The organism is Streptomyces sp. NPDC001068 (assembly GCF_042897315.1).
GTDB lineage: Bacteria > Actinomycetota > Actinomycetes > Streptomycetales > Streptomycetaceae > Streptomyces.
In genome coordinates this window covers 1-57,671 of the sequence record NZ_JBIAYD010000026.1, presented here as the reverse complement: position 1 = coordinate 57,671, position 57,671 = coordinate 1, and the positions used below count along the sequence as shown (strand labels likewise).

Annotated in this window: 31 protein-coding genes (1 of these 31 running past the window's edge); 22 read left to right on the top strand and 9 right to left on the bottom strand. The window is 73.6% G+C overall.

Going from position 1 to position 57,671, the window contains the following annotated elements:
* Window positions 1-1,123, bottom strand: the 5' portion of a protein-coding gene (locus tag ACFY3I_RS42125; RefSeq protein WP_390866262.1) for a hypothetical protein. It extends 416 nt beyond the left edge of the window; 1,123 of the gene's 1,539 nt are visible here — the first part of the coding sequence; it begins with the start codon at window positions 1,121-1,123; the stop codon falls past the left edge of the window.
* 158 nt (window positions 1,124-1,281) lie between these two features.
* Between ACFY3I_RS42125 and ACFY3I_RS42120 the strand changes: the two genes are divergently transcribed.
* From ACFY3I_RS42120 to ACFY3I_RS42110, 3 genes are all read left to right on the top strand, one after another.
* A complete protein-coding gene (locus ACFY3I_RS42120) occupies window positions 1,282-3,126 on the top strand; it encodes a hypothetical protein (RefSeq protein WP_390866261.1) in 1,845 nt (614 codons plus the stop codon).
* Window positions 3,127-3,197: 71 nt separating this feature from the next.
* Window positions 3,198-3,491 (top strand): WXG100 family type VII secretion target, encoded by a 294-nt coding sequence (locus ACFY3I_RS42115; protein ID WP_365296015.1) that lies wholly within the window; start codon window positions 3,198-3,200, stop codon window positions 3,489-3,491.
* A 70-nt stretch (window positions 3,492-3,561) separates the two neighbouring features.
* A complete protein-coding gene (locus ACFY3I_RS42110) occupies window positions 3,562-8,016 on the top strand; it encodes an FtsK/SpoIIIE domain-containing protein (RefSeq protein ID WP_390866260.1) in 4,455 nt (1,484 codons plus the stop codon).
* Window positions 8,017-8,140: 124 nt separating this feature from the next.
* On the opposite strand, the gene ACFY3I_RS42105 is transcribed toward ACFY3I_RS42110, so the two are convergent.
* Together ACFY3I_RS42105 and ACFY3I_RS42100 are read right to left on the bottom strand one after the other, a co-directional pair.
* On the bottom strand, window positions 8,141-8,791 hold the full coding sequence (locus tag ACFY3I_RS42105) for a hypothetical protein (protein ID WP_390866259.1): 651 nt from the start codon (window positions 8,789-8,791) through the stop codon (window positions 8,141-8,143).
* 31 nt (window positions 8,792-8,822) lie between these two features.
* Entirely contained in the window at window positions 8,823-9,113 is a 291-nt protein-coding gene (locus ACFY3I_RS42100) for a hypothetical protein (RefSeq protein WP_365296008.1), read from the bottom strand.
* Window positions 9,114-9,255: 142 nt separating this feature from the next.
* Here ACFY3I_RS42100 and ACFY3I_RS42095 point away from each other — a divergent pair, with 142 nt between their 5' ends.
* The 3 genes from ACFY3I_RS42095 (at window position 9,256) to ACFY3I_RS42085 (ending at window position 13,260) form a co-directional block, all read left to right on the top strand.
* Entirely contained in the window at window positions 9,256-9,936 is a 681-nt protein-coding gene (locus tag ACFY3I_RS42095) for a hypothetical protein (RefSeq protein WP_390866258.1), read from the top strand.
* 275 nt (window positions 9,937-10,211) lie between these two features.
* Complete coding sequence (locus ACFY3I_RS42090) at window positions 10,212-11,786, top strand: ABC transporter substrate-binding protein (protein WP_390866257.1); 1,575 nt, start codon at window positions 10,212-10,214, stop codon at window positions 11,784-11,786.
* A gap of 826 nt (window positions 11,787-12,612) precedes the next feature.
* Window positions 12,613-13,260 carry a LuxR family transcriptional regulator gene (locus ACFY3I_RS42085; RefSeq protein WP_390866256.1) on the top strand — a complete coding sequence of 216 codons (648 nt, stop codon included), beginning with the start codon at window positions 12,613-12,615 and terminating at the stop codon, window positions 13,258-13,260.
* A 184-nt stretch (window positions 13,261-13,444) separates the two neighbouring features.
* On the opposite strand, the gene ACFY3I_RS42080 is transcribed toward ACFY3I_RS42085, so the two are convergent.
* Entirely contained in the window at window positions 13,445-14,230 is a 786-nt protein-coding gene (locus tag ACFY3I_RS42080) for an MHYT domain-containing protein (RefSeq protein WP_390866255.1), read from the bottom strand.
* Window positions 14,231-14,824: 594 nt separating this feature from the next.
* Here ACFY3I_RS42080 and ACFY3I_RS42075 point away from each other — a divergent pair.
* Window positions 14,825-17,245, top strand: coding sequence for a SpoIIE family protein phosphatase (locus ACFY3I_RS42075; protein WP_390866254.1), 2,421 nt, complete (start codon window positions 14,825-14,827; stop codon window positions 17,243-17,245).
* Between the two features lie 40 nt (window positions 17,246-17,285).
* Here the strand turns inward: ACFY3I_RS42075 and ACFY3I_RS42070 are convergent, their stop codons facing one another.
* Window positions 17,286-17,771: a peroxiredoxin gene (locus ACFY3I_RS42070; RefSeq protein ID WP_365295996.1), complete on the bottom strand. Its 486-nt coding sequence runs from the start codon at window positions 17,769-17,771 to the stop codon at window positions 17,286-17,288.
* 310 nt (window positions 17,772-18,081) lie between these two features.
* Window positions 18,082-19,653, bottom strand: a complete 1,572-nt coding sequence (locus ACFY3I_RS42065) for a ricin-type beta-trefoil lectin domain protein (RefSeq protein ID WP_390866253.1) — start codon at window positions 19,651-19,653, stop codon at window positions 18,082-18,084.
* Window positions 19,654-20,013: 360 nt separating this feature from the next.
* On the opposite strand from ACFY3I_RS42065, the gene eccCa reads away from it, so the two are divergent.
* The 13 genes from eccCa to ACFY3I_RS42000 all read left to right on the top strand — a co-directional run bounded on the left by eccCa (window position 20,014) and on the right by ACFY3I_RS42000 (window position 53,596).
* Window positions 20,014-23,994: a type VII secretion protein EccCa gene (gene eccCa / locus ACFY3I_RS42060; protein WP_390866252.1), complete on the top strand. Its 3,981-nt coding sequence runs from the start codon at window positions 20,014-20,016 to the stop codon at window positions 23,992-23,994.
* On the top strand, window positions 23,991-25,388 hold the full coding sequence (gene eccD / locus ACFY3I_RS42055) for a type VII secretion integral membrane protein EccD (protein ID WP_390866251.1): 1,398 nt from the start codon (window positions 23,991-23,993) through the stop codon (window positions 25,386-25,388). The genes eccCa and eccD overlap by 4 nt, the downstream gene beginning before the upstream one ends.
* A gap of 16 nt (window positions 25,389-25,404) precedes the next feature.
* A complete protein-coding gene (gene eccB, locus ACFY3I_RS42050) occupies window positions 25,405-26,703 on the top strand; it encodes a type VII secretion protein EccB (RefSeq protein ID WP_390866250.1) in 1,299 nt (432 codons plus the stop codon).
* A gap of 5 nt (window positions 26,704-26,708) precedes the next feature.
* Window positions 26,709-29,414 (top strand): hypothetical protein, encoded by a 2,706-nt coding sequence (locus tag ACFY3I_RS42045; RefSeq protein ID WP_390866249.1) that lies wholly within the window; start codon window positions 26,709-26,711, stop codon window positions 29,412-29,414.
* Window positions 29,411-32,710 carry a right-handed parallel beta-helix repeat-containing protein gene (locus tag ACFY3I_RS42040; protein WP_390866248.1) on the top strand — a complete coding sequence of 1,100 codons (3,300 nt, stop codon included), beginning with the start codon at window positions 29,411-29,413 and terminating at the stop codon, window positions 32,708-32,710. The genes ACFY3I_RS42045 and ACFY3I_RS42040 overlap by 4 nt, the downstream gene beginning before the upstream one ends.
* A 190-nt stretch (window positions 32,711-32,900) precedes the next feature.
* Window positions 32,901-33,230 carry a WXG100 family type VII secretion target gene (locus tag ACFY3I_RS42035; protein WP_365295986.1) on the top strand — a complete coding sequence of 110 codons (330 nt, stop codon included), beginning with the start codon at window positions 32,901-32,903 and terminating at the stop codon, window positions 33,228-33,230.
* 54 nt (window positions 33,231-33,284) lie between these two features.
* Window positions 33,285-33,575 (top strand): WXG100 family type VII secretion target, encoded by a 291-nt coding sequence (locus ACFY3I_RS42030; protein ID WP_365295984.1) that lies wholly within the window; start codon window positions 33,285-33,287, stop codon window positions 33,573-33,575.
* Between the two features lies 1 nt (window position 33,576).
* Window positions 33,577-34,239, top strand: a complete 663-nt coding sequence (locus tag ACFY3I_RS42025) for a hypothetical protein (RefSeq protein WP_390866247.1) — start codon at window positions 33,577-33,579, stop codon at window positions 34,237-34,239.
* Between the two features lie 36 nt (window positions 34,240-34,275).
* Window positions 34,276-36,576, top strand: coding sequence for a hypothetical protein (locus ACFY3I_RS42020; protein ID WP_390866246.1), 2,301 nt, complete (start codon window positions 34,276-34,278; stop codon window positions 36,574-36,576).
* 52 nt (window positions 36,577-36,628) lie between these two features.
* Window positions 36,629-37,060: a YbaB/EbfC family nucleoid-associated protein gene (locus ACFY3I_RS42015; RefSeq protein WP_390866245.1), complete on the top strand. Its 432-nt coding sequence runs from the start codon at window positions 36,629-36,631 to the stop codon at window positions 37,058-37,060.
* On the top strand, window positions 37,053-37,409 hold the full coding sequence (locus ACFY3I_RS42010) for a hypothetical protein (RefSeq protein ID WP_390866244.1): 357 nt from the start codon (window positions 37,053-37,055) through the stop codon (window positions 37,407-37,409). Before ACFY3I_RS42015 ends, ACFY3I_RS42010 begins: the two co-directional genes overlap by 8 nt.
* Before the next feature lie 43 nt (window positions 37,410-37,452).
* Window positions 37,453-51,549: a hypothetical protein gene (locus ACFY3I_RS42005; protein ID WP_390866243.1), complete on the top strand. Its 14,097-nt coding sequence runs from the start codon at window positions 37,453-37,455 to the stop codon at window positions 51,547-51,549.
* A gap of 115 nt (window positions 51,550-51,664) precedes the next feature.
* Entirely contained in the window at window positions 51,665-53,596 is a 1,932-nt protein-coding gene (locus tag ACFY3I_RS42000) for a maleylacetate reductase and hydroxyquinol 1,2-dioxygenase domain-containing protein (protein ID WP_390866242.1), read from the top strand.
* A gap of 44 nt (window positions 53,597-53,640) precedes the next feature.
* Here the strand turns inward: ACFY3I_RS42000 and ACFY3I_RS41995 are convergent, their stop codons facing one another.
* The 3 genes from ACFY3I_RS41995 to ACFY3I_RS41985 form a co-directional block, all read right to left on the bottom strand.
* Window positions 53,641-54,543 carry a helix-turn-helix domain-containing protein gene (locus ACFY3I_RS41995; RefSeq protein WP_390866241.1) on the bottom strand — a complete coding sequence of 301 codons (903 nt, stop codon included), beginning with the start codon at window positions 54,541-54,543 and terminating at the stop codon, window positions 53,641-53,643.
* A 63-nt stretch (window positions 54,544-54,606) separates the two neighbouring features.
* The gene (locus ACFY3I_RS41990) at window positions 54,607-55,233 is read right to left on the bottom strand and encodes a response regulator transcription factor (protein WP_390866240.1); all 627 of its coding nucleotides are present in this window, start codon (window positions 55,231-55,233) and stop codon (window positions 54,607-54,609) included.
* Window positions 55,234-55,368: 135 nt separating this feature from the next.
* Window positions 55,369-56,163 (bottom strand): SDR family NAD(P)-dependent oxidoreductase, encoded by a 795-nt coding sequence (locus ACFY3I_RS41985; RefSeq protein ID WP_390866239.1) that lies wholly within the window; start codon window positions 56,161-56,163, stop codon window positions 55,369-55,371.
* A gap of 331 nt (window positions 56,164-56,494) precedes the next feature.
* Here ACFY3I_RS41985 and ACFY3I_RS41980 point away from each other — a divergent pair, with 331 nt between their 5' ends.
* Complete coding sequence (locus ACFY3I_RS41980; RefSeq protein WP_390866238.1) at window positions 56,495-56,857, top strand: hypothetical protein; 363 nt, start codon at window positions 56,495-56,497, stop codon at window positions 56,855-56,857.
* Window positions 56,845-57,516, top strand: coding sequence for a sortase-dependent protein (locus ACFY3I_RS41975; protein WP_390866266.1), 672 nt, complete (start codon window positions 56,845-56,847; stop codon window positions 57,514-57,516). The genes ACFY3I_RS41980 and ACFY3I_RS41975 overlap by 13 nt, the downstream gene beginning before the upstream one ends.
* Window positions 57,517-57,671: the final 155 nt, after the last annotated feature.

Here is a 57,671-nt window from a genome sequence, read left to right as displayed (position 1 = left end):
CACCGGTCACGCTCAGGACCCCGTCCAGGCGGCTGAGGTCGACGAAGACCGGCCGGCCGTCGGCGTCCGCACCCGCTCGGACCAGGCAGGCCGTGTCGGGAACCGGCAGCGGGACCGTGCCGCTCCCAGCCGTGGGTGTGGGTGTGGGTGTGGGTGTGGGTGTGGGTGTGGGTGTGGGTGTGGGTGTGGCCGTGGCCGTCGGCGTGGCACCGGGTGCCGGGGCGGGGCGCCGCCAGCGCGTGGCGTCGACGGCCGTCCACGGCGCACCTGCCGAGTCCGACGCCGACAGCCACACCGTCGTACCGGTGTCGTCGACGCCCAGCGCGTGCACCGGTGTCTCCGGCTCGCGGCCGGTGGCGGCGAACTCGCCGAGGGCGTCGTAGGCGCGCCGCACGGAGACGGTGTCCGTCGCGAACCGGCGGGCGACCGTCCGCCGGTTCGCCAGCAGGCGGCGCCGACGGGCGGGTTCGCCCAGCCTCGCCAGGCCCCTGCCGGCCGCCGCGAATCCGGCCACCACCGTCCGGCGGCCCACGATCCCCGCGGTGACCAGGGCCAGCAGGACGACGCCGAACAGCGCGAGCGCGGCCGCCAGGGGGACGGTGAGCACGGTGGTCCGCTCGTCGCCGGCGGCCGGCGGAGACGTCGGCCCCGAGGAAGGGGGAGCGGAGGCCCGGGGAGCGTCGTCCGCCGGAGCCGGGGCGTCGCCAGGGGCCCCGGGGTCCCTGGCCAGTCGCACCCCGGAGCCCGACGCGTCCTGAGGCAGCCGCAAAATCCACCCCGGACGCAGCTGGTCGTCGGGGCTGCCGAGGGCGCCGCCGTCCCTCTGCGCCAGACCGCGGTTCAGGTCGAAGATCTCCCCGGCCCGCGCCGGGTCACCCAGCGTGGCCTCGGCCACCGACCGCAGGGTGGCCGGCTGCCCGCCGGTCCGCGCCGGGTCCTGGACCACGAACACCTTGATCAGATCGTCGCCGGGAGGCGCCGCCTCGGAGGTGCCGGCGGTGCCCGTCACCACCAGGAACACCGCCGACAAGGCAGTCAGGGCGCGCAGCAGAACCCGCCAGATCCAATGCGCCGTGACGGTTCTCGGCCGGTGGTCGGGCACCTGGCCCGCGCCGTTGCTCATCGTGTCCACCCATGTCGTCCGGTATCGCGTTGCACCGACTACACGGGGCCGCGCGGCCGGAACGTTCGAACCCGGCACGGGAGGGTTGAACCCTCCACGAGCCCGGTCCCGTGTACCTCGCGATCACACGGCACACGCAACGGACCGGGGGAACCGCGATGGCACGTCGGCACTCGAGCCCCGAGGACTTCCGGCTCCTCGGGATGGACTCGGACCCGGCACCGGGCGACCCCGGCATCATCCTGCAGATCGTGCGGCGCTACCGGAGCATCGGTGACGACGCGGAGCGGGCACTGGGCATCGTCAGGCAGGACGGGGCGATCTCCGAGGGCGCCGGGCACGCGATGGACGCGCTCAGGGCGAAGATCGGCGACGACCTGCCGGACAAGCTGGACAGGACCCGGACGTCCTACCACGACGCCGCGCAGGCCTACAGCGAGTACGTTCCCCGGCTGGAGGAGGCGCAGGGGCTCTTCGACCAGGCCGTGGACCGGGCGCGGGCCGCCGCGCCGCAGGCGGGTCAGGCCGTGCCGGCGGTGGGCGCCGACGCGACCGAGGAGGAGCGGGCGCGGGCACGGGCGACCCAGGACGCCGTCGACGAGGGACAGGCCGAGATGAGTGCGGCCCGGAGTCTGGCGGAGCAGGCCAGGACGCTGCGGGAGAGTGCGCAGCGCCGGCTCGTCCAGGTGCTCGACCAGGCGGCGGACGAGGCGATCCCGCCGCGGAACGTCTTCCAGGTGATCGCCGACTTCTTCAAGGAGTTCCCGTTCTTCCAGATCCTCCTGTCCATCGCGGTGGCGGTCCTCGCGGTCTTCTTCCCCGTGGCCGCGGCGCTGCTCGGCGGTGCGCTGTTCGTCTTCAACCAAGTGGTGGCGAGTCAGACGGGGGGAATCAAGGCCGGTGACTTCGTGACCGGTCTGCTCGGCATCGTTCCCGGCGGCCAGCTCCTCAAGGTCGGCGGGCGGCTCGCGGAGGCGATCAGTCCCGCGCTCGCCGCGTCGGTGCGGAACCTGCCCCTGATCAAGAGGGCGACGGGCAGCATCGGTGACATCGGCAGGTCGCTCACCGAGAGCAGGCTCCTCGGAGGCTTCCTCGGGACCTCCTTCGGCAGGTCCTTCGGTGACGCCCTCGTAGACATCGGCAAGAAGTTCGCGCTCAACGCGGGCATCGAGGCGGCCGCCAAGGCCGCCAACCACGACCAGCTCACCGCCGCGGGCGTGCTCGGCGGAGCCGCGGCCGGTGCCGTCGGCGGAGCGCTCGCCAAGGGGCTGGCGAGCGGCGCCGGCAGGATACGAGGGGTTCCCGAGGTGGCGGAGGGCCGGCCCGGCCGGTTCGGCAACACGACGGAGCCCGTGCCGGGCGACTCCCTGGGCAAGCGGGTCTCCGACCAGCTCGGCAGCTTCTTCGAGGAGGGCGCGAGCGTCGGGGCGAAGATCGGGATCGGCGTCGCACAGGGCGGTGACCCCAAGGAGGTCGCGGCCGGGGAGATCGCCAACGGAGCCGCGAAACTCGCCACCGGTGCGCTCGGCAAGGCGAGTTCGGGACGCGGCGTCGACAGCGTCGGCGCGCTGATCCCCCTCAAGGGACACCCGCGCCCTGCCGTGACCCCGACGCCGCCTACCACTCCGCCGACCCCGCCGCCGGACCCGCGCCCGGTGACACCGCCTCCCGCGGATCCGCGTCCGGTGACACCTCCGCTGCCGGATCCGCGTCCGGTGACGCCGCCTCCCGCGGATCCGCGCCCGGTGACACCGCCTCCTGCAGATCCGCGCCCGGTGACACCGCCTCCTGCAGATCCGCGCCCGGTGACACCGCCTCCTGCGGATCCGCGTCCGGTCACTCCGCCTGCCCCGGACCCGCGGCCGGTCGCGTCGCCCGGTGGGGGCGGTGCCGCGTCTGCCGTGGATCCCGTCGACGTACCGCTGCCGCCGTCGCCGACCGTCGTGGACGGTCCGTCCGTGGGGGCGCCTCCCGGGCCGCCGGCCGGCGGGCAGGGCGGATAGGGCGGCGCGCACCTCCAGTTCTCCATCCCTGAACGGATGGACGGCACCAACCATCAGCAAGGAGTACTCCCGTGCCCAACTACAGCGTCAACTCCGACACCACGTCCTCCACTTCGCAGGCTCTGCTCAACGACTTCTCCCAGCTCCAGGACAAGCTGAACGAGGTCAGGGGCAAGATCACCAGCCTGCTCGCCGACGGCTACAGCACCCCGGCCGCCCAGCAGAGGTTCTCGCCGTTCTTCGACGAGTTCGCCAAGGGCTTCGAGCAGGTCAACCAGGGCCTGCAGGGCATCGGCCAGTACGTGAAGACCGTCGGTGAGGCCTTCGACCAGACCGACAGCCAGCTCGGCTCCGCCCTGTCCTGACCCGTCCGGCCCGGCCCGCCGCCCCGGCGTGCGGGCCGCACCCACCGCTACTCGAGAAGGACGATGAGCAGTGCGACTGACCGTCAGCGTTCGTGATCCGCGGACCGAGGGGGTGTCCACCACCGTCTCCGTGCGGACGGAACCCACCGCCACCGCGGGCGCGTTCGCGTCCGAACTGGCCCGCGCCGTCGGGTACCCGGAGGCCGACGGCACCGCCGCGTCCCGGCCGGCCCTGTACATCGGCCCGCTGCCGGTCGCCCCGGGCAGCACGCTCCAGGCGGCGGGTGTACGGGACGGCATGGACCTGGGGCTGGGCGCTCCCGTTCCCGGGGTGGCCGAGCCCGAGGGCCGTACCGAGGTCCGGATCGTCTCCGGGCCGGGCGCGGGTACCACCTACCGCCTGGTCCCCGGCGACTACGGCATCGGCACCGCCCCGGACTGCCGCATCCGCCTGCCCGAGGGTGCCCCGGCGCTCGCGGCACGGGTACGCGTCCACCTCGACGGCCGCGCCGAACTGCTGGACAGCGAGGGCGCGCTGCTCGACGGCAGGCCCTCGCGGCACCCCTCCCCGTGGCGCGAGGGCAGCCAGCTCGCCGTCGGCACCATCCTGCTGGAACTCAGCTCCGGCCGGACGGCGCGCGCCCCGCTGGTCGCGGCGGAGGACGGGCTCGGCCTGGAGTTCAACCGGCCGCCGAGGTTCCTGCCGCCCGCGCCGGGGGCGAGGTTCCGGCTGCCCACGCCTCCCGTCGAACCGGACAGGCGGCCCGTTCCCCTGCTGCCGATCCTGCTGCTGCCGGCGGGCAGTGCCGCGATCGCCATCCTCGTCACGCACCGGTGGTCGTTCGTCTTCATCGCGCTGCTCTCCCCGATCGCCGCTCTGGTCACCCAGTTCGGCGGGCGCAAGCAGGCGATGCTGAAGTACCGGGAGAAGAGGGAGGAGTACGACCGGGCCGTGGCCGCGGTCCGCGCGGACATCGACGCAGCCGTCCTGGACGAGCAGCGCAACCTCCGCCTCTCCCTGCCCGATCCGGCCGCCCTGCTGCAGATGGCGGCCCGGCCGTCGGAGCGGCTGTGGGAACGCCGCCGGCAGGACCCCGACTTCCTTGCCGTGCGCGCGGGCACCACCGACCTGCCGTCCGCGGTGAGCGTCGACGACCCGGAGCAGGAGGAGCACCGGCGTACCACCGTGCCCCTGCTGAACCAGGTGCCCGTGGCCCTGCCCCTGCGGCGGGTCGGTGTGGCGGGTGTGGCCGGTCCGGGCGCGACCCGGCTGGCCGGGTGGCTGACGGCCCAGGCCGCCGCCCTGCACAGCCCGGCCGACCTGCGCATCGTCGTCCTCGCCGGACCGGCCGGTGAACGCGACTGGTCGTGGACGCGCTGGCTGCCGCACAGCCGGCCCCAGGCCGAGGACGCCTACGCGCTGATCGGCACCACCGCGGACTCGCTGGCCCGCCGCATCGGCGAACTCGGCCAGATCGTCGCCGCCCGCGGCGCGGCCGGACCCGACGTCTCCCGCGGCGGTGCGGGCGGCGACCCGGACATCCTCGTCGTCCTGGAGGAGGCCCGGCGGGCCCGCTCCCTGCCCGGTGTGATCGCCCTGCTGCGCGACGGCCCCGCGGTGGGCGTGCACGTCCTCTGCATCGACCGCGAGGAGCGGCTGCTGCCCGAGGAGTGCGGCGCCGTCGTCGTCACCGGGACCGGCACCGCCAGCGCCACCGGCACCGGCACCGGCACTGGCACCGGCACTGGCACTGGCACCGGCACCGTCAGGGTGCGCACCGGTTCCGCCGCCGCGCTGGAGAACGTGCGCGGTGACTTCCCGGAGCCCGACTGGTACGAGGACTTCGCGCGGGCGCTCGCCCCCCTGAGGGGCGTGGGCGACAGCGACGAGAGCGCGCTGCCCGGATCGGTGCGGCTGCTGGACCTGCTGGGGATCGAGCCGCCCACCGCCCGGGCGCTGGCGGCGGGCTGGGCCCTGGGCGGCCGGTCCACGAGGGCGGTCCTCGGCGTCGGCTACGACGGCGAGTTCGCCGTCGACCTGGTGCGCGACGGCCCGCACGCCCTCATCGCCGGCACCACCGGCTCCGGCAAGTCCGAACTGCTGCAGACCCTGGTCGCCTCCCTCGCGGTGGTCAACCGGCCCGACGAGATGACGTTCGTGCTGGTCGACTACAAGGGCGGCAGCGCGTTCGCCGAGTGCGCGGACCTGCCGCACACGGTCGGTCTGGTCACCGACCTGGACACCCGGCTGGTGGAGCGGGCCCTGGTCTCCCTCGGCGCCGAACTGCGCGGCCGTGAGACGCAGTTGGCCCAGGCGGGCGCCAAGGACATCGAGGACTATCTCGACAGGCGGCTGCGGGGCGGGAACGTCCTGGCACCGCTGCCCCGACTGGTGCTGGTCATCGACGAGTTCGCCTCCATGGTCCGCGAACTGCCCGACTTCGTATCGGGCCTGGTGAACATCGCGCAGCGGGGCCGGTCCCTGGGCATCCACCTGGTGCTGGCCACCCAGCGGCCCGGCGGTGCGGTCACCCCGGACATCCGGGCCAACACCAACCTGCGGATCGCGCTGCGCACCACCGACACCGGTGAGAGCCGCGACATCATCGACGCCCCCGACTCCGGTGACATCTCCCCGGCCAACCCCGGCCGCGCCTACGCCCGGCTGGGCCCCTCGGCGCTGCTGCCGTTCCAGTCCGGGCGCGTCGGCGGCCGCCGCCCCGGTGGGCTGCCCGCCACGGGCGTGGAGGTGCCGGTCGACGCGGCGGCGGTGTCCTGGAGCGATCTCGGCGGTCCGCTGCCGAATCCGCAGGCAGGCGCCGGATCGACGGCCGCACGGGTCGAGGCCGTCACCGACCTCGCCGTGCTGGTCGGGGCCGTCGCCGAGGCGGCCACGCTCGCCGGGGTGCCGCGCCGGCCGAGCCCGTGGCTGCCGGCTCTGCCCGCGCTGCTGCCGTGGAGCCCGGCACCCGATCCGAAGCCCACCGCGGAACGCGCGGCGGCACTGCCTCCGGTCGCGTACGGCACGGTCGACCTGCCCGCCCGGCAGAGCCGGGCGCCGCTCACGTTCGACCTCGACCGGACCGGTCATCTGCACGTCATCGGCTCGCCCCGCAGCGGTCGCTCCCAGACCCTGCGTACGCTGGCCGCCGCGATCGGTCAGGCCCACGGAGCCGACGACGTGCACCTGTACGGCATCGACTGCGGCAACGGGGCGCTCAACGTGCTCACCGAACTGCCGCACTGCGGTGCCGTCGTCGACCGTACCCAGACCGAGCGGCTGGGACGGCTGCTGGACCGCCTCGGCGCCGAACTCACCGCGCGCCAGGGAATCCTGGGTTCACGGGGCACCGCCGACCTGGCCGAACTACGGCGCGGGCAGCGCCCCGACGAGCGTCTCGCGCACATCGTCGTGCTGGTCGACCGGTTCGAGGTCTTCGAGCGCGAGTTCACCTCGTACGACAACGGCAGCTACCTGGAGCGGCTGCTGCGGCTGCTGCGCGACGGTGCGGGCGTCGGTGTCCACGTGGTCCTGGCCGGTGACCGGGTACTCGGCGGCAGCCGCTTCTCCGGCACCACCGAGGACAAGATCGTCCTCAGGCTCAACGACCGCCAGGACTACTCCGGCGTCGGCATACCCACCAGGTCGGCGCCGTCCGACCCGCCGCCCGGCCGGGGCATCCGCCCCCAGGACCTCGCCGAGGCGCAGATCGCCGTGCTCGGCGAGGACCTCGCGGGCACCGCGCAGGCCGAGATCCTGGCCGCGCTGGGCCGTCGGCTCGCCGAGCGGGAGGCCGCGGTCCCGGCCGCCCGCCGGGCGCCCGGGCTGGACGCCCTGCCCGACCGGATCCCCTACGCCGACGCTCTCGCGCTGCACACCGAGGCCGGACCGATGCGGCCCCTGGTGGCGGTCGGCGGGGACACCCTGACCTCGCTCGGCCCCGATCTCGCGGACGTGCCGACCTTCGTGATCGCGGGTCCGCCGCGCACCGGCCGCAGCTCCGCCCTGCGGACGGCCGCGGAGTCGCTGCTGGCGGCCGGCACGGGTCTGATCGTGCTGGCGCCGCGGCGCTCCCCGCTGCGCGAGTTGCGGGGGCGTCCGGGCGTGGTGGCCGTCGTCACCGACGCGGAGGTGCCGGTGGGCGACTTCCGGCAGGCGCTCAACGAGGTCTCGCAGGAGTGCGGCGTGATCGTGGTCGACGACGCCGAGCTCTTCATGGGCGCCGAGATCGACTCCGACCTCGCGCTGCTCGCCCGCGGCGGCGCCGGAACCGGCTGGGGCGTGCTCGCGGCCGGCAACGCCGAGTCGCTGTCGCTGAGCCTGGCCGGCTGGATGGGGCAGGTGAAGCGCAACCGCACCGGCATGCTCCTCTCCCCGCAGGGACTCGGCGACGGGGAGGTCATCGGCGTGAAGCTGAGCCGCGGTGTCGTCGGCCGGGCCCCGCAACCGGGACGCGGCCTGCTGCACCTGGGCGACGGGGTACTCAGGACCGTGCAGGTGCCGTACCCGGAGGTGGAGCGCTAGGACGAGGCGAGGCGGGTGCCGCTCCGAACCGCGTCCCACCGTCGAGCGGGACGCACGTCACGTACAGGGGGCGGCCGCGCTGACGACGGCTGCCCCCTGCGACGTCCGGATCCCTTCCGCGGATTCAGCCGGCGGTGCTCTCCCGCCGGTCGTCCGCCCGCGTGGGGATCTGGGCGCCGTCGCCGGTCAGGAAGCGGAACGTGCTGGTGACGGCGTCGAAGAGGTCGTACACCTCGTTCTTCAACGGCAGGTTGGGGCTGGCGAGGGAGACCATCAGGAAGTCCCGGGCGGTGCCGGGCACCCGCATCATCGTGTGCATCGTCAGCAGTCTGACGGAGATGTCCGCGGTCACCCGGGTCAGCTCGGTGCCGGTCACGCGCGCCGCCTGCCCCACATGGGGCACCTCCACCGAGCTGATCACCCGGTCCTCCGGTGCCCCGGCGATGCCGGAGGAGGTACCCAGCTGCGCCGACAGCACGGGCAGCGTCAGGTCCTGACCCTCGGGCGTGGTGACGGCGAAGACCATGGCGTACGCCATGAAGAGCCCCTCCGGGTACATGGTGGCCGTGCCCGAGGCGAGCAGTGCCCCGTAGCGGCGTGCCGCTCGGGTCACCTCGCGGCCCTGCCGGAACATGTCGTTGATCTCGGCCTTCCGCCGCGGGTCGTCGGTCGTGGCGAGAGCGCGGGCGCGGGCCCGTGCCAGCTGCTCGCCGCTCAGGTCGAACTGGTCCCATCCGTCGGGGACCTCCAGCAGGAATCGCTGTGCCGTGCTCATCGGTCACCCTTCGCCGTGTCCGTGGGGGAGGTCAGTCGTCCCGGGCGCCGTCGAGACTCGCCGCCGAGCGCCGGTCGGTCTCGGCGACGGCGTCGACGATCTGGGTGATGGCGTCGATGATGCCGCTCACCTGCTTCTGCAGCTGGTGCTTGCCGTCGTTCCACCGGTCCTCGAAGTTCTGTGCGGAGCCGCTGGACAGCTCGTGTCCGAAGGCGGCGTCGAAGTCGAAGGCGGTGCGCCCGATGTCGATGTTGTCGTGGACGAGGCGCATGCGCTGCGCGCCGTCCGTGAGCGCGTCCTCGGGGATGTGAATTCTCGTCATGCCCGGCTCCCGTTCCTGTGCGCCGGCCGTCCGGATCGCGAGGCACACGAGGCCGGGGGGCCGGATCGTTCAACCGGGCGGCGAGGCCGCGCGGTTCGGGACCGCGTTGAACCCTCGCCGGGCGCTGTGCCGTGTGTCCGGCATGACTTCGTTTCTCAGCGGCCTGCTGTCTTCCGGCACCGCCCAGCGCCGTGCCGTCGTCGCCACCGCCCTCGCGGTGTGCGGTGCGGCGAGCCTGACCGCCTGCGGCAAGACGATCCAGATCGGTGACAGCGGCGGCCCGTCCACCGCGGCCCCCGCCCCGGCCGCGACCTCGGCCGCCCCCACGACGGCCGCGCCGGGGCAGGGCGGCGGCAACTCGGCGTTGCGGGTGCTGGACACCACGGCACAGGACGCCGGCCTCAGCGGCACCGGCGGCACCGTGGTCGGCGCGGTGGTGCAGGAGACCCCGCCGAAGTGGGTACAGCTGTCGGCGGTGACCTCGCCGGGGCTGCCGGCACCCCACCTGATCAACATCAACCAGGCGGCGCTCTACCGGTTCGACGGCGACACCGCCGGTTCCGGGGAGTCGGACTGCAACGACGCCTGTGCCGTGAAGTGGCCCCCGGTGACCGTCAAGGAGGGCGGCAACGTCTATCTGGCGGGCGTGGACCCCAAGCAGGTCGCCGCGATCCGCCGGCAGGACGGCAAGGTGCAGATCACGGTGGGAGGCCTGCCCCTCTACCGCTACTCCGGCGACACCGGGGCCGGCGACCTGAACGGGCAGGGCGTCGACGGCAAGTGGTTCGCGGCCGGTGCCACGGGCCAGAAGGTGTCCGGCTGACCCGGCCGCCCCTGGGGCGGAGCACGGCCCGCCCTTCCCGGGCCGAACCGGTTTCTCCGGAATTCCCGGAACTCCTCGGCACGTCCGATCCCTGGCGTGCCGAAGGCGGGTGCGCAGGGGAGTTCACCACGGGCGTCTCCGACGCTGCCTGTGCGTCACCACTTGCTGCCCCAACGGTCCTCACCGCTTTGGCACGGCCATTTCCCTGGCCGACGGCTGATAGAAACCCGATCAAGTAAAACCCAGTAAAACCACAGCAGAAGAAGGCATCTCAAGTGAGCAAGCGCAGCAGGTGGACGATCCTGCCTGTTCTTATGGGGATGACGTCCGCCTTGTTGACCGGTTGCGGGTCCGGCATCGGTTCGGCCGGCGGTGCCCCTGTGGTGGTCGGAATGTCCGACGACGTTCTGGCGACCGACCCCGCGTCCGGTTACGACCCCGGTTCCTGGCTGCTTTTCAACAACGTTTTCCAGTCGTTGCTCAGTTTCCCCAACGGGGGAGCGGATCCCGAACCCGACGCAGCCGACCGGTGCTCCTTCACGGACGGCCGCAGCCGGATCTACCGCTGCACCCTCAAGGACGGACTGCACTTCAGCAACGGCGATCCACTTACCGCCGACGACGTGAAGTTCTCCTTCGACCGACTGCGCAGGATCGACGATCCGGCGGGCCCGGCGGTCATGTTCCAGTCGCTCGACAGGGTGGAAGCGCTGGACGACAGGACCGTCGTCTTCCACCTGAACACCCCCGACGCCACGTTTCCCAGCAAGATCGCGTCGGGCGCCGGATCCATCGTCGACCGGCACGAATATCCGGCCGGCTCGCTCAGGCGGGACCACGCCGTCGTCGGGTCCGGGCCGTACACGCTGGACTCGTTCGACGGGAAGCAGGCGACCTTCTCGGTCAACGGCGCGTACCAGGGCACCGCGCAGGTGAAGAACTCCGGTGTCACCCTGAAGTTCTTCCACGGTGGACGAGGTGCCCTCAAGGACGCTCTCACCGCCGGGGACGTCGATGTCGCCTACCGCGGACTGAGTGCCGAGGACATCGACGACCTGGACAGACCCGGTGGTCACGGCGGTATCGACGTCGTCGAGGGCAGCAGCGCGGAGGTCCAGGACCTGGTCTTCAACATGGACGACCCGGTGGTGGGCCGGCTGGGCGTCCGCCGGGCGATCGCCTTCCTGCTCGACCGGAACGCACTGGTGCGGAGCGTGTACAAGGGCACGGCGATCCCGCTGTACTCGATCGTTCCCGCCGGTCTGGTCGGCCACAACACCGCGTTCTTCGACCGGTACGGCGCGGACCCCTCCCGCTCCCGGGCGCAGGCGGCGCTGCGCGCGGAGGGCATCACCGACAAGGTGAAGCTGACCCTGTGGTCCACCCCGTCCCGCTACGGATCCGCCACGGACGGCGAGCTCGCGGCGATCGCCGGACAGTTGAACGCCAGTGGTCTGTTCGACGCCCGGATGCGGTCCGTCCCGTACGGCCAGTACGAAAAGGACATAGCCGCCGGAAAATACGGGGTCTACGTCAAGGGCTGGCTTCCCGACTATCCGGACCCGGAGAACTTCACCGCACCGTTCTTCGGATCGAAGAACGTACTGGACAACAATTTCGAGAACTCGACCATCACGCGGAAGCTCATTCCGCGTACGGCGACCTCGAGCGACCGTGCGCGCACCGCGTCCGACTTCGGTGAGATTCAGGACATCGTGGCGGACCGGGTGCCGATGCTGCCGATCTGGCAGGCGAAGCAGTACGCGGTCATCCACTCCGACATCGAGGGCTACGTGTACTGCCTGGACGTCTCCACGGTGTTCCGTTTCTGGGAGCTCTACAAAACGTGAAAGGGCGGCGGTTCGGTACGACGGTTCACCGGGCTTGCCGGCCGGGCGGAGGCGCCCGGCCGGCAAGCCCGGTGGCATGGTGGGGGCCGCGCACCTGTTTGAATGCGCGTAGACCTACCTATGAGTAGCCGTTTCGTTGATCCGATCGCGCAACGATGCCGCGCGAAAGGGCAACTCTCATTATCCGAAGACGTCTTGCGATCGGCGCCGGCCAATAGCGGTTGTATGGTCCCACGGAACGAACAAGCGTTGTCGCGTGGAACGACGGTGGGAATGTACGGAAATGCGACTGGCGCGCCCGGATGTCCGCGCGCCGATGCGCGGGGGTTCGCGCAAGGCCGTCGCACCGCGACGGACGCGCCGCGGACACCGGGGGACGCGTCGTCGCGACGGGCGTCCCACGGCGCCGGCCGGGACGTCGGACCCCTGACTCCCGGCATGGCGTGGTAGCCCGCCGGCGGTTGCCGCCGTACCCGGACCGTGTCGATTCCCGGTCGGCCGACCGGGCGTCCTGAAGGTGGCGAGGGTGCCACCCCGGGCCCGTCCCCCCGGTCGCGACCGCACCCCGCCCGCCCTCCCGGCGGGCATCCGGAACTGAAGATCACCGAGCCGCCCCGCGGGGCGGCGAACGAGCATGCTGACCGACCATCCGAAGCGGTTCTCGGCGCGGGCGCCCAGGCGGCGCCGCACAAGTGTGCCGGTCGTCCGGCCTCCGGGCTCCGCCCGGCCGGTGACCACACGGCGAGGGCCCAACCCTTCGGAACCACCCCCACATCACCGCGATCGTGCGCCGAGACCACGTCGCGCCGATCCTGGAGGACGTGCGTTGACCCACAAGGAGAAGGCTCCGGCCGCGATATCGATCGTCGTCAGGGCCGCCGATCCGGTGTCCCTGCAGGGCGCCGAAGTCTTCCTGCAGAGGTCGGAAGGGGCCACGCTGCTGCCGCCCGACCAGATGGCCCGCGCGGACGTCGTCCTGCTCCTGGCGAACGAGGTGACGGAGGGGACGATGGCCTGGATGGAGGAGGCGGCGGCGGTCTCGGCCAATCCCGAGATGCGGATCGTGCTGGTCGCCGACCGCATCAGCAAGCCGCGCCTGGCCAGGGCCGTACGGCACGGCCTGGTCAGCGTGCTGCCCCGGGCGCAGACGGGATTCCCGGAGATCCTGCAGGCCGTGCTGAACAGCAGGGCGGGCGGCGCGCAGATGCCGGGGGAACTGCTCAGAGCCCTGGTCGAGGAGTTGCGCACGCTGCTTCGTGATCCGACCGGGCCGGTTCTGCCGGGTGGTTTCGAGGGCCGGGAGGTCGAGGTTCTGAGGCTGCTCGCCGAGGGACTGGACACCACCGAGATCGCGGCCAGGCTCAACTACTCCGAGCGCACCATCAAGAACATCATCTTCGCGGTCACGCGGCGCCTGAATCTGCGGAACCGCACGCACGCGGTGGCCTACGCGATGCGGATAGGCGCGCTGTAGCCGGCCCGGGTCCCGCGATCCGGCCGGCGGGGGAGGCCGCCCCGCCGAAGAAAGGTTTCTGTCCCCGAGCCGACCGGCCGCACGGGCGCGGATGGGGCGGCCGGCCGGGGCGCGGACCGGGCGGCCGACCGCGCGGGCGCGGATGGGGCGGCCGGCCGTCCGGCCGGTGGTGGTGGGGCCGGGCTCAGCCGCCGACGCGCAGTACGGGACCGGCCTCCACGGCCCGGTCGGCACCCGAGGTCACCGGGGCCGGCCGGTCGACGGTCCGCCGGACACCGGCGTCGTCGTCCACCAGCAGGTAGGCGGGCATCTCGCGCGTGACCAGGGGCGCCGGCGCGCCACGGACGTCCTCGACCGGGGTGACGTACAGGTTGAAGGCGACCGTCAGCACCACCAGCGTCAGCACGGCCGCCACCGCGACGGACAGGCCGGGGCCGCCGAGGCCCCGGTGGGCACCGGCGGGCGCGCTCGGGACCGGCCCGGTGAGCGCGGCGAGACCCGTGTACTGCGCCGCGCACAGGAGCGCCGCCGCCGGCAGACAACCCCCGCCGGCCCGGGTCCCGGTCCGGACCGTGACCGTCAGCCACAGGATGCCCGTCACCGCCACCGCACCGAGGGTGAAGGCGGCCGAAGCGGCGCCGAGGGACGAGTGGAAGAGCGGGTGCGCGCCCAGGGCCGCGGTCTCCAGAACGTGCGCCACGGTGAGCCCGCAGGTCAGCGTCACGCCGGCGGCGCACAGGCCCGGCCAGGTCCGCCGCCGCTCCGCCAGGACGAGGCCGAGCGCCGCCGAACCGGCACAGGCCACCGCGGAGAGCACCGTCGGCGGGGTGTCGTGGCGCGTCGTGCCGCCCGGCACGCCGTAGCCGAGCACCGTGATCGTGCTCATGCCCCACAGGCCGGCGCCGAGCGCCAGGGCGGCGAGGGCGAGCCAGGTGTGCCCGGCCCGCGTCCGCGCCCGGAAGCGGGCCATGCAGGCCCACCCCTGGAACGCGCACACACAGACGGCCGCGCAGGCGAGAACGGGAAAAAGCACATGCGTACAGAGAATTTGGTGGCCCAAGGCCGGACTCCCACTCAGAACGAACAGCGCGTCACGACGACGACGCGTGAGACAGCCCCTGACGCCACGGCTGAAAGGGGAGAGAAGGCCCGGGTGTTCGTCGTCCGGTTCGGCCGGGCCGGGAATTCGTCCGGTCTGGCCGAGCGGCGGATTCGATCCGGAACGTTTGCAATCTGCCCAGGCCATACACATTGTGACGGGGAGACGGGTCCGGGGAGAACGGCGAGACGGTCAACAAGACTGCCCCTTGGGGAACTTCGCACCGGCGCCCGCCCCGGCCGGCACCGCCGTGACCGGCGCCGGACCTCCCGCGCGCCCTCCCGGACCGAGGAATCGCGCCCGCCGCCCGGGCCCCCGGGAGCGACTCTGCCCGCGCCCGGCCGGACGGCCCAGTGAATACAGATGTGGCGATCGTGCGGCCGTTCACACAGACTGGTGAAGGAGTGGAATCAGCACAGCCGAAGCGTGTCGAAAACCATTACGACCTGTTGGGCCGGAAATGCCATGACCGCGGTTCCGAACGACAGAAGTTCCGCCCCTCGGCAGCCGGCCGGACCCGCAGTCGCTCCGGCCGCCGTCCTGCTCGATCGCGCGGGAAAGGTCGTCGGATGGTCCGAGGGGGCCGAGGCGCTCCTCGGCCACCGGGGCGAGGAGGTCCTGGACCGCCCGGTCGACGTGCTGCTCGCACCGGGCGAGCGGCCGCGGCTGCCGGAGAACGGCGACTGGAGCGGGTCCCTGCGGTTCCGCCACCGTGCCGGACACGAGTTCGGGGCCGGGGCGTGCCTGTGTGCGCTGGGCGGCGCCGCGGATCGCGAACACCGACTGCTGACGCTGTCCTCCCCGGGCCGCGGCACGCTGTCGGGGGTGAACCGGTCGCTGCTGGACGGCCTGCTCTCGCACTCGCCCGTCGGCATGGCCGTGATGGACACGGACCTGAGGTACACCTGGGTCAACGAGGCCCTGGTGCGGGCCTCCGGGGTGGCGGACCGGCTGGGACGCACGCTCAGCGCGGTCTTCCCCTCCGAGGAGGCCGCCGCGGGCGAGGTCGCGATGCGCCGGGTCGTCGAGACCGGCGAACCACTGATCGACTACGAGTACCGCGGGCCCATCCTGTCCGACCCGGCCGGCGAGCACATGTACTCGGCGTCCTTCTTCCGGCTCGAGGACGAGCAGGGCGCCCCCACCGGCCTGTGCTACCTGGTCCTGGACGTCACCGAACGGTGGCACAGACACCAGCGGGAGCTGATGCTGGGCAGGGCGCGTGCCTGTGGCAGACAGCTGGATCCGGTCCGCGCCGCCCGGGAACTCGCGGAGATCTGCGTGCCCGGGTTCGCGGACCAGGTCGCCATCGACCTCACCGACGCCGTGGTCCAGGGCGACGAGATCCCCCGGAGCTCCGCGCACGGCCCCTTCCGCCTCCGGCACGCCGCCCGAACCGCCGTCCCGGAGCTGGGCCCGAGCCTCTGCCAGGTCGACGGCCAGGCGGTCGAGTGCGGCCCGGACACCCCGGCGGCCCGCTGCCTGACCGGGGGAGTGGGGGTCCTGGGGGCGACCTGCGCCGGGGCGTCCGGCGCCCGGGTCCAGGGCGCGCGGGAAAGCGCCGAGGCTGTTGGTGAACCCGGGTCGCACTCGTCGATCATGGTCCCGCTGTGCGCGGCCGGCGGCGCTCTCGGTGTCGTCACCTTCCTGCGGGCGCCGGGGAAGGAGCCGTTCACCGAGCGTGACCTGGCCTTCGCCGAGGAGTTCGCGACCCTCGGGAGTTCGGTGCTGGCCGCCGCGCACCGCTTCACCCAGGAGCGCAGGATCTCCCTGTCGTTGCAGCGGAATCTGCTGCCGGGCCGGCTCACCGAAGACGAGGCGGTCGAGATCGCCTGGCGCTACTTCCCCGCCTCGGAGGAAGCGGGCGTCGGCGGTGACTGGGCGGACGCGATCCCGCTGTCCGCGGCCCGGGTGGCCCTGGTGGTCGGCGACGTGGTGGGCCACGGTGTCAACGCGACGGCGGCCATGGGCCGTCTCCGAGCCGCCGTCCACACCCTCGCCGCCATGGACCTGCCGCCGGACGAGTTGCTCGCCCACCTCGACGACTTCGTGACCCGCATCTGCGAGGAGCAGCCCGCGCGCGAGGGCTGCGGCCAGGGGAATCCCGACCTCCTGGGCGCGGTCGGCGCCTCCTGCCTGTACGCCGTCTACGATCCCGTCGCCCGGACCTGCACGATGGCTTCGGCCGGCCACCCCGCACCGGTGGTCACCCGGCCCGACGCGACGACCTTCGTGCCCGAGCTCCCGGCCGGTTCGCTGCTCGGCGTGGGCGCGGCTCCCTTCGAGTCCGTGGAGATACCCTGCCCGGGCGGCAGCCTGCTGGCGTTCTTCACCGACGGCCTGGTGGAGGACCGGCGCCGGGACCTGGACGAGGGTGTGGCCGGGCTGCGTTCCGTCCTGAACCGTCCCGGCGCACCCCTCGAGGAACTGTGCGACCAGGCGGTGGACGCCCTGTTGCCCCGCCCGCTCGAGGACGACGCCGCGCTCCTGCTCGCCCGCACCGCCTCGCTGCCGTCCTCCGACGTGGAGACCTGGGAGATCCCCGACGACCCCGCCGCGGTGGGCGAGGCCCGTGCCCTGGCCGGCCGCCGGCTCGACGAGTGGGGTCTGGGCGACCTTCGGTTCGGCACCGAACTCATCGTCAGTGAGCTGGTCACCAACGGCATCCGCTACGGATCGGCGCCCATCCGCCTGCGTCTGATCCGGCACAAGGTGCTGACCTGCGAGGTGATGGACGGCAGCAGTACGTCACCGCGGCTGCGCCATGCCAGGACGACGGACGAGGGAGGCCGAGGCCTGTTCCTGGTGGCGCAGGCCTCGCAGCGGTGGGGCTACCGCTACACGAGCACGGGGAAGTCGATCTGGGTGGAGCAGGACCTGCCCTGACCGCGGCCGGGATTCCCGGGCCGCGGGCCGGCGCCGCGGGTCAGCGCCGGGTGAGCGCCGCCAGTTCCTTCGTGATCGTCTCGGTGTCCTGGTAGGTGAGTCCGATGCGGGCCACGTGCTTCCAGCGCACGATGCCGTCGGCGTCGACGATGAACACCGAGCGCTTCAGGCCCAGGCCCGGCAGCTGGATGCCGTACGTCTTCACCACCGAGCGGTCGGTGTCGGCGAGCAGGGGGAAGCGCAGGTCGCGCTTGCGCGCGAAGCTCTCGTGGCTGTCGAGGTCGCTGAAGTTCACACCCCACACGCTCGCCCCCAGGTCGCGGAAGCGGTCCAGGTCGGACGCGTACGAGCACAGCTGCTTGGTGCACACCGCCGACTCGTCACCGGGGTAGAAGGCCAGCACGACGGGGGCTCCGCGGTGTGCCGACAGGGAGTAGTCACGGCGTTCGACGGTGCCGCCGTCTCCCAGCAGTACGCCGCGGAGGGTGAAGTCGGGGGCGGGCGTACCGATCTCGGGCACGGGCATGGCGGGTCCTCTCGCAAGGGGGTGAGGCCGGGCGGCGGGGCGCCGGGCCGGCTGCACGCCTCACTGTATAGAACGTTCTATCTCTGCGAAAGGAACGCGGGTCGCACGCGTCTGTAATCACGGTCACGTCGGGGGTCACGGCGTCGGCGGTCACGGTCACGTCGGCGGTCAGGGGCACGGTCGCGGCGGCGTTCACGGTCGCGTCCGCGATCAGCGGCACGGTCGCGTCGGGAGGAGCCGGGACCTCGGCACGGCGGTCCGGCCGGGCGGTCGTGCCCAGCGGGCCGCCGTGCCGGCCGGTGCCGGGGGCTCAGCCCAGATGCCACTTCTGGTTGGAGGTGCCTCCGCACTCCCACAACTGCAGGCGGGTACCGGCGGCCGTGCCCATGTCCTTGGCGTCGACGCACTTCCCGATCTGGGTGTTGACCAGGTCGTGAGCGCTGTTGAGGTTGAACCTCTGCGCCCATCCGCCGTTGCAGCGCGCGAGTTGGATGACGGCCCCGTCGTCGTCCGACGCGTTGGCGATGTCCAGGCACAGTCCCATGGACCGGACGCTGCCGTCCGCCGCGAACACCCACTTCTCCCAGGCCTGGCCGCCGCAGTTCTGCAACGTCAGCGAGGAACCCGACGTCGCCTTGTGGGCGGAGACGCCCACGCACAGCGAGGACCCGTACCCGACGATCAGGTCGCCGGGCGCCGCCGTCCGGGTGGTGGGCGTGGCTGTCGGGTGCGAGGAACTCGGGCCCGGGTCCTTGGCGCCCGTCCTGCCGGACACCGAGGCGTCGACGGCCTTGGTGCCGCCGGATCCGGCGGCGTGCGGGGAGCCGCCGCCCGTCGCGACGGAGGGCGCGCCGCCGGACCCGGGGCGGCCGGAGGGTCCCGCGCCCGTCGCCGGCCTGATGTCCCGCCGGTGCGGCCCGGAGCCGGGGGAGGAGGCCGGGGCCGAGGCGCCGTCGGGCCGGGACGGGACCGGGGAACCGCCGGTGGCGGTCGCCACCGGGGCGACGCCGTCCCCGACGTGGGCGGCGCGCGGCTGGGCATCGTCGTCGGGGGCGGACACGTAGGCGGCGGTGCCCACGCCGAGCGCCACGAGTACGGAGACCGCGGTCAGGGCTCCGACGAGCCGCACGTTGCGCTCGGTCTGCCCCTCCGGCGGTTCCGCCTCGCCGCCGCGGACGGTCCTCGCGGTGCCGGCCCTGGCCGCGGACAGCCACAGGCGGCCCGCCCGCACCGCGCCTGACTCGGCACCGAGGGTGTGGTCGCCGTCGGGGTGGCCGTTGCCGTCGGGGCTGGGGCTGGGGCTGGGGCTGGGGCCGAGGGCGTGGCTCTGGCCGAGGGCGTGGCTCTGGCCGAGGTCGTGGCCGTGGTCCACGTCAGGAGCGGACTCCGTCTCCGGCCGGTCCCGGCCGGCCTCACCGGTGGCCGGGGCCATCGCCACCAGGGGCGCGGTCTCCTCCGGCGGGCCGGGTGTGATCGCCCCCGGCGCGGTGGTCGGTCCGGTGGGTGCCGGGGTCGGCGTGCCCAACTCGGTCGCCGGGGCGTGCTTGCCCGCCTCGGTCGCCGGTGTCGCCGCGGACGCGGCCGTTGCGGCGCCGGGGTCCGGTTCCGCCTCGACGGCGCCGTGTCCGAACGTGTTCGCGGTGGGAGCCGTCGCCTCGGCGCCCGCGCCGTCCGTGGCCTTCGAGCCCGGCCCGGCCGGCGTGCCCGTCGCCGGCTCCCGGGACCCCGCTCCGGAATCCGGCGACGCGGACGCGGACGCGGACGCGGACGTGGTCCCGGTCTCGGTCCCGGTTTCGCTCCCGGTCTCGCCGAGCCAGGGCAGCGGCTGCTCCCAGACGGCCGTCTCCCCGCCCTGTTCCGGCAGTCCGTTCCTCTGTGCCATGTGTGTCCGCCCGCCTCAGCGCCTGGTGGTCTCCGAAGCAGTGACCCTAGGGCGGCCCTGTCGGCCAAGTGCTTTGACAGGGGCCGACGTTGCCCGAGTGGACCGGCTCTCTTCCCCAGCGTCCCGACGTGCGGGAGGCGGGCCCGGCCGGGACCGTCCGGGGCGGTCCACGGGCCGGAGCTGCCCCTTAGGCGCAGGTGTCTGCCCGCCGGGACAGAGATCGGCGGCAGGGCGGGGCCGGCGCCGCCCGCTCTGCCTAATCTCGGCGGCGAACCTCAGAGGCCGCTGGAGAGCAGGAAGCGGGAAAGCACCTTGAGCACCACGGTTGCGAAGCGCTCGCCCCGTGCCGAAGGTCCTCCGATGCCCGAGGGGCAGGTCGAACTGGCCGAGCCCCCCGTGCTCGGGGAACCGGCCACCGCCGACTTCGGCTCGGTCATGACGTATCTGCCCATGGGCCTGGGCACCGGCGCCATGGTGCTGATGTTCTCGGTCGGCAACGGCGGCCCGAGCACGTATCTGATGTCCGGGATGATGGGCGTCGCCATGGTCGGCATGACCCTCACACAGGTCGGGCGGCCCGGCTCGGACCGGCGCCGCCGTATGCGCGCCGAGCGCCGGGACTATCTGCGCTACCTCGGGCAGAAGCGGCAACAGGCCCGGCAGGCGGCCGACGCCCAGCGCGCGGCGCTGGTGTGGGACAACCCCGTGCCGGGCGATCTCTGGGCGGTCGCCCGCGGTCCCCGGCTGTGGGAACGCAGGCCCGGCCACGAGGACTTCGCCCGGGTCAGGATCGGGCTCGGCACCCGACGGGCGGCCCTGGAGTTCATGCCGCCGCAGACCAAGCCGGTGGAGGACCTGGAACCGCTGTGCGCGATCTCGCTGCGCCGCTTCACCAGGGCCCACCAGGCGGTGCCCCTGCTGCCCGTGCCCGTGTCACTGCAGCGGTTCACCAGTGTGGAGTTCACCGGCGAGACCGACGACGCACTGGCCCTGGCGCGCGCGATGCTCGGCCAGTTGGCCGTCTTCCACTCGCCGGACGAACTGCGCGTCGCCGTCCTCGGTGACACCGCGGCGCAACGCGAGTGGGACTGGCTCAAGTGGCTGCCGCACACCGCCCATCCGGACGAGGAGGACTCCGCGGGACCGGTGCGCCTGGCCGCCGCCGACCATGACACCCTGCTCGAACTGCTCGGCTCCGACCTGCGCGACCGCCCCGACCACGATCCGCAGTCCTCGCCCAGCGTCGCCGAGCCGTTCACGGTGATCGTCGCCCAGGGGGTGCGGATCCCCGACACGTCGAGGCTGCTGGGCGCCGGCATCCGCGGTGTGGTCCTGCTCGATCTCACCGGAGCGGTTCCCGGCGGGCCCAAGGTGCTCAGACTCTCCGTCCGCGACGGCCGGGTCGACTTCCCCAACGGCGCCGAGACCGTCAGCGGCCGCGCCGACCGGCTCGGCGGTACGGAGGCGGAGACGCTGGGCCGGGTGCTCGCCCCGATGCGTACCGGTGGCGGCGTCGACCTGGTGGACCGTCCCCTGGAGTCCGACTTCGACCTCACCGCCATGCTCGGCATCCGCGACGCGCGCGGCTTCGACGTCCAGGCCAAGTGGCGCCCGCGTCTTCCCCAGCACGCCCGTCTCAAGGTGCCCATCGGCGTCACCGAGGACGGTGAGCTCGTCGAACTCGACCTCAAGGAGTCGGCGCAGGGCGGCATGGGTCCGCACGGACTGCTCATCGGCGCCACCGGGTCGGGCAAGAGCGAACTGCTGCGCACCCTCGTGATGGGCCTGGCCGCCACCCATTCCTCGGAGATACTCAACCTGGTCCTGGTCGACTTCAAGGGCGGCGCCACCTTCCTCAACATGGACCGCCTGCCCCACACGTCGGCGGTCATCACGAACCTGGCCGACGAACTGCATCTCGTCGACCGCATGCGGGACTCCATCAACGGTGAGATGATCCGGCGTCAGGAACTGCTGCGCGAGGCCGGCTTCGCCTCGCTCTACGAGTACGAGAAGGCGCGCGGCGCGGGTGCCACGCTGGCCCCGCTCCCCTCCCTCCTGATCATCGTCGACGAGTTCTCCGAACTCCTGGCCAGCAAGCCCGAGTTCGTCGAGCTGTTCGTCTCCATCGGGCGCCTGGGGCGCAGCCTCGGCATCCACCTGCTGCTCGCCTCGCAGCGCCTGGACGAATCCCGCATCCACCGGGTGGAGGGCCACCTGTCGTACCGGATCGCGCTGCGCACGTTCTCCTCCATGGAGTCCCGCAGCGTGATCGGCACCTCCAGCGCCTACGAGCTGCCGTCCGCTCCCGGCAACGGCTATCTGAAGATCGACACCAGCAACCTCGTCCGCTTCAAGGCCGCGTACGTCTCCGGTCCGGTCCCCGCGCCGCCGGGCCCGGAGGAGGCCGGGCGCCGGGAGGCCGCCGTGCTCGAGGTGACGTCCTTCGGCCTGGAACGGCAGGGCAGGCCGGCCTCCGTCCGGGCCGAGGAGGAGGCCACGGCGCTGGTCTCGCTCGCCGAGGAGGCGCTGCGCGAGCAGGAGCCGGAGCCCGCGCCGGCCGGAACAGGCACGGAGAGCGCCGACGACAGCCTGCTCGACGTCCTCGTCGGACGATTGGAGGACAACGGTCCGCCCGCCCGGCAGGTATGGCTGTCCCCGCTGGCGGAGTCGCCCGGCCTGGACCAGCTGCTGCCCGGCATCGTGCCCGATCCCGAGCGCGGCATGGGGGCCGCCGACCCCCGCGTCCAGGGAGCCCTGCGGGTGCCCCTGGGCATGGTGGACCGCCCCTACGAGCAACTGCGCGAACTCCTCGTCGCCGACCTGTCCGGAGCCGACGGGCACGTCGGCCTGGTGGGTGCGCCGCAGACCGGCAAGTCGACGCTGCTGCGGACCCTGATGCTGTCGCTCGCCCTGACCCACACGCCGGCCGAAGTCCAGTTCTACTGCCTGGACTTCGGTGGCGGCGGACTGGTCTCCACGGCCGGGCTGCCGCACGTCGGGTCGATCGCCACCCGCCTGGAGCGCGAACGGGTCCTGCGCACCGTCGAGGAACTCTCCCAACTCGTCGAACAGCGCGAGCAGTTGTTCACCTCTCGCGGACTGGAGTCGATGGCCGCGTTCCGTGCGCTGCGCGCCGAAGGCGGCACCGAGGACCCGTACGGAGACGTCTTCCTGGTCGTCGACGGCTGGGCGACCCTCCGGCAGGACTTCGAGGACCTCGAACAGCGCGTGATGGAACTCGCCGCCCGCGGACTGTCGTTCGGCCTGCACCTGGTGGTCTCCGCCGTGCGCTGGTCCGAGATCCGGCCCCGCCTGCGCGACCTGCTCGGCACCAGGTTCGAGCTGCGGCTCGGCGACTCCATGGAGTCCGAGGTGGGATCCAGGGCGGCCGCCGGAGTACCGCACCGGCCCGGCCGGGGTCTGACCGGCACCGGACACCACTTCCTGTCCGCCCTGCCCCGGCTGGACAGCTCGTCGCGCACCGACGACCTGACCACCGCGACCAAGGCCGCCGTCGCCGAGATCACCACGTTCTGGACCGGCGGCAGCGCACCCGGAGTGCGCCTGCTGCCCACCACCCTGGACGCCGGCCGGCTCCCCGCGCCGCCCGGCACCCGGGACCTCAGGTACTGCCTGGGCTGGGACGAGCAGCGGCTCGCCCCGCTGTGGCACGACTTCGGCGCCACCCCGCACCTGCTGGTGTACGGGGACGGCGAGACCGGCAAGACCAACGCCCTGCGCCTGGCGATCCGCGCCATCACCGGCCGTTACGGCCCGGACGAGGCGCGCATCCTGCTGGCCGACCCCGGACGCGGACTGCTCAAGGACGTACCCGAGGAATACCGCGTCGGCTACGTCGTCGACACCGACGGACTCGGCAGACTGGCGCAGAGCGCCGCCGTCTCCGTGAGCAAGCGGCAGCCCGGCGCCGACATCACCCCCGAACAGCTTGAACGGCGCGACTGGTGGACCGGTCCCCTGCTGTTCGTCCTCGTCGACGACTACGACCTCTTCTCCGGCACGCCCGGGTCCCCCTCGCCGATGGCCCCGCTGGTCCCGCTGCTCGCCCAGGGCGCCCACATCGGGCTGCACCTGGTCGTCGCCCGGAGCACCTCCGGCGCCATGCGCTCGATGATGGACCCGCTGATCCGCCGCATGTGGGAGCTGGGCAGCCCCGCGCTCCTCTTCTCCTATCCCAAGGAGGAGGGCAAGTTCCTCGGCGAGGCCAGGCCCCGCACCCTGCCGGCCGGACGAGCCCAGTTCGTCACCCGGCGCACCGTCAAGCTCGTCCAGACCGGCCTGGTGCCGGCGGGCCCCGTCCCCACAGGAGCACGATGACCACGGCCGTACCGCTGACGGGGAGGGCCACCGAGGTCTGCCGCGTCACCGTCGAGACCCCCGACGGCCGGGCCGACCTGTCCGTGCCGGTCACCACCCCGGTGTCCGCCCTGCTGCCGGCCCTGCTGCGGCGGCTGCCCGCCGCGACCGCCGCGGACGGCGCCGCCTGGGTGCTGCAACGGCTCGGCGAGGAACCCCTCCAGCCGGAGGCCACACCCGAGAGCAGCGGCCTGCGCCACGGCGACGTGCTGCACCTGCGCCCGGCCGACGCGCCCCTGCCCGCGCTGCACTTCGACGATCTGGCCGACGGCGTCGCCCGGACCGTCGGCGACGGCCCCGGCCGGTGGCGTCCCGCACTCACCAGGAACCTCTGCCTGGGGCTGGCCGGCCTGGCCCTGACCGGCCTCGCCGCGGCCCTGCTGCAGGCGGGCACCGGCCGCCCCGCCGCCGTCTTCGCCGCCATCCTCGCGATCGTCCTCGGCGTCACCTGCGCCACGACCGCCCGGGCAGGCGCCGACCGGGGAAGCGTCCTGGTCGCCGGAGTCGGGGCCTTCTGCTTCGCGGGCATCGCGGGCACCGTCCTGCGCGACGGGCCCGCCGACGGTCGTCTCCCCGGCCCGACCGGCACGCTCCTGGGCGCCGGATGCGTGATCGCCATGGCCGCCGTGCTGTTCGCCCTGGGGGCCCTGCCCCCGGTCGTCCCCGGCACCGTGCTGCTGACCGCGGCGGCCGCCGCCTGCGCGGCGGTGCTGGCCAAGGGCTTCGGGCTGCGGGGCGAGCAGGCGGCCGCCGTCGTCGCCGTCGCCCTGTTCGTCCTCGGGCACCTCGCCCCCCGCCTCGCACTGCGCATCGCCCGGCTCCGGGTCCCCCAACTCCCGCACGACGCCCGGGAACTGCAACTGGACATCGAACCCGAGACCGGAACCCGGGTGTCGGCCCGGGTCTCCGTGGCCACCGCCTGCCTCGACGTGATCAGCATCGCCTCGGCGCTGGTCTGGGCCGTCGCCCTGTGGATGCTGACGACCCGCGAGCACGGCTGGGCGGGCGTGCTGCTGACGCTCGCGCTCAGTCTGGCCGTGCTGCTGCGGGCCCGGGGCACCAACGGCACCCTGCAACGGATCCCCGCCGTGCTGGCCGGCGCCTACGGGATCGCTCTGGTCCTCGTCCTGCGCACCGCGCACGGCGGAACGGCGGGCCGGGGCACCGCCCTGGCCGTGCTGCTGACCGCCGCCGTGCTGCTGCTGGTCGGCGCCTGGCGGCTGCCACGAGCCCGGCTGCTGCCGGTCTGGGGCCACCTCGGCGACCTCCTGGAGATCGTCACCGCGATCGGCCTGCTGCCGCTGCTCCTGCAAGTCCTGCACGCCTACGCGTACTTCCGCGGTCTCGCGGGCTGAGGACGGACGAACGAACGTGCAGACTCGACGTGACCACGTGCAGGCGTACCAGTTCGCGATGGGACGCCTCGCCTCCGCACTCGTCAGCGGCGACCCCGGCCGCGGCGAGAGCCCGACCCGGCGCTCCGCCCTCGGCTCGGTGTTCGGGGTGGGCCTGGTGATCCTGCTGTGCGCCGGGTTCGGCGTGTACGGCCTGATCTTCCCCGCGCCGAAGGACGACTGGCGCAAGGACGGCGCCGTCGTCCTGGAGAGCGACACCGGCAACCGCTACGTGTACGCGGGCGGTGTCCTGCGCCCCACCCGCAACTACGCCTCGGCCCTGCTCATCGCCGGCAGGCGGACCGCCCCCGAGGCGCTCTCGTCCCGGGCCCTCGCCGGAGTGCAGCACGGCGCGCCGGTCGGCATCCCCGGCGCACCGGACAACGTGCCGGACCCGACCGCGCTGACCTCCGGCCCCTGGGCGCGCTGCCTGCCGGACACCGCCAACCCGAAGACCGGACAGAGCCTCTACCTCGGTCCCGCCGCCACGGCCCTGCGCCCCCTGCCGTCCGACCGGCAGATCCTGGTCGACGGCCCCGGGAAGAGCCGCTACCTGCTGCTGCGCGGGATGAAGTACCCGGTCCCCGACCGGGCCGCCCTCATCGCGCTCGGCCTGGACAGCCAGGCCGCCTTCACCGCCACCGGCGACTGGCTGGACGGCGTGCCCACCGGCGCCGCCCTCGCCGCGCCCGCGCTGCCCGGTGCGGGGACCGCCGCCGGCGAGGTGGCGGGGCGCGCCGCCCGGGTCGGCCAGCTCTTCAGGACCAGCACCGGCGGCGGCGAACGGCACTACCTGCTGCGCGCCGACGGACTCGTCCCCGTCAACCCGACCGCGTACGCCCTGCTCGCCGCCCGGCCCGGCGCGCCCGCGCCCCGGCAGGTCGAGCAGCCGGACATCGCGCTCGCCCCGGTCTCCGCGGAACACACGGCCACCGACCGCATCCCGGACGTCAGCGGGGCCCGCGCCCTGCCGGGCGGCACCGTCTGCGTGGAACAGCTCCGCGACGGCCGGCACCGGATCACCGTCGGCCACGCCGGCGCCCGCCGCGTGGTCCTCCCCGCGGGCGGCGGCGCGCTGGCGGTCCCGGCCGGCGGCGACACCCGGACCCCCTACCTCATCACCGAACAGGGACTGAAGTACCTGATTGCCGACGACGACGCCGTCAAGGCTCTCGGTCTCGGCGGCGCCGCCCGGCGCCTGACGCTGCCCGCCGGCGTCCTCTCCCTCGTCCCCGACGGCCCGGTGCTCAGCCGCGCCGCGGCCGCGAAGGGGTGAGCCAGGTGAGCAGGCTCCGCCTGCGGGCCACGCCGGTCGGCGACGCCCTGCTGGTCCATCCCAGGGGCCGGGTCGACAAGCGGGCCGCCGACTTCGCCGGCGGGCTGGCCCGCGACCCGCACCACACCCTGGTCGTCGTGGACCTGCCCGCCGGTTCGCTCGCCGACGAATGGCGAGCCGTGGCCAAGATCCTGTCCTCCCCGCGTCACGGCAGTCTGCGCATCGTCTTCGGACGCGAGAAGGGAGAGGACGTGCGCAGGGCCGCCGGACTCATCGCGGAACGCATCGGCCGGGAGGTCCTGGCCGCGGACGGCGCCCTGACCCCGACCGCGGCGGGCGGCCTGTTCGTGCCCGGCGACGGGACCGCCTGGCTGCGGTTCCGGCCCGGCCGGACCGCCGAACGCGACTCGCAGCGGTTCCCCAGACCCGACTGGGAGTTCTCGCTGCCCCTGCGCGCCCGTTCCGTGGGCACCCACACCGTCGCCCAGCCGATCCCGTCCGGCGTGTGGCTGCGGCCCACCGACCGCGGCCGGGTCGCCGACCGGTACCGGCGCGCGGTCACCACCACCGCGACCGACCCGCGCCGTCTGCTCGTTGTCATCGGCAGCCCCGGCACGCCGCCGCTGCCGGTCGAGGACGTGGCCCGCTACTGGGACAGCGTCCTGCCCACCGCCCGGGCGACGGTGCGCTTCCACCTGTACGGCACCGTGGACGCGCCGGACTCCGTCACCCCCGGCCAGTACCTCGCGGACGTCCTCGGCCACGAGGTCGTCCTGTACGCCGAACTGCCCACGGGGGCAGCCGGAGCGGCCGACGACGACACGCTCGCGTACCTTCCGGCGCACGGCGCGGTGTCGATGCCGATGCCGATGCCGATGCCGATGCCGATGCCGGGCGTCGCGGAGTCCGGGACCGAGGGAGCGTCCCCGGCCACGGCCGTCGGCGCTACGGGCAAGGGGCTCCCCGCGGAACTCGGGGTCGCCGGCACCCGTACGGGCACCGCGGGCGGGGCGGAGACCTCCATCGACCTCGGCTCCGGGACACCGGAACCGGCGGCCGCCCCGCCCGCCCCGCGGCCCGCCGCCCGCGTCCAGACGGAGACCGGCCGCGCGACTCCTCCGGCGGCGGTACGGGAGACACCGGCGCCTCCCACCGGCGAACCCGAGAGCGGCTCGACCGCCGCACCGGGGGCCACGGAGACTCCCTCCGCGGCCCCTTCCCCCACCGGGTCCACGCAGACCCCACGCACCTCCTCCGATCCGGGACCGTCCCGCGAGCTGGAGGGTGCCGGTGAGTTGGGTGAGTCGGATGAGTTGAGTGAGTCGGATGAGTTGAGTGAGTCGGGTGCGACCGGCGAAATCGGTGCGATCAGTGAGTCTGATGAACTCGGTGAGAGTGGCGAGCCTGATGGCGTCGGCGGGGTGGGCGGGGCTGGTGAGTCCGGCGGGTTCCGAGGGTTGGGCGGGGCCGGTGAGTCCGGCAAGATTCCCGGGTCGGACGGGGCCGGTAAGTCCGACAGGTTCCCCGAGTTGGACGGGGCCGGTGAGTCCAACGGGTTCCCCGAGTTGAGCGGTGCCGGTGGGTCCGAAGGGCCCGGTGCGTCCGGTGGGTTCACCGAGGCGGGTGACGCAGCTGAGCCCGGGGAGTCGGGTACGTCTCCCGGGTCGGGCGGGGCGGCCGGGGTCGGTGGGGTGCCCGAGGCCGGCGTTTCCCCCGGCTCGTCCGCTTCCGCGGCGCGGGTCGTCCGGCCCGCGGCGCCGCGCTTCCGGCTGGAGTCCGGCACGCCTGCGGCGGAACCGGCCCCACCCCGGGAACCCGTCCAGGACCAGGACCAGGACCAGGACCAGGACCCGGCCCTCGAGCCCGCGCCCGTACCCGCCCCACCGGACGCGGCCGCAGCCGTACGCGTGCAGCCCGTACCCGGAACCGCGGCCTGCGCGATACCGCCCGAGCGCGGCATCGCCCGGGAACGGGACTGGATACGCCAGACGTTCAGCGACCAGTACAACGCCATCGCCGGATCGGTCTCGCGGGTGATGTCCGAGTCACCCGGCCTGCGCGGCGGCTCCAAGGCGGAAGCCGCCGAGGCGCTGACCGACCTGGTCGCGGTCCGCCTCTACCTGTCCGGCGACAGCAGCCGCGCGGACGCCGCCGTACGGACGGCCACCGCGGGACCCCACGTACCCCTGGCCCGCTGCGTGGCCGCCGGACTGCGCAGGCTGCCCTCCCACCGTGGACCCGTCCTGCTGCGCACCCGGCTGAACGGCGCGGAGCGCGCCTGGTACCAGGACGGCCGGCTCGTCACCGAGTGGGCGTTCTGCCACGCCCGGACCTCGCTGCACACCGGTCCGCGCGGCACCGGAGCCACCGACGTACTGATCTGGTCGATGACCGCCCGCCGCACCGCCTCGCTCGACCCCGACCTCTCCGACCGGGTGCTGTTCCTGCCGGGGACCGTCTTCAAGGTGCTGCGCACGGACGGCGACGCCGTCCTGATGAGGGAGCTGTCCCCGTCCGAGACCGACCGGAGCGGCGGCGTGGCCGCCCAGCCGGGGCGGTTCGACGAGATGGCCCTCACAGGGCTGGGCAACATCCTCGACGCCCTGGAGAAGGCCGGGACCGACGCCGTGGCGCAGAGCGCCGCCCCGCCGGGACTCGTCCTCGCCCCCCACCCGGCCCGCACCGGCCGACCGGAAGGAGCCCGACCGTGAGCAGGCAGGTCCTGTGGGTGTCGCCCGACCGGCCGGGGGCCCACCGGTCGATCAGCCGGGCACTCGCCGAGGCCAACGAGGGCGCGCTGATCAACGTGGCCGCCGGACGGTACGAGGAGACCCTGGACATCACCCGCGCCGTCACCCTGTCCGCCGAGCACGGCGCGGGCACGGTGCGGGTGCACGCGACGGCCGGGAGCACCGTCGTCGTGGACGCGGAGGCGGTCCAGCTCTCCGGCCTGGTCCTGTCCGGAACGGACCCCGAGGCCCCCGTCCTCGACCTGCGGCGCGGACAGTCCGCCCTGGACGGCTGCGTGATCGAGGGCGCTGCCTGGACGGCCGTACTGGCCTGGAACCAGGGCGTCCTGGCCGCCCGCGGCTGCCGGGTGACCAACCCGGACGGCGCCGGTGTCGTCGTCACCTCGCGCGGCGGCAACGTCCTGGAGAGCACGGAGATCACCGGAGTCGGATCGTCGGCCGTCGTGGTCGCCGAACAGGGCCGGCTGGACGTGCGCGACTGCCGGCTCGACCGCCCCGGCGGCAACGGCGTCTGCGTCAACGGGCACGCGGCGGCGACCGTGGAGTCCACCAGGATCACCGGCAGCGGCAAGCCGGCCATCGCCGTCGAGCAGGAGGCACGGGCCGCCTTCCTCCGGGTGACCGTCATCGGCAGCGCGGCTCTGGACGCCTACCTGACCGGGCACGGCGAGACCACGCTCACCGACTGCGACTTCTCCGGATCGGCCGGCCAGTCCGTGCACGTCGCCGACGGCGCCGCGCCCCGTCTGCACGGCTGCACGGTGACCGGCGCGGCCCGCAGCGGGGTCCAGGTCACCGGCGGCGCCCGGCCCCGCCTCGACGACTGCACGATCAGCGGCTCGTCCGTCGGCGTCCACCTGAGCGGGCCGGACACCGTCCTGACCGCCCACGGACTCACCGTCCGCGAGACCTCGGCCGCGGCCGTGCAGATCACCGACTCCGCCGTCGCCGAACTGGAACGGCTCACCGTGGCCGGGGACGCCGGCGCGGGTGTCCGCGCGCAGGACGGCTCACGGCTGACCCTGCGCGGCGCCGGGATCGACGTCAGCGGGGGAGGCCCGGGCGTCACCCTGGCCGCGGGGGCGACGGCCCTGCTCACCGGCTGCACGCTCCACGGCTGCGGCGCGGTCGTGGCGGAGGGGAGCGAACTGACCGCGCACGACAGCGAGTTCACCGACTCGGAGACCGACGCCGTCCAGGTGCTCGGGCACGGGTCCCTCACCGCCGTCGGCTGTCGGATGACAGGAGCACGCGGGCACGGCGTCAACGCGCACGCCGACGCGCGGACCGACCTGAGCAACTGCGTCCTCACGGACAACGCCCGCGACCGGGCGGCGGAGGTGGCCGAGGAACGCCACGATCCGGGCGGGCGCCGGCGCGACACGTCCACCGACCGGAGCCCGGGGGCCTCTCGGCCGGACACCGGGCCGCTGGCCGACCTGGAGGCACTGGTCGGCCTGGAGAGCGTGAAGCGCGAGGTCACCGCGCTGATCAACCTGAACAAGATGACCCAGCGGCGCACCGAGAGGGGTCTGCCGATGCCCCCGATGAGCCGCCATCTGGTCTTCGCCGGACCCCCGGGGACGGGCAAGACGACCGTGGCCCGGCTGTACGGGGCGGTCCTCGCCGAACTCGGCATTCTCGCCAAGGGGCACATCGTCGAGGTGGCCCGCGCGGACCTGGTGGCCCAGATCATCGGCGGCACCGCCATCAAGACCACCGAGGTCTTCAACCGGGCGCTCGGCGGGGTGCTGTTCATCGACGAGGCCTACACCCTGACCAACCAGTCGCGCGGCACCGGCCCCGACTTCGGCCAGGAGGCCGTCGAGTCCCTCATGAAGCTGATGGAGGACCACCGGGACGAGATCGTGGTCATCGCCGCGGGCTACTCCGAGCACATGGACCGCTTCCTGGCCTCCAACCCCGGCATGGCCTCGCGGTTCGCCCGCACCGTGGAGTTCCCCAACTACTCCGCCGAGGAACTCGTCACCATCGCCCGGAACCTCTGCGACAAGCACTACTACGAACTGGCCGACGACGCGTTGGGCGCCCTCTACCGGTACTTCGAGGAGGTACCCAAGGGCCCGACCTTCGGCAACGGCCGGGTCGCCCGGCAGATCTTCGAGACGATGATCAGCTCCCAGGCGTCCCGGCTGGCCTCGCACGCGGCCGAGAACGACGGGGAGCTGAGCCGCCTGACGGTCGCCGACATCCCCACGATCACCCAGGCCCCGCAGACACCGGCCGCGACACCACCGGCGCCCGCGACACCCCCGCCGTCCGCCACACCGCCGCCGGCCGCGGAGCCGGCGGACCGCCGTGCCGGCGTCGAACCCGCCCAGCCCCCGTCCCTCTCCCCGTCGCCGTCGCCGTCGCCGTCGCCGTCGCCGGGAGAGCCGTCGGGGGAGCCGTCGGCCGTCCCGTCGGCGGCGCCTGTCGTCGCGCCCGTCCCGTCACCGCCGCCGGGCGCACCCCCGGCCGTCCCGTCGGCGGCGCCGGTCGTGCCGGCCGCCGTGGTCACGCGTCATCTCGCGGCGCTGTCCGGTCTCGACCCGGTGCCGCAGGCACTGTCCGCCCGGGTGGACACCCTCGTGAGGCTCGCTCAGGGCACCGCCGGTCTGGCGGACATCGTGCTGGAGGGCGCGCCGGGCAGCGGGCGGCGGGCCGTGGCCGCCGCCTACGCGCGGTCGCTCGCCGAGAGCGGTGTCGTGCCGTCCGGGGCGCTGACCCGCCTGCCGTTGTCCGCCGTCCCGGCCCGCTGGGCGCACCAGCCCCGCACCTACCTGGCCGACGTCTTCCGGCGGGCGGCCGGCGGTCTGCTCCTGGCCGAGGTCGACGACCTCTTCGGGGACCGTCCGGAGGACGAGCAGGACGCCGTCCTCGACGCCCTGGCCCTCGAAGCCGCCGCCCGGGACGGGCACGGAGCCGTGCTGGTGCTGTCCGGGACCGCCCCGCACCTGATGCAACTGCTGCGGGCCCGGGTCGGTCTGGCGGCGGTGTTCGCCGAGTGCCTGCGGCTGCCCGCCTGGACCGGCGCCGGACTCGCCGCACTGACCCGGCGCAGGCTCACCGCGCTGGGCCTCACGACGAGCGACGAGGTCGAGGCGGCGCTGGCCGCCCAGGACCCGGCCCAGGGAGCGCACGGCGCCCACCGGCTGGCGGACCGCATCGCCGCCCGGGCCCGGACCGACGAACTCGTGCTCGACGACCTCGCCGGTGAGCTGCCGCTCCCGTCCCAGGACCTGGTGGTCACCTGACGGACCGAAAGGGCAGAGAGATCCGCTTGCTCGGGCAGCAACCACGGCAGGGGCTCGTGGGCCGCCGCCGACCTGGCCGACGATCGTCGCCACGGACGCGTTCGCGCACGGACGGGTACGCACCGACGAGTACGCACCGACAAACACGCACCGACGAGAACGCACCGATGAGAGACGAGAAGGGAAGATCATGGCTGGTCCCAGCACTTCGGTAAGCCTTGAGGGAATGAAGGCCGCCCAGGGCGACTTCCAGAACGCCCTGGACGAGGCGAACAGTTCGTACAGCTCGATGGCGGGCCAGATCGACGCGCTGCGCGCGAGCTGGACCGGCGACGCCTCCAGCACCTTCCAGAGCGCCATGGACACCTGGCTCCAGGACTTCGCCACGGTGCGCAGCCAGCTCAGCCTGATGTTCGAGAAGCTCCAGGCGAACACCGGCGGTTACGCCGACACGCATCAGACCACCACGGACGCGGCCGCCCAGGTGCGCCAGGGCATGGCAGGACTGCCGGGCTTCTAGCCGTCCGCTCGCCGCCCCCACCCCCCTCACCCCGATACGCCGAGGAACGACAACATGCCCACGTACACCGTGCAGATGGACCAGGTCGAGTACGTCATCGGTGAGATGGCCGCGATCAGCAAGAAGATCCAGGAGACGCTGACCACCCTGGACAACGGCGCGAAGATGAATCTGAGCGAGTGGACCAGCGACGCACGCAGCACCTACGACGCCGCCAAGGCCAAGTGGGACGCGGCCGCCGCGGACATGGTCGTACAGGCGCAGAACGCCACGAACGCCCTCGGGCACATCAACGAGTCCTACCACGCCGGTGAGCGGCAGGGCGTCAGCCTCTGGGAGCAGTGACGTGGTCTACGTACCGGATCCCAAGACGTACGGCAGCAAGCCGACCAACGCCAATCCGAACCAGCCGCACCCCGCGCCGGCCGGGCCGAAGCCCGAGACCACGGTGCACCACACACCCACGCCGTTCGCCTACGACCCGGCCCCGGTCAAGGCCCCGGCCGTACCGGGCGGGGGCGGTGGCGGCTCGGGCACGTCGGTCAGCACCCCGTCACTCGAACTGTTCGCCCGGAACATCGACGCGCTGATCAAACCGGTGCAGGACGCCGCGGCCAGGATGGAGGGGGTGCGCGTCGCGCCGGGCGCCTTCTACGACGCGAACGTGATGCGCACGAAGGTCACCGGCACGGACGGTCACGGCGGTCTCAAGCAGACCTACACGGCCGTCCTGGACATCCTGGCCACGGGCCTCACCGACATGCGTGACGGCATGCGCAAGCTGAGCCGCGACTACGCGCGGATCGAGGACGCCAACGGGATGTCCGCGAAGAAGCTCGCGGAGGCCTTCGCCAACACCCCGGACGACTTCGACCAGATGATGGCCGCCAACGGCGGCTCCTCGTCGAACGGCAGCGGCAGCGGCGGCAACAGCGGCGGCAGCGGCGGCGGTGGCAACAGCGGCGGTGGCGGCAGCAGCGGCGGCAGCAGCGGCGGTGGCAAGGCCTGACGGCCGGTCCCGCGAGGCGCGTACAGGAGAACAGCAGTGCCGGACTACAACGGCGGCGGCTTCCGCACGGACGGCGACGGCAACATCTTCGCCGTCTACGACGGGTCGAGCGGCAACCGCGCGGACTACGACAGCTGGGACTGGAAGCAGATCAGGGCGGCCATCTTCGGGCTGTCGGGCCAGGCGACGGCGGCCAACGACGCGCTCGCGCTCGAGGTCTCGAACCCGCAGTCGCTGGTCGACGCCGCCCTGGCCTTCTACCACGTCCAGAAGACGCTGGAGACGGTAGGGAGGAGTCTGGTCGACCAGGCCAAGGCCCTCGCCGGTGACGACGGTCCGTGGAAGGGCACCGCGGCCGACTCGTTCCTCACCATGATGGAGAACTTCTCCAACCAGGTGATGGCCAACGTCACGGTCCTGGCGGGCGGTTCCACCGGCAAACACTCCATCCCGAACCAGTTGGCCGGCAACGGGGTGGCCCTGTGGAACGCACAGAAGCTGATCGCTGATCTCGACCAGTACTACGCGCAGCGGGCCATCGCGCTGGGCGTTCAGCCGATGTCGAACGGGCTGATCCCCATCAGCCAGAGGCCGGACATCGTGACCGATCTCACCGCCGACATGCGGGTGGTGCTGAAGACCCTGGCCGACGACTACGCGGTGACCAGCGACTCGATCATCAACCCGAAACCCGTGGACGACCCCACCAAGGGCGGCACCGACGGCGACGGCGGCCTGGGCGGCGACCCGCTTCCCGGGGCCGGGGGGTTCGACGCCGGGCTGGACGCCGGCGGAGGCATCGGCGGCGGGCTCGACGGGGGGCTCGGCGGCGGCGACCTTCCGGGGCTGTCGGGCTCGCCCGACCCCCAGAGCCTCGCGGCCCTGTCCGGCCCGCCCGACACCGGCTTCGACGCCGGAGCCGGTATCGGGGGCGGTCTGGGTGACGGCCTCGGTGACCTGACCCCCGGCGATCTGGCCGGCTTCCCGGGTGATCCGGCCGACCTGGACGGCGGGGGCATCGGTGGCGGCCTGGACACCGGCGGGTTCGACCCGTCGGCCCTCGACACCGCGCTGAACCCGGCATCCCTGGCCGGCCTGGCCGGTCTGGGTGGCCTCAGCGGTCTTGGCGGTCTCGGCGGCGGTCGCCTCGGCACAGCCGGCGACGAAGGCCTCGACGGTCTCTCCGCGGCCGACCCCGCCGCGTTCGGCGACCTCGGGCTGGACGACGGTCTCGCGGACGGGATCGGCTCAGGTCTGGCCGACGGTCTCGGTGACGAGCCGGCCGCCGGCGCGGGCCTGTCCGCGCGGCCGGTGACGAGTTCGGGGATGCCCTACCTGCCGGGCATGGGCGGCATGGGCGGCGCCGGGTCGGGCGGTGCGGGGCTGTCGGCGGAGCCGACGGACGCGTCCGGACTGCTCGACGCGAGTTCCGAACCCTGGGAGGGCGACACCGCCTTCGGCGGCGACGAAGTGGGCTCGGAGCTGGGCGCCTTGGCGGGCGGCGAAGGCCTCGGAGCGGCCGGGCTGCCGTTCATGCCCGGCATGGGAGGCATGGGCCCGACCGGCGGCGCACGCGACGCGGCGGGCGACCCCAGCGACGCGTCCGCGCTCCTGGACTCCAGCACCGGTCCGTGGGACGCGGAGGAGAACGGAGACGGCGACAGCGACGGCGACGACGTCGGATCCGCGGAGGGCGCGCTGCCCGGAGTGCCCTACCTGCTGGGATTCGGCGCACCCGACGCGGCGGCCGGGGCCCCGGGTGCCCGCCGGGGCACGGAGGGCGCGCGGGCCGCGGAGGGCACCCGGGGCGACGCGACCGTCGCGGAACCGGCCGCCGCGGAACCTGCCGTCACGGGCACGTCCGACGGAGCCGGGACGGCGGCCGCCCCGGCTCCCGTGGCCGTCGGCTCCGACGGGCTGCCCCTGCCCGGTGACGGGAGCACCGCCCCCGCCGTCCGCCCGCGCCCCGACGACGGCGAGGAGGACTTCTCCGCCTGGGAGGTCGGGGCCGTCGGCGCGGGTGCCTTCGTACCGCTGCTGTGGGCCGTGCCCGGGGAGCGGGAGGGTGGCCCGCCGTCCGAGGAGGAGGGACGGGGCGAGGCCCACGAGCCCTGGAGCACCTGGCAGCCCGAGCGTCCCGCTCCGGGGACGGCGCCCGCGGCCGCCGGTGCCGTTCCGCTGCCCTGGTACGGCGACGGCGAGCCGGAGCCCGAGGAGACCGTGGAGGAAGGCGAGGACGAACCTGCGGAGGAGACCCCCAGGGGGATCGCCGATCTGCTCGTCCAGGAGGAGAGCGCGTGGGGAACCGTGCCCGGCGGGCCTTCCCCCGCGCTGTGAGTCTCCGGCCCCCGTGTCCGAACCCGCCATCGACCGAAGGGAAGAACCACCGGTGCCGCACCGATACGAGCAGCAGTTGGAGGAACTCCTCGCGCTGTACCACCGTCAGCGCGAGGAGGCCCTCGACACCCGCCGCAGGATCAACGAGACGACGGCCACCGTCACCGCACCGCGTCAGACGGTGAAGGTCACGGTGGGAGCGCAGGGAGAGGTGACCGCACTCTCCTTCCCGACCGGTGCCTACCGCCGGCTGGCGCCCAAGGAACTGGCGGACGTGGTGCTCGCGACGATCCGGCAGGCCAGGGCGGAGGCGCTGGAGAGCGTCGGTGCCGTCGTCGCCGTCGGGCTGCCGTCCGGCATCGACATGGCTGACCTCCTCCAGGGCCGGGTCGACGCGACCGCGTTCCTCCCGGAGGAGCCGCCGACACCGGAATCCACCCGCGACACCCTGATGGCGAAACTGAGGGAAGACACTCATGGCTAGGCTCGAGGTCAGGGACACCGAGCGTCTCAAGAGGGCGATGGAGGAGTTCCGGCTGCTCGCCGAGAAGGCCGTGGAGATCGCCAGGGACTCGCAGGTGCGTGTCGCGGCCCACAGCGACGCGGCCGGCTCCGACGCGACCGGAGCGAAGTTCAAGGAGCAGCACGACGGACCGGCCCGCAGCACCCAGAAGCTCGTCGATGAGATCGGGCGGTCGCTGCAGGACACCACGGACCGGATCCGGGGGCTGCACGACCGGCTCGTGAAGACCGAGATCAACGCCGTCGAGGCGTCGCACAGGATCGGCACGGTCGCGGCGGGCGCGCCGTCCCACACGCCGAGGAAGCGGTAGGGCCCGGCGGGGCGCGTTCTCGGGTGAGGGGCGGGGTTCTCGTATGGACGTGGAGATGCCGGACGGCCTGGCGTGGCTGGCGAACCTGGCGGTCGGACAGAACTGGCCGCAGAGCAGCGAGACCGGTCTGCGCGAGCTGGGCGTCGTGTGGGGGGACACCGCCCGGCAGTTGAAGGAGCTGGCCGGTGAAGTGGGCACGGCGGGCAGCGGTGTCGTGGAGAGCGTGGGCGGGGAGATCGCGGAGGAGTTCCGCGGCTTCGTGCAGCAGTTGCACGCGACACTGCCCGGACTGGTCTACTCCGCGGGGCAGTTGTCCGATCTGAGCGATGAGACGGCACTGCAGGTCGAGTACACGAAGTACATGATCGTCCTGCAGCTGATCCTGCTGGGCGCCCAGTTGCTGCAGTTCATCTTCCTGGCACCCGAGGCGATCCCCGCGGCCATCACGTCGGCACGGGTCGCGGTGACGATGCTGCTGAAGACCCTGTTGCAGCAGGTGGGCATGGCGGTGGCGCTGAACGTCTTCAGCGACGCCGCGGTGCAGGTCTACCAGTTCCTCGTCGGGCACCGGAAGCACTGGGACACCGAGGCGACGAAGTCGGCCGCGGTGTCGGGTGCGGTGGGCGGCGCCGTGGGCGGTCTGACCTTCGGTCTGGGGCACGCGTTCGCGCCGAAGTTCGCGGGAGCGCTGCTGGGCAAGCTGACCCTGGGCGCCGTGACGGGAGTCGCCTCGGCGGGAGCGATGTTCGCGGTCAACAAGGACGACGAGACGGACTACGGCACGTCGCTGTCGTCGGGCCTGCTGGGCGCGCTGGACAACGGGGGGAAGTTCCGGCTGGCCCGCGGCCCCCACACGGACATCCACGTCAACTCCGAGCACGTACCGCTGCTCGGCGACTTCGACGGCCTGACGGACTCCGACACCGGGAGCGTCTCCGGCTTCGGCGACGACTTCCTCGACGAGGACACCCTCACGGACAGCGACGGGTATCACGAGGCCGGTGAGCTGCCGGTGGCGTTGGCACAGAAGGACTGGTGGGGGGAGACGTCGGGCGGTTCCGCCTCCGGTGCGGCGACCCGCGGCGGCACCGCCGACGCGAGGACCGGCCGTGCCACGCCCGCGACCACCGCGGCGGCTGCCGGCCGCGCGACCACCGGCGGTTCCCCGACGTCCCGGAGCGCCGGCCCCGGCGCCGGCGCCTCCGCCGGCCGGTCGGACACCGCCGGCACCGTCACCGCCCGCGGCGCCGCCGGCGCGGCGGCATCCGGCCGGGTCCGGCCGCACGAGGTCGCCACCGCCTCCGCCGACGACCTCGACCTCGGCTCCGTCGTCTTCCGTACCCCGCGCCCGGCGGCCGTCGGCACCGCGGCCACCGGCACCGCCGCCGCACCCGCCGCCGACGGACCGGCTGCCGGACGTACGGCCGCACCGGGTCCCGGACCCGGCGTCCGCGCGGGGCTCCGGGCCGAACCCGGCCCGGTCGCCGCCGACCGTCCCGTGACCGCCTCCGACGCCCCCGGCGCGTCCCCGACGGCCTCCGCCGGGCGGCCGACCGCCGGCCCCACCCGGCCCGGCCCGGACGTCCGCCTCGACGCCGAGGCGGCGCCGGGAGCCCTCCGCGCCGGCGGAGCGCGGGCCGAGGACGGCGCCGTCCCGGCGACCTCGGCCGGAGCGGGGGGTGTTCCGGAGGCCGTCCGGCCGCCGGTGACGCAGGTGGCGACGGACGGTACGCGGGTCACCCCCGGGCCCGGCCCCGTACCGCCCGGAGTGCCTGCCGACCGCCCCGTACCGCCCGGAGTGCCTGCCGACCGCCCCGGGCCGGCCGGTGCCGGACGTGGTGGGCCGGACGGTCCGAGCGGCGGTCCCGGCGCCCTGGCCCCGCGGCCGGGGCGGGGAGCCGACGGTGACCCCTCGGGACCCCGTGGCGTGGCGGACGTGCCCCCCGCCGGCCGGGAGGCCGCCACCCGCGACGCGTTGGGCGGCGGAACCGGCGGCCGTCCCGCTCCGCCCGCTGCCTCCGGCGCCCGGTGGACCCGAGCGGGCGGGCCCGAACGCCCGGTGGACGGCGGCACCGCTCACGACGGCCCCGCACCCGGCGGCCTGGACCTGCCGACCGTCCTGCACCCCACGGCCGGGAACGGACACCACGCACCGCCGATGAGCGGACACCACACACCGCCGGTGCGCGGACCCCACGCACCGTCGGTGAGCCGCCCGCGGGGGCCGGCCCCCGCCGCGCCCGCGAACAGACGCGGCGCCGGAGCGGCGGCCGTGGCGCCCGTGCACGGCCAGGTGACCACGGACAGGGCTCCACTGCGGTTCTCTCCCGAGTACAGCGGTCACGCGGCCCACTACAGCCTGTCGCCGGTCGCCCAGTACGACGGGATGGTCAAGGGTGCGCTGAGCCCCGGCGCGGAGATCCGCTTCGTCGCCGCCGTCCCCGCCACGGTCGGCACCGATCTCGAGAAGCTGGCCAGGGCCTACGCGGAGGGGTTCGACGACGCCTCGAAGAGCGCCGGGCGGCTCGGCCTGGTCATCGGACTCAACGGATCACCCGACCGCGGACCCGAAATCCGCGCGAAGATCGAGGATTTCGCCAGGAAGTGGGATGCGAAGGGGAACTTCGCCGTCGCCGTGACGGGCTTCACCTGGGTCCAGCCCGATCCCGCGCTGCGCAACCAGGGAACGCAGAAGGAGATCCCCTACGGTGCCATTCGCGAGGCGATCGTCCGCGACGACCTGACGCGGCGCATGATCGCGTCCGCGCGGAGTACGGACGGGGAGGTGTATCTCCACCTCGGAGACGCCGACGTCGCGGGCATGAACGCAGCGGGGACGCCGCTCTTCGACCTGGCGACCTCGAACATCAAGGCGAGGGCGGGCGATGTCGCGGACGGGCCCCTTTTCCCGGAGATCGTCAGCGGAGGCTACACGCTCAAGGACGAGGAGAAGCCCTGGCTGTCCTGGGCGGGCGATCTGGATCTCGCCGTACGGGACGCGATGAGTGTCTACGACCCGCGCAGTGTCTATTTCCCCGAACCGAACACCTTCCTCCGGCTCGACCCCGATTATCCGACTCTTGAGAACCACGTCCACTTCGGTGTCAGGGAAGGTGACAAATGGAGTTTCGAGGCGCAGGAGGGCAGACACCTTCTCGAGAACGTCCTCGGGGCGCGTAAGGACAGGTGGGAACGGGCGGGACTGGAGAAGGAGATGGTCTCCTTCACCTCCGTCCTCAAGCTCGTCACCGGCTCCGACCGGATCGGAAAGAGCGTCACGGACGGCCTCGGATCCCTGCTCGGTGACTACACGCAGAGCCACGCCGACAAGAGGACGTGGACCGACCAGTTCGGGCACTACCTCGACACGTACCACCCGGGCGTGAACGGAAGGAGGACCGCCGAAGCGCTGGCGGAAATCGCCTTCCACGGAATCCTGACGGGCACGTCCGCGCCGACGTCCATGGGTCTGCGGGAGCTGGTGAATCTCCATCCGGACAAGGTCCGCACGGTGCGGAGCGAAGTCGAGGCGGCGAAGGGCAAGGAGTTCTACCAGGGACTGTTCCGCATGGCGTACTCCGTCCGTGAGGCGCTGGTGAAGGAGATCGACGCCGTCGGACGGAGACGCGAGAGCATTCCCGCGGCCCGGCACGGCGGCGCGAAGCCGAAGCGCGGACGCACCAAGGTCCCGGCCGCGCCCTCCTCCCACGAGCGGCCGTCGAGGCGGTATCCGGCGGAACCGGCCGGCCGGGCCCCGGATCCGGTGCCGGCGGTCGACCGGAACCTCGCGGCGAGCCCCGGCTGGCACGCGGCACGGCAGGCCGCGGTGCCCGGGGCCGTCGACCGGACCCGGCTCCTGCCGCGGCTCTCCGCCGGCCAGGGGCCGCGGGACGGGATCGGTCACGACTGGGTGCGGGCCGCGTTCGACGTGCGGAGGTTCGAGGTCGACGGGCACCGGGTGTCCGACCTGACCGTGCGACTGCATCTCGACGGCGACGGCGCGACCCCGGCCGACGTGGACACGCTCTGGCACCGTGCAGGCTCCGGCGTGGATGCCGTGTTCAACCGGCGGGGCCAGATGCTGCCGGACGGCAGCGTGCTGCACGTGACCGTGGAACGCGTGGCCGACCCCGAGGCCGCGCACGTGCGGGTCCGGGTCGTCGGAGAGGACGCCAGGGCCCGCCAGGACACCTGGCCGGTCGGCTCCTCGGAACTGCTCCTGGCCCACGAGATCGGACACTCCCTCGGACTGCCCGACGAGTACCGGGAAGAAGGCGCCCCGGACCACCGGCTGCACGTCGAGAAGAGCGTCATGGGTTACTTTCACGACGGTGTCGCCGGCGACGGCATGAGGCCCCGCTACCTGGAAGTCGTCCAGAGCCACGCCGACTCGGCGGACTTCTCCGGGGACTTCTCCGGCGGTTCGCCGGCCGTGCACGGCCGGCCGGCCCCCGACGGCCCCGCGCCCGGTGCTCCGAACAGGGGGAGGAACGCCCAGCCGCAGCCCACCGGCGCGCAGCTGATCACACGGGCCGAGGACTCCGCACGCTTCGGCACCGGTGGTGAGTTCGGCAGCGTGCACGACTACTACCAGCTGAAGCCGGTGGCGCAGTACGACGGTACGGCCAAGGGGGCACTGGCACCGGGTGCGGAGATCCGCTTCGTCGCCACCGTCCCCCTGGCCGTGACCAGCGGCAGGTTCTCGCTCGAGTCGGTGGTCGACAGGTACAGGGAGGCGTTCGGGAGCGACGCTTCGCGCAAGGCCCGCCTGGGGTTGGTCATCGGCCTCAACGGCCGGGCGGACACCAGGGCGGCCATCGTCCAGGCCGTCGAGAAGTTCGCCGTGACCTGGAACAGGGAGGGAACGTTCGCGGTCGCCGTCACGGGCTTCACCTGGCGTCAGCCCGACTCCAGGAAGATCACGCCCGGGGCGGGGGAGCAGAAGGAGATCCCGTACGGCGCGATCCGTGAGGCGATCGTCCGGGACAGCCTCACCCTCGACATGATCGACAGGCTCAAGCCCGTCTCGGAATCCGACGGGCAGCTCTATCTGCACATCGGCGACGCGGACGTGCGCAGCATGCTGGTCGGCGGCGAGCCGCTGGGGGACGACGACAGCAGGAGCATCCCCGTCAAGGGCGGTAAGCCGTTGTTCGACCAGGCAGCCGCGGCGGTCCTGGAGTTGACGGGGGCCTCGGGGCACCACCCCGAGGCGGTCAGCGGTGGCTACCGGCTCGGCATCGGCAAGGAGCCCAACAAGAACCTCGCCGCGGACCTCGATCTCGCCGTGCGTCAGAGCATGGGAGGCGTGGATGCCCGGGCCGTCTATTTCCCCGAGCCCAACACGTTCGTCCGCCTCGCGACGGCACAGGTACGCGGGCTGGAAGGAGGCGTCCACTTCGGGCTGGTCGGCAAGGGCGGGCGCGACGACCCGAAGTTCGAGGCCGAAGAGGGCCGGCATCTGATCGACCAGCTGGTCGGCACGCGGAAGCACGACGACGCCTGGCAGGAGAAACCGCTCGGAGTCGTGGCGTTCAGATCGGACCTGGCCCTGGTGACCGACGGCGGACGCATCGCGGACAAGGTCACCGGCGACCCGGCCACCCTGGCCTCCGGGCTCACCCAGAGCCATGCGCACAGGGAGACCTGGGCCAGGCAGGTCGGACACTACCTGGGTACGTATCACGACATCGGCGGGGCGGAGCAGACCCGTCTGGTGACGCTTCTGTCGAAGCTGGCCTTCCACGAGGTGTCGTGGGACGGACACAACGACCTCGTCCCCATGGACTCGGCCGCACTGTTCGGCGCCCTTCGGTTGTCCGGTGAGGACACGGCGTACCTTCGGGCACTGGCGAAGACGAAAGGCCCGCAGATCGTTCAGTTGGCCGTCCGTACGCGCAAGGCCATGGTCGATTTCTTCAACGACCGGAACGCCAAGGCGAGGGAGAAGGCCCGGCAGCGGGCCGAGGCCGGCACGTCCCCGGAGTCCGGGAGCAGAGGTGCGGCGGCCGGCGGCAGCAGGCCGAAGCGGGCGGGCGGGAAGGCGGCGCGCACCGGTACCGTCGGGGGCGGCCCGGCGCGGCCGACACCCTCGGCCGGCCAGACATCGGCCGGCCAGACATCGGGCGTTCGCGCACCGGCTCCGGCGCGGCGAGCGCCGCACGGGGCGGGAGACGCGCACGCCCCCGCCGACGGCCGCCACCCCCGGCTGCCGGAGGGGCCCGCCGCCCCGCCCTCTCCGGGGGACCTGGAGTCGGCCGTGGCGGACGCGCTGTGGGCGGTCCGGCTCACGGGCGACGACGACGCGGTGCTCGGGCGACTCGCGGACGCGCTCGAACTGACCCGGCCGCAGACGGCGGACCTGCTGACCCGTTCCACCGCCCTGCTGCGCCCGCTGTCCGACAACGGCTTCCTGCCGGACACCGACGACGGTGGTTACGACCCCCGCAGCGTGGCAGCGGTGGCGGTCGCCGCGGTCGTCCGAAGACACGAGATCCACATCCACGAGACCGCCGACGGGAACGGCAAACAGCCGTTGAGCGCACTTCGGCCGACCACGACGGCGGACCGCGGCGAGACGGACGACGCCTTCGCGGACACGCTGCACAGCGCGCTCTCCGCCTGGCGTGATCACGAGGACCCCGCACCGCTGCGGCGGCTGGGCCTCAGCTCCGCCCTCTTCCCCCACGAACTGTTCGACTCCGACGCCCCTCGGATGTCCGGCGGCGCGGCACCGGGCCGCGACACGGGCCCGGCCGAGCCGGCCCCGGCCCGGCCGGCGGATCCCGCGAGGGCCTTCGGGCTGTCCGGCGAGGGCGAACCCGGGCCCGGTGACATCGCCCACGTGGAAACCGTGGCAGGTGACATCGCGCTCGAGGCGGTGCGGCGCCACGCGGCCGGGCAGGCTCTCCCCGAGGTGACCGTCGCCGTGCACGGAGAGGCCCGGGTCGCGGGACACGTGCACTTCGGCAGGTCCATCGAGGACGGAGCCGGCTGGGCCGAACGGCTCGGCGCGGTCCTCGCACGAAGCCTCGACGGACATCTCCGGGACCTCGGCTCGTCGCTGACGGCGGACTCGTTGACGATCGCGCACGAGGCACGCGCGCCGCGACCGGACCCGTCACGCCCCGAGGCCGGCGACGGACGTCATGCGGTCATCGAGGTCCGCGACAGCCCTGGACAGGTCCGCGCGGCGGAGGCGTCTCGCCGCCGGGCGCTGACGGCGGAGGAGGACCTCCGGACGCGGGTGAACGGCTACCTGGCCGGTTCGGCGGCCGGCGCGGTGTCGGCCGAGCGGGTGCGGGACGCGTACCGCGAACCGGAGCGGGCGCGTGGCGCGGCCTTCACGCGCATGGACCTGCCGGCCCGTGCGCAGGCGGTGGCCTGGCATCTCGACGGGACGGACCAGCCCGGGATGCGTGGCGGTGCTCCCGAGACACCCCAGGGGCCGATCCGCGGCGATGTCCACGCCGAGGCGGGGCCGTCGAGGTCCAAGAACCCCTCCGGCGGGCCCGCCGCACCCGAGGGCCGCACGCCACCGCCTCCCGTCCCGGTCGCGGAGGACCTCGACCGGCGCCGTCCGCCGCGGGTCGACAGGGAACTGCCGCCCCCGCCGGCGGTCACGGGAGCCGTGCAGTTCAGGGACGGCGCGCGACTGCCCCGGTACCTGACGGGCGAGATCATGGCGGACCTGTCGCAGGACTACCGGCAGGTGTCGTTCGGGCTGGGCGCCGGTCACCACGAGGCGCGTGGCGCGGGCCTCGTGGTGCGGGAACTCGACGACTGGTTCGGCCGGTCTCCCGGTATCCGGCCGAAGGTCTCGACCGACGCCCGGCGGGGTCCGGCCCTGTCGGAGTCGGTGCGGCAGGTCCTCGAACGCGATCCGCGGGCGTTCGTCGGTACCGTCCGGTCGTTCGACTACAAGACGGCCGACGGGCGGGCCCTGACCCTGAGGATGACGGCTCGGCCCTACGGACACGCGCAGCGCCACGTCGTCGGGGTGGCCAACCCCACCAAGATCGACACCGCGCAGCGGTTCACCCGCGGCGGCGGCACGACCAAGGTCAACCGCGGTGGATGGGGCCTCGGACTGTCGACGTCGACGGTCTTCGCGGGCGCCCCGGTCACCGCGTTCTTCCGCGTCGGCGTGAAGTACTTCTCCGGCAAGTGGGACCGGCACGGTGCGCAGTACCAGCTCGTGAACCAGTCGGAGACGAAGAGCACGGACGGCTCGCACGTCCATCTCGACGACCTCGGCTACGAGTTCGGGGTCACCGACCGCTCCGGACGGAACGTCGGTCCGACCGGCGAGCCGATCCCGGACGGCTCGCGCGCGGTCCCCGCGGAACTGCGGTTCGCCGTCCGCGACGGCCTCAGCATGCGTCTGGCCGACTCGCTGACCTCCGTCCAGCCCGAGGCGCACCCCGGATTCCGCACCGAGATCGAACTGCCCGGCCGGAGCCGGTTCCACACCGTGAGCGTCGAGGAGATCGGCCCCATGGACGGCATCGCGGACCGGGTGCTCGCACAGGCCGGTCTGGCGGCCGGGTCGAAGGAGGCCAGGCAGGTCACCGACTTCTTCTCCACCGACAACATGCGGCGGATCATGCCCGCCCTGTACACGGGTCCGGTCACGACTCCGCTGCTGGACGCGCGGGGCGGCCGGCCACTGGGCGCGCTCACGGTGTACGCCAGGCCGGAGCGCCTGACCCTCATCGGCGGTACGACGACGGCGGCGGAGATACGCGACACCGCGCAGTCGACGATACGCACCGAGCAGGCGGCGGGGACGTCGCGCGGCGTCGAGGTCAGCGGCTCGGTGGGGCCGGGCGTCCACCTGTCCGGGCTCGACGGCGGCGCCCTCAACCTCCGCCTCCACGTCGGGCCCTCGGCACGGCACACCACGTCGTCGGGTATCGCCAGGGCCACCGCGTCGGCGGCCGGCGAGAAGGTCGCGGCACAGGCCAAGGGAACTCCCACGGGCCTGTACCTGGTGGAACAGCGGCTGGTCGTCACCGCGACCCATCGCCCCCTGCCCCGTGCGGCCGAGCCCGCCGCCGGCCAGGGCACCGAAGCCCGGACCCTCCGCAAGAAGTGGGTACGGGAGCGGAGCCCGCGGCCCGAGCCGCAGGACCACCGGATGTGGGCGGTGGTGCGGCTGCCCCTCGACGAGGCGCGGCGACTGCAGGGCGAGGCCGTGGAACGGCCCGAAGGCCCCGAACCGGTGCCGCTGCTGGTGACCGACAGGTCGATCGGGGCCGGCAGGGTGCAGGACATCACGTTCGCCGACGGCGCCGCCTTCCGTAGCTTCGGCGACGGACCGGAGGTGGGGTTCGCCGAGCGCTTCGCCGAGACGGCCCTGAGGCGGATCGACGGGGCCCGCCCGGGGCTCGTGGCGCCGCTCGCCGAACTGCATCCGGACAATCCCCGCTGGGAAGGGGCCGAACACTACGCGACGGTGCTGCGGAACACGCTGGAGGTGCAGGACCGGCTGTCCCACCAGAGCATGGCGTCGAACCTGGCGGCCATGCTGGACGGCGGGCTCCGCATCGGGCTCGACGAATGGACCCCGCTCGGACGCAGGCACGTGCACGTACAGGTGGGGGCGTCGCTGGGCGAGAGCGAGTACCTGGGGCGCCAGACCGCGTTCCGGACCCGCCACAGCGCACCGGCCGCCGAGACACTGAGCGCCCAGCGGAGCAGCTCACGATCCTGGCAGGTCGGTGCGGAGGCCACCCTGTCGCTGCGGGACCCGGCTCCGGGCACGGCCGGCGCGCCGCTGCGGGCCGAGACCGTCGCGGTGGGCCTGAGGCACACCCGGCAGGCCGAGCACGAGACCGGCTCCGGACTGGCGGCGGGCGAGGAGGTCACCTCCGTCAGTACCGGCGGGTCCGATCTCTACCGCTACCGGGTCGCGTTCACGCTGGACATCAGCAGCCACTGGCGTCCCCGCGAGTGGCTGCGCGGCGCCGCGTCCGCGCACCTGCTCGCCACCCAGGCGTTCGTCCTGCCGGAACCCGCCCGCCCCCTGATCGGCCCCGGAGACGCCGACGACGTCCACCGGGCACAGATCGTGCTCGGCGTCCCGGTCGAGTACACCAGCACGGAACCTCCCGCCCTCCCGGACACGAGGGGGGAGATCACCTTCCTGGCCCCGGAGGCCGCCCGTGCCCTGGCCCTCGGAACGGCGGGCTCCCCGGAGGGACCCGGGGAGACGGGCACGGCCACCTTCGACGCGCGTGCGGTGTCGATCACGACCGTGCCCCACGGCGTGATCAGCCACGGCGACGGGCGGGTCCTGCGGGACATGGCCCTGCAGGTGCTGAACAGGGCGTCGGGCAGTTCCTGGCTGCTGAACCGGCCGGGCACACCGGGCCACGACGAAGCCCTGTGGCCGGTCCTCCACCAGAGCCGGCTGGCGAACTTCAACACGGCCTTCTCCCTGCCGGGCTGGCGCGAGACGGTGCGCACGCCGACGGCCTACCTCGACCGCACGACACACGTCGCGTTCCGCAGCGAACTGCTCGGACCGGCCGACGGCCTGCCGGGCCTGACCGCGCTGACACCACCGCGGAAGATGGAGATCGAGAGTGTCGTCAGCGGATCCGTCCAGGCCTCCGGCCGCCAGGCGAGGACAAGCAGCGACGACTTCGGCGGCCACATCAACCACCTGACCGCCGCCCAGGAGCACCACGCGGCCGGCGCCTACGGGTTCTCCGCCCTGGTCCGGCGGGGCAGGACGGCCTCCCACCTGGTCAGCAGAGCCGCCGCCTGGACGATGAACCGCAAGGACGTCGGAAACCTGCACGTCCTGGTACGCGGGCCGGTCAGGAGCACCTACGCGGCGGACTCCGGAGTGGGCGGCGGCGCGCACGAGGGCGCGCGGGTCCCGCGGATCCTCGGCGGGGCGCACGGCGCGTCCACGGTGTCCTGGTGGCACGGCACGGTCGCGATGAAGAGCGGCTACGAACTGGGAGCGCTCGACGACGGGTTCGGCGCGGTACCGCGCTACGGCGAGACCGCATGGGAGCCGTATCCCTGGCTGGCACAGGCGCGATTCGGCAGCTGGCCGGTCAACTCTCTCGACCCCGTCGGTGTCCTGCGCCGACTCGACGGCGTGCTGCGGCCGCTGGGCCTGGACGACAGGGAACTGGAACAGGTGCGCCGGCTGGTCCAGGGCCGCGTGATCAGGGCCCTGGGCAACGAGATGGCCACGGGCGGTGTGTCGATGCCCGCGGAGATCGGACGCTGGCGTTCGGAGACGTTGCGGCTCTCGGTCGGATCCCGCCAGGTCCAGCTGAGGGTGCGGCTGACCCCCGGTCCGGAGACCGGGTTCCACGGCCTGGACCACGGAGTGGAACTGGAGGAACAGCTTCAGGCCACCGAGACGGTCCAGCACAGCAAGGGCCGCTTCTCCGGCGCGACGGTCGGCCTGACGGTGTCGGAGCGCGCCGAGACCGGGGACGCCTCGGTCAGGGCGGCGGGACCGGGGTACGCGCAGACGGTGTCCTCGGCGCGGGCGACCGCCACGACGTGGACGGACAGCACCGCCGTCGGGTCCACCGTGACGTACACGGACATGCACGCCGCCTACGCGCAGCGGTACGACGTGTGGGTGCAGCTGCTGGGCGACGACCCGGCGGCGGGAACGGGCGCCGTGGGCGAACCGGCCGTCGCCGACAGCGGGTTCCTGAGAAGTCACGCCCCGCTGAGTCTGATGCGACCCCGCTCCACCGGTCCCGCGGACCCCCTGGCGCAGCCGGCGTTGGAAGTCCCGGCGGGCGGACCGCGCCGGGTACCGCTGCCCCGCGCGATGGGAGCGGGCGGCTGGCACGACGTCCCGCGCCCCGGTGGGGCGGGCGGCACCGGGCCCTTCGAGATGCCGGCCGAGGGCTTCGCGGTACGCGGCTTCCTCGGACTGGAGGCCCTGCGCTCGGCGAACCTCCTCGCGCTCGGCGCCGCGACCGACGCGTCGGTCGCGCTGCCGTCGGGGAACGCCGACCGGGCGACGGTGGCGCGGGCCCAGCGGACCCCGCTGACCGGTGTCGGATCCCAGGCCAGGGAGAACCTCGAAGCGGGCACCTCGGCCACGGCTCTGGCCGCCTTCTGGGCGCAGACTCTGACCAAGGACGCCCACCAGGTGGCGGGCCTGGAGGACCACGGGATCCTCGGCGGTGTCAGCGGCCGCCTCGAGCTGTACTCCAGACCCGATCTCGGCGCCGCCCGGCTGCTGGCCGTCGCGGACGGCATCAAGTTCGAGGCACCCAGGCAGAACGGCCGGGGCAGTGGTTCGTCCGGCACCCACGGTGTGACGACCGAGCACACGACGGACCTCGGACCGTCCAGTACGACGGCACCCGCGACCAACCAGTCCGGTGCCTCCCTGGGCTTGTCGGCCGCCGAGACGGATACGGCGAACCGGTCCGCGGACGGGCTGAGTTCGGTGAACGTCAAGCCCGACAACAAGGTGCGTGCCTATCTGTTCGCGATCCCGGTGACCTGGCTGAGTGTCGCGCAGGCGCACCACGACGTGAAGGACAGCCGGCTGCCGGCCGCCGTACGCGGCGCCCTCCACATGGCGCGGCGCGAGCCGCAGGCCGTCGAGAGCGACACCACGGCACTGGTCTGGGTACGCAAGGACGTCGCCACCGCGCTGGGACTTCTCACCGACCGGAATCACCCCGCCGGCGCCGGACAGGCCTGGGACGCGGTCAAGCAGGCGAACGACGCCCTGAGCGCCGGCGACAAGCGGTACTGGGACCTGCGTCTGGGCGAGGGAGCGGCGGCGCACACGGAGCAGACGCGCACCGAGGCGGATTTCGCGCCCTACCGCGGCCTCGACCCGGATCAGGTGCCCGCGGTCCGGGATGCCCGGCTCGCACTCGACGCACTGCTGCGGGAGACGGCCGAGGACGACGCGGAGGCCGCCCACGAGGGCTGGGACGAATTGCGGGCCGAACGCGTCGAGCAGGCGCGCGCGACGCTGGAGCGGGCACGGCGGACGGTGCGCGAGGCACAGGACGCGCTGGCCGCCGCCCGGACCCGGCGGCAGGCGGTGGCGACCCGTCTGGAGGCGCTGGAGCGGCACAACAGGGCGCTCGGCGAGGAACTCGTCAGAGTGCGGCGGGGCGCCGACCGGCTCACGGTCTGGCATCAGCTGTCCGACGCCGGGCGGGAAGCCCTGCGCCGCTCGGGGACGGCGGATCCGGAGGCGGTCACCTTCACGCCGCCCCCGCCACCGGAGCCGGCGGAGGACGCGAAGACGTCCGCGAAGACGGCGCCCGCCAAGCCGGCCGAACCTGCCGCGCCGGCCGTACCCCGGGACGACCACGCCGACGGAGCACCGCGGCCCGCGCACGCCACCGCGCCCTGGCACCGGCAGGCGGAACCGGCCGAGGGCGGCATGTCGTTCGACGCGGCCGCCGACGACCGCAGGCTGATCATGACCGACGCCGACGGACGCGGCCACACCTTCGACCTGCACCTGCCTGAGCTGGGCGAGGACGGCCTCCTGCGCAGGCCCGGAGCGGGCGCGGCCGGGGCGGCGCGTTCGCGTGCCGTCGACGGCAACGGTTTCTGGGCCGCCGTCACGCTCGCGGCCGGCCGGGCCGGGGAGCCGGCCGGGCTGGCGTTCACCGCCGTAGGGGTGCAGCCGCCCGAGCACCTGGCGCTGGACCCGCGAGCCGTCTTCCGGGCCGACGAGCTGGAGACCGTGCTGCGCGAGGAGTTCCGCGGGGACCCGGAACTGGCCGAACGGATCGTGCGCGCCGGCGGCCGGCTGCCGGACACCCTGCTCAACACACTGACGGTAGGACAGCGGCGGACCCTGACCACGCTGAACCTCGTGGCGGCCCGCCGCTGGGACGCCCCCACGGCCCACGCGGCCGCGACCCTGACGGCCCAGGCCGGCGGTTTCGACCTGATCGTGGTCGAGGAGGACGGCGGCCACCGGCGGTACCCCTCCGGCCGGGCCGACGACTCCGAGCCCCGGCCCCCGGTGATCGTCCACCGCCGGGGGGACGCCTACCTGGCGGCGATCCCCGCGCCGGTCCCCGCACCCGTCCCCGCCCCGGTTCCGGTACCGGTCCCCGGGCCGGTCCCCGCGGTGGTGCCAGGGCGCGGAGGGGGCGCCGCGGGGTGATGCGTCTTTCGTGCCGGAAGTCGCGTCGATCGTGCAGGAATTCACCCACGTCCGCCCCGCACGCTGGGAGGCCGACAGCACTGCGGCCCGACCGAACCAGGAGGCGACGTCACACATGCGGACGTTCATTCACACCACCCATCCGGCACGCGTGGTCCTCGGCTCCGGCACGGTGAGCCGTCTGGCCGGGGAGGTGCGGCGGCTGGGCGGCGGGCGGGTGCTGCTGGTGACCAGCGGCGGACCCGGCACCGCGGCCGCCCGGGGACGGGTCCGGGACGAACTCGGCGACCTGGTGGTCGCGGAGTTCGGCGGAGCGGTCGCGCACACCCCGGTGGAGGTGACCGAAGAGGCCCTCGCCGTGCTGCGCGCGGCGGACGCCGACTGCCTGGTGTCGGTCGGCGGCGGGTCCACGACCGGGCTGTCGAAGGCACTGGCCCTGCGCACCGACCTGCCTCAGGTGATCGTGCCGACCACCTACGCCGGTTCCGAGGCCACCCCCGTCCTCGGCGAGACGCGCGACGGCCGCAAGGCCGTCTCCTCCTCACCGGCGGTCCTGCCGGAGACGGTGGTCTACGACGTGGACCTCACCCTCTCGCTCCCGCTGTCCCTGTCGGTCACCAGCGGCCTGAACGCCATGGCCCACGCGGTGGAGGCCCTGTACTCGGCGGATGCCGACCCCGTCACCGACCGCCTGGCCCTCGACGCGATCGGGCTCGTCGCACGGGCACTGCCCCGCCTGGCCGCCGACCCCGCCGACCGGGAGGCCCGAGCCGGTCTGCTGCGGGCGGCATGGCTGGCCGGTACCTGTGCGGCCACCGCCGGCACGGGACTGCACCACCGGCTGTGCCACGTCCTGGGGGGCCTCGGCCTTCCGCACGCGCAGACCCACACCGTGATCCTTCCGCATGTGATCGCCTGCAACGCGCCCTCCGCCCCGGACGTGACGCGCCGCATCGCCCGGGCCCTGGACGTGCCGGACGCCGCGAGCGGCCTGTACGACCTGGTCGCCTCGCTGGGCGGGCCGACCTCCCTGCGTGCCCTGGGCCTGCCGGAGTCCGGCCTGGCCGGCGCGGCCGGACTCGGGGTGGCGGCGCCGTACCCGAACCCGGGGGAGCTCACCGTCGAAGACGTCCTGCACGTGCTGACCGACGCCTGGCACGGACGGCGTCCGCACGGCCCGGTCACCACCGAGGCCGTACTGGCCCGGCTCACCGAGCAGGTCGTCGACAGCTTCGCGCAGTCGCCCGACCCGCGCCTGCGCGACCTGCTCACCGGCCTGGTCCGGCATCTGCACGCCTACGTGGCGGAGCTGGACGTCAGTCAGGCGGAGTGGAGCCACGCGATCGGATTCCTCACCGAGACGGGGCAGTTGAGCAGCCCGGCCCGGCAGGAGTTCGTACTGCTCTCGGACGTGCTGGGCATCTCCAGCGCCGTCGACGTACTGACCAACTCCCGCACCCCCGACACGACCCCCTCCGCGGTCCTCGGCCCCTTCTACGTGGAGGGCCCGCCCGAGGCCCCGCACGGCAGCGTCATCTCCGCCGGTCTTCCCGGCACGCCGCTGTGGGTGGACGTGACCGTCACCGACACGGCGGGTGAGCCGCTCGGGGACGCGGTCGTGGACGTCTGGCAGGCGGACGAGGACGGCTTCTACGATCTTCAGCTGCCCGACCTGGAGGAACCCGTCCTGCGGGCCCGGCTGCGCACCGACTCCGAAGGCCGCGTCACCTTCTGGTCGATCCTGCCCTCCCACTACCCCATCCCCGGCGACGGTCCCGTGGGGCGGATGCTCACCGCGGCCGACCGCCACCACTACCGGGCGCCGCACGTCCACTTCATGGTCAGCGCGCCCGGTCATCGCCGCCTGATCACCCAGTTGTTCGTGTCCGACGGCGCGCACCTCGACAGCGACACCGTGTTCGGGGTCAAGGACCCTCTCGTCGTCGACTTCGCGCCGCGCACCGGGGCCACACCGGACGGCCGCGCCGTCGACGGCGAGTGGCGCCTGCTGAACCACACGTTCCGCGTCGCGGCCCTGGCCGGCTGACTCGGCCCCCGGCGCCGGGGCAGGGGCCGGGGCCTCGCCCGCGCTCAGACCCCGGTGCCGTCGGCCGGGGTCTGCCGCCGTCCCTCGCGGCGCATGGCGGCGGGCGTGGTGCCCAGGCGGGAGCGCATCACTCTGGTCAGGTGTTCCTGGTGGGAGAACCCGCACTCGACGGCGATCTGTGCGACGGGCGCGGACCCGGTGCGCAGCAGCCGGGCGGCCCGTTCCAGCCGCAGGGCCAGCAGGTACTGGTGCGGTGAGTGCCCGGTACTCGCACGGAACCGGCGGGTGAACTGGCTGGTGCTGAGCGAGGCGGCGGCGGCGAGTTCGGCGATCGGCAGCGGTTCCGCGAGCCGTTCGCGCATGAGGTCCCGCACGGCGGCGAGCCGGCGCTCGGAGAGCCCGGACGGCGAGGGCGCCGGAGTCTCCGCGTGGGAGGCGTGACGCCGGACGAGCTGCGCGGCGAACATGTCCGTCAGCTGGTCCATGTAGGTGCGGGCGGACGGCTCCCAGTGCCGGACGGTGGAGTTCATCGCGCGTATGAGCTGCTCGGTGAGCGGATCGGTGGCGCCGAGTTCCTCGGTCAGCTCGACCGGCCGGCCTCCGTTGGCCTCGCGCAGGGCACGGTCCGTCAGATAGGCGTGCACGGTGTCGAGGCCGCCCGTCAGCCGGACGCTCAGCTCCCGGCCGGCCGGCTGGAGGAACAGGCCTCCCGGCGGTACCGCCCGCGACCGGGTGTCACCGCCCCGGCCGCGCTGTACGGTGACGGGCCCGTCGAGGTGAAGGACCATCAGATGGGTGGGGGCGGGGGCGAAGTCCGCCTGGAAGGGCTGTTCCCGCTGGGCGGACACGTAGAGATCCGGCCAGCCGAGCCCGGCACTGCTGGACCGGGGGCGCACCTCCGGCCGGAGCAGGATTCCCATGGTGTCGGCGAGTCCGAGCTCGGGCACCGGGCCACCTCCTTCGATGTGGACGTCCGGACCGGAGCCCGGTCGCCCCGGGTGCCGGCCCGCCTACAGGAGTCCCTGGCGCAGCGCGTAGGCGACGGCGTGCACCCTGTTGCGCAGGCCGTGCCGCGCGGTCATCTCCTGGATGATGTACTTGACGGTGCGTTCGGAGTAGTGGAGTGCCGCGGCTGTCTCCGAGGTGCTGAGTCCCGCGGCCAGTTGCCGCAGGACGGCGATCTCCCGCGCCGTGAAGGACGCCGACTCGTCGTCGGCGTCGACCGGCTGGTCCTTCCACTGCCGGGTCCTGATCTGCTCCAGCAGGGAGCCGAGCAGGGACTGCGGCAGGGATGCCGCGCCGCGGGCCACGGCGCACAGCATCTCGGTGATGTCCGCGAGGGTGGTCCGCTCGCGGGACATGAAGGCCACGAGTCCCAGCCCGACCACGCGGACGAGCTGCTCGGCGGTGGGCCGGTTGGCGATCAGGACCAGTCGCGGCGCGTCGGCGCGGTCCTCGGGGCAGTAGCGTCGCAGGGTCGTGAAGGTCTTCTCCCGCAGCTCGCCCGTGATGAGCAGCAGGACGTCCGGAGGTTCCTCGGCGGTCGCCGGCAGGACGCGCAGGCGGTCGTCGGCGGTGAGATGTGCTTCGACGCCCTGCGCGGTCAGCCGGTCCTCCGCCAAGACGATCACTTGCATGGGTCGCGACGGTTCGGAGTCGCTCACCTGGCGTCCTCTCGTGATTCCGATGGTGCTCACATCCCCGCCCGGCGGCCGCTCGGCTCCTCGGCCGGCGCGGCCGTCCGGGCGGGCGGGGATGTGTGCGGGGAGGTGTCAGAGCGTCTTGATCTGGCCGCCGTCGACGACGATCTCGGCTCCGGTGATGTTGCTCGCGACCGGCGAGGCGAGGAACAGGATGAGGTCGGCGACCTCGTGTGCCTCGGTGATGCGGCCGGAGGTGATGCCCATGCTCTGCGGTACGACGACGTCGAGGGCTTCCTGGGCGGTGGTGCCGGCGGCCGTGGCGGTGGCGTCGGCGAAGCCGCCGGGTGCGGTCCAGAAGGGGGTGCGGACCGGTCCGGGGGAGACGGCGTTGACGCGGACGCCCTGCGGGGCGAACTCCTCGGAGAGCGCCTTGTTCAGGTTGGTGAGCGCGGCCTTGGCGGCCGAGTAGTCGACCACCATGGGGAAGGGCAGCCGGGCGTTGATGGAGCTGACGTTGACGATCGAGGCCCCGTCCGCCCGGAGCAGGTGGGGCAGGGCCGCGCGGCTGGTGCGCACGGCGCTGAAGAAGGTGAGGCCGAAGACCTTCTGCCAGTCGTCGTCGGTGACCTTCAGGAAGGATTCACGGGGCTCGGCGGCGCCGACGTTGTTGACGAGGACGTCGACCCGGCCGTGGCGTTCGACGGCACGGCGGACCAGGGTCTCGGGGCCCTCCGGGGTGGCGAGATCGACCGGGACGACCGTGACGTCGTGTGCGGCGGCGAGCGCGTCCAGCTCCGGGGTGGAGGTGCGGCTGCCGGCCACGACCTTGGCGCCCTCGCGCGCCAGACCCTCGACGACGGAGAGGCCGATGCCCTTGCTGGCTCCGGTGACGACGGCGACCTTGCCCTTGAGGTGGAGTTCCATGACGAGTCCTTTTCTGGAATGATCAATACATAATCTGAACGCGAGGCGGTTGTTCTGCCGCCACCCCGTCTGTCTGTCCGGGGCCGCTCATGCAAGGAGCGTAGCAGATTTGTTGAATGTTCAATCCAGAATCGGCGTGGCGTGGCTCACGCCCACGGGAGGAGACGGCCCGTGCGGACAGAGATCCTGCCCTGGTGACCCGGGGTGGCGTCGAGGGCGCGGGTCCGCGCCCGGCGTTCGAGCAAGCTGGCTTCCGCAACGTTCTTGTCCAGAAGGCCAGTTGGCGTCGTCCGACGGCTCTTCTCGCGCACCTTCAAGGGTTGGTGGACGGATGAAGTCCCTTTTCAAGTCACGCATGCGCGCGGCCGCGGTCGTCGGTACGGCCGCGGGCGCGCTCACCCTCGGCCTCGCCGGCTCGGCGTCCGCCTCGTCGGTCCCCGCCTGGCAGCTGCAGGTCTGCTCCCGGAGCATCTTCCAGACGAACGTCTACTGGGGCAACGGCGGCTTCATGGGGGTCCCGGCGGGACAGTGCCAGACGGCGTACTGGCAGCGCACCAGCGCGTCCGTCTACATGGTCCACGTCGACGCCTACGTGAACGGCGGCGGCTACATCGCGAGCGCTGACGTCAACGTCGCCGAGGGCGCCGGTCTGGCCTCCGGCGGTGTGAGCGCTCCCTACCTCTGGTCGTTCTGAGCGTGTCCGTGCCCCGCACCGGCGGTCGGGGGCCCGTGCGTGTCCTGGGGGTCGCCCTCACGTCCACCGCACTGGCCCTCGGCCTGTCCGGCCACGCGCTCGCCTGCGACATCCGTGACTTCTCCGCGGCCGCCACCTGCGACGGCTCGCACGGCGTCATCACCGTGACCGACCGGGACGCGTCCGGTACCCCGGTCACGGTCACGGTCTTCCTCACCGACGACGACGACGCCGACGTCAGGAAGGTCGGCGAGCTGCCGGTCGAGGGATCCGCGGAAGGCGCCGAGGTCACCTTCCCCGAGGACTGGAAGCCGGACGCGACGTACCGCGTCCGCGTCAGGACCGGCGACGGCGCGGTCGACGAGGACATCGAGGGCGGGCTCACCACCCCGGGCACCGGGTGCGGGACCGCGGCCGGGCCGGCCCCGGCGCCCTCGTGGTCCGGGCCGGCCTCCCCGGCACCGCGGGCCTCCGGAAGCGGCCTCCCCCTGGACGCGACGTACTACCCGCCGTCCCCGGCGGCCCACGGCACGCGTCTCGCCGAGACGGGGGCGGCCCGGGGCACCGGCCTGGCGGCCGGTGTCGCGGCGGCCCTGGTGGCCGTCGGCGGCGGTGCGGTGTTCCTCGGCAGGCGCGGGCGGGGGGCCGGCGGCGCCTGATCCACCCCGAACCGTGGCGGGGCCCCCCCCCCGGGGGGGGCCCCCCCCCCCGGGGGGGGGGGCCCCCCCCCCCCCGGGCGGGGGGGGCGGGGGGGGGGGCCCGCGGGGGGGGGGCGGCCGGGGGCCCGTAAGCCAAGCCGCCCCCCCCGTACCCG

Coding starts and splice junctions, on each gene's coding strand:
- ACFY3I_RS42120 (WP_390866261.1), top strand. CDS start 1,282: ATGGCACGTCGGCACTCGAGCCCCGAGGACTTCCGGCTCCTCGGGATG.
- ACFY3I_RS42105 (WP_390866259.1), bottom strand. CDS start 8,791: ATGAGCACGGCACAGCGATTCCTGCTGGAGGTCCCCGACGGATGGGAC.
- ACFY3I_RS42100 (WP_365296008.1), bottom strand. CDS start 9,113: ATGACGAGAATTCACATCCCCGAGGACGCGCTCACGGACGGCGCGCAG.
- ACFY3I_RS42095 (WP_390866258.1), top strand. CDS start 9,256: ATGACTTCGTTTCTCAGCGGCCTGCTGTCTTCCGGCACCGCCCAGCGC.
- ACFY3I_RS42080 (WP_390866255.1), bottom strand. CDS start 14,230: ATGGCCCGCTTCCGGGCGCGGACGCGGGCCGGGCACACCTGGCTCGCC.
- ACFY3I_RS42075 (WP_390866254.1), top strand. CDS start 14,825: ATGACCGCGGTTCCGAACGACAGAAGTTCCGCCCCTCGGCAGCCGGCC.
- ACFY3I_RS42070 (WP_365295996.1), bottom strand. CDS start 17,771: ATGCCCGTGCCCGAGATCGGTACGCCCGCCCCCGACTTCACCCTCCGC.
- ACFY3I_RS42065 (WP_390866253.1), bottom strand. CDS start 19,653: ATGGCACAGAGGAACGGACTGCCGGAACAGGGCGGGGAGACGGCCGTC.
- eccCa (WP_390866252.1), top strand. CDS start 20,014: ATGCCCGAGGGGCAGGTCGAACTGGCCGAGCCCCCCGTGCTCGGGGAA.
- eccD (WP_390866251.1), top strand. CDS start 23,991: ATGACCACGGCCGTACCGCTGACGGGGAGGGCCACCGAGGTCTGCCGC.
- ACFY3I_RS42035 (WP_365295986.1), top strand. CDS start 32,901: ATGGCTGGTCCCAGCACTTCGGTAAGCCTTGAGGGAATGAAGGCCGCC.
- ACFY3I_RS42030 (WP_365295984.1), top strand. CDS start 33,285: ATGCCCACGTACACCGTGCAGATGGACCAGGTCGAGTACGTCATCGGT.
- ACFY3I_RS42010 (WP_390866244.1), top strand. CDS start 37,053: ATGGCTAGGCTCGAGGTCAGGGACACCGAGCGTCTCAAGAGGGCGATG.
- ACFY3I_RS42005 (WP_390866243.1), top strand. CDS start 37,453: ATGGACGTGGAGATGCCGGACGGCCTGGCGTGGCTGGCGAACCTGGCG.
- ACFY3I_RS42000 (WP_390866242.1), top strand. CDS start 51,665: ATGCGGACGTTCATTCACACCACCCATCCGGCACGCGTGGTCCTCGGC.
- ACFY3I_RS41990 (WP_390866240.1), bottom strand. CDS start 55,233: ATGCAAGTGATCGTCTTGGCGGAGGACCGGCTGACCGCGCAGGGCGTC.
- ACFY3I_RS41985 (WP_390866239.1), bottom strand. CDS start 56,163: ATGGAACTCCACCTCAAGGGCAAGGTCGCCGTCGTCACCGGAGCCAGC.
- ACFY3I_RS41980 (WP_390866238.1), top strand. CDS start 56,495: ATGAAGTCCCTTTTCAAGTCACGCATGCGCGCGGCCGCGGTCGTCGGT.